The organism is Desulfosporosinus acidiphilus SJ4 (assembly GCF_000255115.2).
Lineage (GTDB): Bacteria > Bacillota > Desulfitobacteriia > Desulfitobacteriales > Desulfitobacteriaceae > Desulfosporosinus > Desulfosporosinus acidiphilus.
In genome coordinates this window covers 4,090,108-4,147,778 of the sequence record NC_018068.1, presented here as the reverse complement: position 1 = coordinate 4,147,778, position 57,671 = coordinate 4,090,108, and the positions used below count along the sequence as shown (strand labels likewise).

The window sequence follows — 57,671 nt, the reverse complement described above, 5'->3', positions numbered from 1 at the left end:
TAAAAATTGACTATACACAAAAGCTCGTTGCTATCGAGGGTGTTGAATATCCGGAAGGATCTCTTTTCTCAATTGATGGTGCAACGGGTCGGGTTATAAAAGGCGAGGTTAAGATGGTTGATCCTGAGTTAAGCGAAGGGTTCAAAGAGTTCTTAGGCTGGGCTGATGAAATTTCCCGCTTAAAAGTTATGGCTAATGCTGATACTCCAGCCGAAGCAACTAATGCCCGTAATTTTGGTGCGGTAGGAATCGGCCTTACTCGTACTGAGCATATGTTTATGGATCCCGAGCGGATTCCCATAGTGCAGGAAATGATTCTAGCTCAAACATTGCAAGAGCGTGAAGTCGCTTTGGAAAAATTGCTGCCTATGCAGGAAGAAGATTTTTACGGTATTTTAAAAGCAATGGAGGGTTTCCCGGTAACGATTCGCCTCTTGGACCCGCCTTTGCATGAGTTTTTGCCGCACTCTGAAGAGCTGATTGTAGAGATTACGAAGCTTCGTATGTCTAAAAGCGATCCGAAAGCCTTAAGTGAAAAAGAGAGTTTACTGCGCAAAGTTCGCGCTCTTTCCGAACTTAATCCGATGTTAGGGCATCGCGGCTGTCGTCTGGGAGTTTCTTTCCCTGAAATTACAGTGATGCAGGCAAGAGCTATTTTCCAAGCCAGTGCCCGGTTAGTGAAGGAAGGCCGTGATATTCATCCGGAGGTTATGATTCCGCTTACTATGGGCAAGGAAGAGTTTGTGATGATGCGCAAACTCGTTGATGAGACAGCCCAGGCAGTGATGAGTGAACAAAATGTCAAGATCCCGTACCACGTGGGGACTATGATTGAGGTACCCAGGGCTGCCCTCCTGGCTGATGAGATCGGCAAAGTGGCTGACTTCTTCTCCTTTGGAACCAATGATTTGACCCAGATGACCATGGGCTTATCCCGTGATGATGCTCAGGGTAAATTCTTGCCGATTTATCTGGAAAAGAATCTTCTCAAAACAGATCCTTTCGTGGTACTGGACCGCGACGGAGTCGGCAAGTTAATTGATATGGCAGTGAAACTCGGCCGCAGCTCGAATTCAGGACTGAGCTTGGGCATTTGTGGAGAGCACGGCGGGGAACCGAACTCCGTGGAGTTCTGTCATATTGTTGGATTGAATTATGTTTCCTGTTCGCCGTTCAGAGTTCCGATTGCCCGCTTGGCGGCTGCTCAGGCGGCTGTAAACCAAGGGTAATTAGGTATAGACATAGCTTTCTAAGCCCTATACATCTGGGATTAGAAAGTATACGTGCAAAATAAAGTATGGGTATTGTCTTTTAGTGATTTTAAAAGACAGTACCCTATTTTTAAGCTGTTCCATTTTGAAGTAAAAAGAATATAATCAAAGCCTATAATCTCACAAGATATTACAACGAGATTATGGCAGGGGACGATCATGGGGCGTAGCTTGGCCAGCAATCTTTCTTTACTTTATATAGTTTAGTCGGGTAGCCCATTTAACAAAGGGGTTGGGCCACCGCGAACGGTGGCCCTTCTACTCGGAGCTGGCAGTGAAATTCCTCCGGCCTACCCGACGAAAGGTGAAGATTGTATCAGAGCCTTACCTTTTGCTATCGCGGGGATATGGGGAGGAGGCGAATGGATCTGGGATTATAGTTTCTCATAAACCTGTTCCATAATGAATTAAACTACTGGGGCAGTTTCAAGCTTTGTTAGATTTTCGTTAGCTTTAAGTTTTTTATCTAAATAACCAACAAGCAGAGGGCATAAAATTGCTGTGACGATGACTGCAGTCGCAATTTGTGCTGTAGCACTTGCCAGGAAAGGCTTTAGTGTAGCATCTGCTGCAACGATTGCTAGAGGAGTTGCTAATTGATTTCCAGCTGTATTGCCGATAGCAGCTGAAACGCCGGCTTTGTATCCCAATAAACTGTGTATGAAATATCCTGCCAAACCTGTTATTACTACAACGGATATGCCTAATATAATTCCTGGTATTCCAGCTTTAATAATATTTTGAAAGTTCATGCCAGCACCTAAGGCAAAGGCAAAGAAAGGAATTAAAGCATGTTGTCCTTGGCCTAAGAACTTTTTCAGGTCAGCATCTAAGTTTCCAAGAATAAAACCAACAATAACGGGTACAATTACGGCTACCATTGAGAGAATTGGGATGCTAGCTAGTCCACTGGCACCGAGGGCTATCATTGTAAAGAAAGCACCACCCGTTAAAGCGATCATAGCTCCAGCTCCAACATCATCACTAGTTCCAAATTGATCGGCCAGTGCTACATAAAGTCCCGTGTTAACACTGGAAAAGGCAGACATCCAAACCATGGGAGTGATTCCAAATAAACCTTGGGCACCAAATAGTTTGCCCACTGTGATAGCTATAGCTGCCCCAATGACAAATTTTATGATTACTGAAATAGTACCTCTTTTGATGGGAGTACCTGCTTGTTTAATAGAAATTTGAGAACCCATACAAAACAAGAACATACCGATTAAGGCCGAAGCTCCATCTTTGAATAACGCTTGAGTAAACCCACCAATAGTTAAAGCATGGGGGAAGAAGGTGTTGATAAGTGCACCTATGATTAGAGGCAGAACCATAAGACCGCCAGGAACTTTTTTCATTGTTTTTAAGATGGGAACTTGCATTGTTAAAACCCCCCAATTAATTTTATTGTCTTGCTACGCCGGATTGCCTCGCCGCTTTAGCAATTGCTGCCGCTACTTTTACTGCTATACCTTTGTCTAGGACACTTGGAATCACATTAGTTTCGTTTAAATCTTCTTCCTTTATATAACTGGCTATAGCATAAGCTGCGGCAAGCTTCATCTCCTCATTAATTTCGGTTGCTCTTACATCTAAGGCGCCTCGAAAGATACCTGGAAAGGCAAGGACATTATTGACTTGGTTAGGGTAATCAGAACGACCAGTACCAATCACTCTTGCGCCAGCAGCTTTAGCTTCCTCCGGCATTATTTCGGGAGTTGGGTTTGCCAAAGCGAAGAGAATTGAATCTTTATTCATGGAGGCAACCATCTCAGGGGTTACTATTCCTGGAGCGGAAACTCCTATAAAGACATCTGCACCTCGGAAGGCATCACTCAAGCTTCCTTTTAGGTTTTCTGGATTGGATATTTCGGCAAGGGCTGTTTTGGCATCATCGATTTTTTCCATTCCCCTGTAAAGAATTCCTACCCGGTCACAGGCAATTAGATTTTTTACTCCGGAAGAGAGCAACAGCTTGGAGATTGCTGTTCCTGCTGCACCGGCACCGTTTAGAACAACCTTCAAATCTTCAAGTTTCTTGCCAACGACTTTCGCAGCATTGATGAGTCCTGCAAGAACCACAATAGCTGTTCCATGTTGGTCATCGTGGAAAACAGGGATGTCTAATATTTTTTTGAGCTTTTCTTCCACCTCAAAGCATCTGGGAGCTCCAATATCCTCTAAGTTGATTCCCCCGAACCCTGGAGAAATTAATCTCACAACGTTAACGATTTCATCCACATTCGTAGTGTCTAAGCAAATTGGGAAGGCGTCTACATTGGCAAACTCTTTAAACAAGATTGCTTTTCCTTCCATAACTGGAAGACTAGCCTTAGGTCCGATATCTCCTAGGCCCAAGACAGCAGTTCCGTCGGTAACTACGGCTACTAAATTCCCTTTTGCTGTATACTTAAATACGTTTTCAGCATTTTCATAAATTTTTCTGCAAGGTTCCGCTACGCCGGGTGTATAGGCAAGACTTAGATCCTCTTTTGTTTTAATGTTTACTTTTGAGATAACTTCAATTTTGCCTGAATGTTTTTCATGAAGTTTTAAGCTTTTCTCGAAATAATTCGTGTTATTGCACTCCTTTTTTATAAATTTGTATCTAAAGGTATTTTGCTTCTTCATAATAAGTTTTTTCAGATAATTTGAACAGTTTAATTAACTATGTTAAGCGTTTTGTAACTAAACTAAATAAAGTAACTAAAAAAAACGAAAACCGGCCTGCCAGCCGGTTAAAAATACCTCTTTATTAAATTGTTTTCAGGCTTGATGCAGCGATGTTGATAGACCGGTCGACCGACCGAACCATATATAACTTCCATCTCGATAACTCCGATCTCCGTAAGGAAACCTAGGTATTTGCGCATCGATACCCGCGAAACCCCAACCCGGTTGGCCATTTCTTCGGTCGAAAACGAGCGTTCCTTCATTTCTTGGATGTTTTCCCAGACAGTCTTCAGAGTGTTACGGGTAAGTCCTTTGGGTAGTTCATTGAGTACAGGAAGCGGGTTCGGGTGAAGAAGTCGTTTATCCAATTCTGCTTGACTGAGCTTTTCTTGCCCCTTTGTCATCGTTACCCAGTCTCGGTAAGCGGCTAAAGCCGTATTGAAACGTTCGAATTCAAAGGGTTTGATTAAATAATCGACTGCTCCATAGCGCAAGGACTTCTTGATACTTTGACTATCACAAGCAGCGGATACGACAATAACATCAACCCCTTGACCCAGCTTTCGAATTTGAGCCAATAAATCGAATCCGTTCATACTTGGCATGAAGATATCAAGTAAGATCAAGTTGATCTCTTGACGATCTAAAATTTGTAAGGCGTCAGCAACCGAAGGGGCGACTGCGATTAACTCAAAGCCCCCGACTTGCTCAAGATAACGCCGATTAAATTCAGCGACCATAGGATCATCTTCTACGATTAAGACCTTAATCATACCATCTCATCCTTGCTCTTATAAGGTAAAGACACCTTGAACTGAGTTCCTTGACCTTCTTCTGAATCGATCTCGATACTCCCATTAAGCTTCTCCAGACTACGTTTCACTAAGTACAGTCCTAAGCCCCTGTTAGGTCCCTTGGTAGAATAGCCTTTGCTAAAGATTTGACGTTTAAGCTCATGGTTAATACCGGGCCCAGTATCGCTTACTTCAAGGATTATAACACCGTCTTCATAAGAAAAGTTAACGTCAATCCGTTTAAGTGGGGAATCAACGACCGCTTCTAGAGCATTATCGACCAAATTCCCAAACACGGTAACTAATTCGTGAATCATTTCTGGGTCTGCAGGTTCTGGTAAAAAGCTTTCTTCAAAGAGTACTAATTTTGCCCCAACCTCTCGAGCATAACTCATTTTCCCCAAAATAAAGCCAGCCAATACCGGATCTTTAATATGTCTTGCGATAAAACCAACGTCACTTTGATGCTGGTGAGCGATCCGACTGATGTACATGGAAAGCTGGTCATAATACTCCATATGGACCATACCGAGAATAACATGCAATTTATTCATAAATTCATGGGCCTGGGCGCGCAAGGCCTCTGCATAGAGGCGCACACCGGTTAATTCTTCGGCCATTTGCTTTAGTTCGGTTTTATCTCGGAACGTAGAAATGGCCCCGACATTTTTGCCGTTGACACAGAGCGGAATAACGTTGGTTACAAGCGTTATGCCAAACAGATTGAGTTCCTGATCGAATTCCGCACAACCTGTGTTCAATACGATTTCCATACGTGTGTAGGGTATACAGTCCGTTACCTTTTTTCCAACCGGATCCCCCGAAATGCCCGCCTGATTAAATAAGCGTAAGGCCTCAGCATTCACGAGTGTAATGCAGGAATCTTTGTCGATCGCCAAAATACCCTCCCTCACAGATTGCAGCATAGTACTGCGTTCCTCAAGCATTTTGGCTATTTCCTTCGGCTCTAAACCAAACATAATTTTTTTAATTTTGCGGGCTAGCAATAAGGCGCCGATAATTCCGACCAGTAATCCGAAGCCAACCCCAACATAAATAATCACACGACTCTGAGCTACAGCTTGGTTCACATTCCTGAGCGAGATTCCAACGGCCACTGCTCCTACTTGTTTACCGGAGGGAGTCACTATAGGGGCAAACGCCCGCAAGGACATGCCCAGAGTTCCTTTAGCATTAGAAATATACTCGTGACCCTGTAAAGCAGCCCCTTCGTCTCCCCCCACAAAGGGTTGACCGATTTTGGTGACGTCAGGATGAGATTTTCTGATCCCCTTCATATCCATGACAACAACAAACTCGACAGCAGTGATCTTTTGTATGTCATTAGCAAAGGGCTGAATTTCCGTTTCAGCTCTTTGTCCATTGAGAGCTTCATTTACAAGAGAAGAGTGGGCAACAATGCGTGCAATAGTCATCGCTTTATCGGCGAGATTTTGTTGGGTATTATCAGCAACCTTTTGACTAATGAGGCTGTCGGTTACTACTAAAGATAGAGCCACTACACCGCAAACAAGCAAAGTCATGATGGTCTGTAAACCAAAGAAAGGTTTACTCGTCCGCACGTTCTTCCCTCCAATATTTTTATTTGAAGTACCTGCCAAGAATAAATAAAGCGGAGCAGATTGTCAAGGTCCCCGTGTTATTAGAAGATACGCATCCTTAAAGGTTGCCGGGTATTCAATGTAGATTTATTGTTACCTCACGGTTTTACCTAGGAATCTTAACATAACAGGTACGCTAAAGTCGAGGTTTCCCACCAAGAGGAGTTCTTTTTGCCTTTAAAAGGGATAAAAAGAGATTAAATCGTACATTGGATTAAATGTCTTTCCTTCTTTATATTTTCTTTAAAATTCGATGTTATAGTTATTAAGAAGAATAATGAGGATAAGTCTAGGGGGAATAGAAGCTCATGACCAGGGAGGGTAAAAGATGCAAGAGGTTCTTCAAGTGGGTCCTATTTTGCTCAGAATTCAGTGGCTCATCATAGTTCTTTCAGCATTTGTGGGCTATTTTGTTATAAAGCACCGTTTGCAAAGAGCAGGATATGCAGATCAACGAATGATTGAAACGATCGAAAACAGTTTATATATTGCAGTTGCGGTATGGAAATTTAGCTTGATTCTTTTCGACCCGTTGACTGTTATTACTAATCCCTTAGCTTTACTCTATTTTTCAGGTGGGGAGCATGGGATCTGGTTAGCTGCGGCCGTTGTATGCAGCATTATTTATTTTCGGGCGCAGAAGGAAAATGTTTCAATTTGGGCTTACGGGGATTTGCTGGCCACCGGTTTTTTGGCTGCCATAGTGGTTTATGATTGGATGGATTGGGTTTTAAATAAACAATGGGTATGGGTTGATGGGAGTGAAATGATCATCTCCTTGCTCATTCTTCTGGTATTTTTCCGGAAGAGCAAAAAGATTGGCGAGCCTTATCAACTCACTCAGGCTCTTTTATGGTTTAGCCTGGGGCAAGTGTTTGTTCAGTTTTTAAACCCGCTCAAACGGAATGATTGGCTAGGATTTTCTCAGGAACAAATACTCTATTTAATCTTGGCTGTTCTTTGTCTTTGCCTTGATTGGTTTGCCGAGAAGAAAAGGCTTCATTTAAGTAAGCTAACTAATAAAAATTAGTAAGCTAACTAATAAAAACATGGGGGAGAGGTTTTGTGGAGAATGTTTCTGTGCTATTTGCTTTTACGGCAGGGATGTTATCGTTTTTATCACCGTGTGTATTTCCGCTTATCCCGGCTTATGTTGCGAATCTTACCGGTACAACGCTGGGGAACGACAAAATAGAGGTATCCAAGCGATTGTTGCTGGTCCGTTCTCTTAGTTTTATTATGGGATTTAGTTTAATTTTCGTGATGATGGGGACATCGGCCAGTGCCTTGGGGCAGATTTTTACTCATAACCGGGAGATCATTCAAAAAGTAAGTGGACTTTTGATCATTATCTTTGGGTTACAAATGGCGGGAATCCTAAAATTGCGTTTTCTGATGCTGGAAAAACGTTGGGAAGCGAAACAAACAGAGGATAAAAGTGTTTGGCGTTCTTTTATTTTGGGTATGTCTTTTGGAGCTGGTTGGACACCTTGTGTTGGTTTAGCGTTGTCTTCGATTCTCCTGTTGGCCGGAGCGGCCAATACTGTTTATAGTGGGATGACGATGCTTTTTGTTTATTCGTTGGGTCTGGGTATTCCCTTTCTGGCAATTTCAGTAATCATTACTTACTCTTTACGCTTTGTGAAAAAAATTAATCGGAGTTTGGGCCTGCTCTCTATTATTAACGGCTGGATTCTAATAGGCATGGGTCTATTGTTATTTACGGGTCAGTTGCAAAAGATCAGCGCTTGGCTGGCTAGTTTTAGCTTTTTTGCATAGTAGAAAGGAAGATTAAGCTGTGAAGAAATATTTAGCGGTTGCCGTTTTGATTGGACTGGTAATTTGGGGAGTTTATGACGTGCAAGGTAATAAGAGTAAGAGTCCGGATGCAAGATCTAATTCAGCGAGTGTGCAGAACACAAATGAAAAATCCGATTCAACCGGTGTGACAACAAAAATAGATCAAGGGCAGCCGTTAAAAGTCGGACTAGAAAAGGGAAATCTGGCGCCGGACTTTGAACTGGAGAATGCAGACGGAAAGGCCATAAAGCTCTCTAGTTTCAGAGGAAAAAAGGTCGTAGTTAACTTCTGGGCAAGTTGGTGCCCGCCCTGCCGCTTAGAGATACCGGAAATAGAGAAATATTATACACAAAATAAAAACACAGGGATTGAGATTTTGGGTGTCAATTTGACCACGGCAGAAAAAAGTCAGGCAACGGTGACATCCTTTATCAAGGCGAATAGTATTACATTTCCGGTACTTCTGGATAAAGATGGAGATGCAGCCCATTTATACGATATATCATCCATTCCTGCCAGTTTCATCCTGGATTCACGGGGGGTCATTCAGGAGAAAGTTGTCGGACCTATGACCTATGATTCAATGCAAGAAATGTTGGGTAGGATAAAATAAGGCAGTCGTTTTTTATGAGATAACGGAGCAAGATATCATGGCGCAAGATATTGCTGAATGGGTGGAGGCGTATACATGGAGTCCAAGGGGAAATCAGTTCTCATTGTCGAAGACGATGCTAAAATCCGCCAATTGGTCAAATTGTACTTGGAAAAAGAAGGTTATGAAGCCTTGGAAGCAGAAGACGGAGAAGATGCTTTGGACAAGTTTAAACAATTTGACCCCTGTTTGGTGATTCTCGATCTTATGTTACCCAAGTTAAGCGGAGAAGAAGTATGTACAATGATCCGATCAGACTTGAAAAGCACAGTACCCATTATCATGTTGACAGCCAAAGTCGAAGAGGCTGAACGTATCCAGGGGTTGAAAATGGGTGCGGATGATTATGTTACTAAGCCTTTCAGCCCACAGGAATTGGTGACAAGAGTTGAGGTCGTCTTGCGGCGCACCGCTCAGCGCTGCAGGAAAATAACCTACAGGGGTCTTACTCTGAAACCGTTAAAGGGAGAAATCCATTACAAAGGAGAGTCCATTATTTTGACTCACCATGAATTTCGCTTGCTCTACTTTCTCATGAGTCATGCCAACCAGATTTTGACTAGGGAACAAATTATGGAAGAACTTTATCCTCATCAGGAAAAAATAGTTACAGAAAGAACCGTCGACGTTCATATAGGTAAACTACGGGAAAAACTCAGATATGACGGTAACAGTGAAATCATTGAAACAGTTAGGGGAATGGGGTATCGCTTTGTTGCCTTCTAAGAAATGGTTCTTTTGGCAGAGAAGTCTTCTGGTTAAGTTAATGCTAATTAACCTACTCGTGATTGCTATTGTCATTTGGCTGGCAGGCGTGTCGGTAAAGGATTTTGCTTGTTTGCTTAATAAACAATATCAAGTGATTGGCGGAGTACCGAGCAATTTGTTTGACCGACCTCTGCAATTTTATCTCATACGGGCTAGTGTTCTGGCGGTCATCGTGGCCGGTATCCTCTACTATTTCTTAGTTAGGAAGTTAACCTTGCCGTTGCAGTACTTAGGAACTTCTGCTCAAAAGATGGCCAGAGGGGAGTTTTTGCCTTGCCGACCAATTTCATCTAAAGATGAAGTTGGTCGTCTTATTTCGGATTTTAATTATTTATCCACTAAACTACAGCAGACGGAAAAACTCCGAAAAAAAGTGGTGAGCGATATAGCTCATGAACTAAGGACTCCTCTTACGAATCTTACAGGATATCTGGAGGCTTTAAACACCGGCGTGATTCAGGGAAACCCGGAACTTTACCGTTCCTTGCATGAGGAAGCGCTGCATTTAACCGGTTTGGTGGAGGAACTTCATCAATTAAATATTTGGGAATCGAAAAGACTGGGGTGGAACGAGCTGCAGACTATCCCAGTAGAGAATATTCTGGTATCGACGTTAAAAATTTTTGAACTTGAGTTCCATCAAAGGCACTTAAACGTAGAATCCAATATCCAAGCTGCTAATATTTTAGGAAATAAAGAGGGCCTCAAACAGGTGATCACTAATTTACTAAAAAATGTTCTGAAATATGATCGGGGCGGCTGGGTAAAGATCGAGGGGGAAATTGAGAATTCTTTTTATAAAGTCGTGGTGACTAATTGGGGGCAACCCATTCCTGAAGATAAAGCGGATCAAGTGTTTGAGCGTTTTTACCGGTTGGATTCCTCTCGTAATCGAAAGACTGGAGGAGTGGGCCTGGGGTTAGCTATTGTTAAGGAAATTATTGATCAGCACCGAGGAGCGGTGGGTTTAATTTCTAGGGAAGACGAACATTCTTTTTGGTTTACAGTACCCTTAGCAAATGGTCAAGAGGAGAATTGATCGATAGAAGCCGGCAAATTCAGGCGGGCTGAAAATCAGGAGATCACAAGGTTTTTGGCTCTTTATAGCGAATCTTAGTTTAAGGAGATAATAAAACGGAACCTAACCTAACCAAAATCTCTCCATTCGTTCGTGCTAAAATCATAATTATCAATCTTATAGTTAATTGGGGGAGGTTGGCTATTACATGTATAGGGAGTTACTCCGATATGAAAGCTGATATGAAAACTCAAGAATCTGTTGTAGAAATTAACTTTGAGGATCGTCCTGGTTTAGGTTTTGAAATATTCAAACGGTTTGAAGACCATCACATTGACAAAATAGGTATGGAGGTTGTCCCCCAACAAGGGATGGTGATTAAGTTCTGCTTTACCAGTGAGCAGGATACTCAATCCTTAATTTGTGATTTGGAAACTGTCCCAGGGGTTAAATCAGTTAAACTCAGGGATTATATGCCGTATGAACATCGGGAACATGAGCTAAGAACAATCCTTAACTCAGTCAATGAAGGTATTATTGCTGTCAATAAGGAGGGAATAATTACCCATATCAATCAAGTAGCAAGTGAGATCTTTCATCAACGAATTGAGGATACTGTCGGGATGAAAGCTGAAGTTCTTTTTGAGGCGGATCCCTCAATTTTTGAAACTCTCAAAACGGGTAAACCCTATAGTCTAAAGGAACGGAAAATTCAGAAGGGAAAAAGGGTCATTCATTTTCTAACCAGTGGAGTGCCGGTGATTAACGATAAGGGCCATATTATCGGAGAAGTTATTACCATTAAGGATTTTCGACAAGTTGAGGAGATCATATCGAAGATCGATCGCCAAACGAAAGTCACCACGTTTGAGCAGATTATCTGCCAAAGCCCATTGATGCAGCAGCTTATCGATACATCCAAAATGGTTGCTAAAGGGAATTCAACCATTCTATTACGCGGAGAAAGTGGGACAGGTAAGGAGATGTTTGCCAAAGCAATTCATTTTGAGAGTCCCCGCTCAAAGGCTCCTTTCATCCCGATTAACTGTGCTGCCCTTCCCGATACGCTGCTGGAAAGTGAACTCTTTGGCTATGAAGAAGGGGCATTTACCGGAGCAGTCAAAGGCGGGAAAAAGGGTCTTTTCGAGCAGGCAAATGGCGGAACATTATTTCTTGATGAGATCGGAGAAGTTTCCTTACCGGTTCAGGTTCGCTTGCTGCGGGTTCTGCAAGAGGGGACGATACGACGGGTCGGTGGGAGCAAAGAAATTTCTGTTGATGTTCGAATCATAGCGGCCACCCATCGCAATTTAGAAGTCATGATTCAAGATTCCCTGTTCAGGGAGGATTTGTATTACCGGTTAAATGTCATTCCTCTGAGAATTCCGCCGCTTCGAGACCGTTCAGAGGATATCCCTCTTATTGCCCAGTCCTTAATCCGGAAGATTTCTGGCAAGCTAGGCAAGAGCCAGGTTTATTTGACGAGAGAAAGCATGGATTTACTCGTTGAGCAAGCCTGGCCGGGAAATGTTCGGCAGCTTGAAAATATGCTTGAACGAATTATTAACATCACGGACACAACTGAAATAAAACCAGAGTCTTTCTACCAATGGACGGATCTCACGCCACCACCCTCAACTCTTACGACAGAACAGGAACAGTTCATAATCAAAATTCCTCTGCCGAAGCAATGGCCGCCCCTCAAAGAAATTGTTAATGAGGTTGAAAAGCAAGTCCTGGAAAAGGTTCTCGAAAGTCATCAGTCCTCGCGTAAGGCGGGGCAGGTTCTGGGGGTTTCGAATACAACTATCCTTAATAAGGTCAAGGAATATGGGCTTAAAATAAAACAAGAGTGATAAGGTTATTTATCAGTGATAAGAAAACTTGTCACTTTTTTTTATCATTATTTTAGCCCGGCAGTATAATTCGACATCAAAGGCGTAATTTTCTTATTTTTTGGACTTGGCATATGAATTGCACTATTTAGACCTAGGTATTCTAAATACGTGAAAGGAGCAACTGTATGAGCACAAATCAAGACCATGATATGCAGCGGGGACTTAAGAACCGGCATATCCAAATGATTGCTCTTGGGGGAGCAATTGGCACCGGGTTATTTTATGGTTCGGCAGAAACTATTAAATTGGCCGGTCCTGCGATTACCCTGTCTTACATGATTGGAGGTTTCGTTATTTTCTTAATCATGAGGATGTTAGGGGAAATGTCCGTAGACGAACCGGTGTCTGGTTCATTTAGTCATTTTGCTTACAAATATTGGGGGGAATTTCCTGGATTTCTTTCCGGATGGAATTATTGGTTTAATTATGTGATCGTAAGTATGGCTGAATTGACTGCCGTAGGAATTTATATTAATTATTGGTTTCCGAGCATCCCGCATTGGGCTTCGGCGCTATTCTTTTTAATTATTATCACAGCAGCTAATCTTGTAAACGTAAAAATGTACGGCGAGTTCGAATTTTGGTTTGCCATCATTAAAGTTGTTGCCATTCTTGGGATGATTATTTTTGGACTCTTGCTTATTTTTACGAAGATCAATGGACAAGCTACAGGGTTCAGTAACCTTTGGATACATGGAGGGTATATTGCCACAGGCTGGTGGGGGGTAATTCTCTCTCTGGTGCCGGTTATGTTTAGTTTTGGAGGTATCGAGCTTATCGGAATTACGGCCGGTGAGGCAGATAATCCTAAGAAGACGATTCCTAAGGCGATTAACCAGGTTATGTGGCGGATTCTAATTTTCTATGTTGGGGCTTTAACGGTTATGATGATTCTGTATCCCTGGAATCAAGTAGGTATGGACGGAAGTCCCTTCGTGCAAATATTTTCTAAGATGGGTATCCCTGCAGCCGCCTCGATTCTTAATGTCGTAGTTTTAACAGCGGCTCTCTCAGTGTACAACAGTGGTATCTACAGCAATGGCCGTATGCTGTACAGCCTAGCCCAGCAAGGAAACGCTCCCAAGTCCTTTGCTAAACTAAACAGTAATGGCATACCTGTAAGGGGAGTCTTGATCTCGTCTGCGTTAACCTTAGTTGCAGTTATTTTGAACTATTTGATTCCCGGCAAGATTTTCATGTATTTGATGTCGATAGCCATCATTGCAGGGATTATTAACTGGACTATGATCATCTTTACAAACTTAAAATTCCGTAAAGCAAAGGGACAAGCCGCAGACAATCTGGAATTTAAAACACCTCTGCATCCCATTTCCAACTACGCAGCGTTCATCTTTCTAGCTATTGTGGTAGCTCTTATGAGTACGATTAACGACATGAAAATGGCTGTTTATATTCTTCCGGTCTGGATTTTGGTTTTATGGATAGGATTTAAATTTAAGAAGTCATCGGAGTCAAAAATATCCCCTGCTCAAAAGGCAAAATAACTGGGCAGCTTGCTTGACCTAAAATTGGCACGTATTTTGCAATATTGATTTACCGATTATCGAAAATTAGCAATTTAAAGGAGGATTTATGATTATGAGAAAGGCTGAACCTTTTCGCATTAAAATGGTCGAACCTATTCGGATGATTTCCCGTGAAGAGCGTATTCAAAAATTGAAGGAAGCGGGTTACAACCCATTTCTGCTCAAATCTGAAGACGTTTATATTGATCTTCTTACAGACTCCGGTACAGGTGCGATGAGTGACAAACAGTGGTCGGCGCTTATGCTTGGAGATGAAGCCTATGCTGGAAGCAAGTCATTCTATAAAGTTAAGGAAGCAGTAAAAGATATCTTTGACTACGATTTTGTAATTCCGACCCATCAAGGCCGCGGTGCGGAGCAAGTTCTCTTTCCTCATCTTATGGGTCATAAAGGTCAATATGTTCTAGGGAATATGCATTTCGACACGACGATGGCTCATATCGAATTAAACGGTATGATTCCAGTTAACTTAGTTATTGAGGACGCTTTTGATACGCAGAAAGAGCATCCCTTTAAAGGTAATTTCGATCTTGAAAAGCTGGAACATTTTATTAGCGAAAAAGGACCTGAAAATATTGCCTTTATTATTATAACGGTCACGTGTAACTCTGCCGGCGGTCAGCCGGTGTCCATGGAGAACGTAAAGGGCGTCAAAAAAATCGCCGACAAATATGGACTGAAACTTAACTTTGACTCTGCCCGTTTTGCTGAAAACGCTTACTTTATCAAAAAGCGTGAAAAAGGCTATGCCGATAAGAGCATTAAGGAAATCGTTCGGGAAATGTATGCCATGGGCGACTACTTTACAATGAGTGCCAAAAAGGATGCCATTGTCAATATGGGTGGTATGATTGGTATCAAAAATGACGAAGAAATGTATAAAGCTGCTTCTGCCACCTGCGTACCTATGGAAGGTTTCGTAACTTATGGAGGACTCTCCGGACGCGATATGGAGGCTCTCGCAGTCGGCCTGCAGGAAGGTCTGGATGTTGAATATCTGGAAAGCCGTATCGGACAAGTTGAGTACTTGGGAGAAGAACTTCGTAAACGTGGTATTCCGATTCAATGGCCTGTTGGCGGACATGCTGTATTTGTAGATGCCGGTAAATTTCTTCCCCATATTCCGGCGGAACAGTTCCCGGCCCAAGCTCTCTGTAATGAACTTTACATTGAAGCAGGTGTTCGGCCCGTTGAAGTCGGTTCACTGCTGCTCGGCCGTGATCCCCTGACAGGAGAACAGAAAAAGGCTGACGTTGATTTCATGCGCTTAACCATTCCTCGTCGAGTTTACACCGATCGTCATATGGATGTTGTTGTTGATGCTTTGACAGCAATTTGGGAACGGCGTGATCAAATCAAAGGTTTAGAATTCACTTATGAACCTAAGGTTCTTCGCCACTTCCTTTGCAATTTAAAACCTATTGAAGGATAAATAGTCTATACGTTTCTAATATAGTTTTCGGGCGCGGTGAACGGTCATTGCGCCCATTTTTTCAGCCTTAACCAGTGAACACAAAACCTTAATTGGGGAGGAAGAGAAATGACGGAAAGAGGCACATGGGATCTTAAAAAGGGTTTGGCAGAGATGCTTAAGGGTGGAGTCATTATGGATGTTACGACTCCCGAACAAGCAAAAATCGCCGAAGAGGCCGGAGCGTGTGCAGTGATGGCTCTTGAACGGGTTCCGGCAGATATTCGTGCTGCCGGCGGGGTGGCCAGAATGGCTGATCCAACGGTGATCCAACGCATCATGGAGGTTGTAACTATCCCTGTCATGGCTAAAGCGCGGATTGGTCATTTTGTGGAGGCTCAGATCTTAGAGTCTTTAGGGGCTGACTACATCGACGAAAGTGAAGTGTTGACACCGGCTGATGAAGAGTTCCATATCAATAAACATAATTTTACTGTACCCTTTGTTTGTGGGGCGCGGAATTTAGGCGAAGCTCTGCGGCGTATAGGGGAAGGAGCTGCTATGATCCGAACCAAAGGAGAACCTGGGACGGGGAATGTGGTTGAAGCAGTACGGCATATGCGAATGGTGATGGGAGAGATTCGGCGTCTCCAAAATTTGCCTAAAGAAGAACTTATGACTGCAGCTAAAAATTTTGGGGCCCCTTATGAGTTAGTAGTTAAAGTAGCCGAATTAGGAAAGCTTCCGGTTGTAAACTTCGCAGCGGGGGGGATCGCTACTCCAGCTGATGCAGCGCTTATGATGCAATTGGGATGTGACGGGGTGTTTGTTGGTTCAGGGATATTCAAGTCTGACAACCCCGGGGCACGTGCTAGAGCAATCGTTGCCGCGACCACTCATTTCCGAGACAAAGATGTATTGGCCGCAGTTTCGAAAGACCTTGGAGAAGCCATGCCGGGGCTTGAAATTTCTGCTCTTGCTCAAAACGAACGTATGGCAGAGAGAGGTTGGTAAGTGCGGGTATAGTGACAGCTCTCAAAGTTTCTGCGTTCAATACATTGAGCGTTTCTTTACGAATAAAGTAAGAGTACTGCCTTTTAATGATTTTGTAGACAGTACTCTTTTTTTTATTACAAATGAAAAATATTAATTGGCGAAGTAAATGTAAAATAAATGTAACCTATTGACCTTTTAAACACTCTATAATATGCAGGAAGGTCAAATCAATATAATGGTCTACATGGGAGAGGAACGCTATGTCGATTTCTGAAAGGTAGTTAAAAAAAATTGTTTTCACGAGTTGACTCCCTCAGATACAAAAGGAATGGATGCATACTGGAGGCAGCGAGCTTTTGTCGATCATATAGAAATCCTAAAAGTTTTATATATCAAGGTCTCGAAGATTTATAATAAAATGAAATCAGGTTGGATCGTCCTTAAGTAAATTCTGAGGAAAATACACTTTTTAATTAATTATTAACAAAAAGTTGATAGAAATTTTATGGATTAAACCTCTTGTTTAAAGCTTAATATTTAGTAAAATATTAAGTTTTTATTAAGGACAAAATGTTACATATTGTGACAAAGATATACAAAGCAAAATGATATAATTCATTTAATAAATACGAAAGAAGTGATAATCTCGTTATGTCTCTAAGAAAAAGAAATCCAAGGTTAAGTTTAACTTTAACCCTACTCCTAATTAGTCTTATGAGTTTAGTTTTTCCAGCAGCTACCTTAGCAAATTCAGCGCCTACAGTTGCTCGATTGGCAGGTTTTGATCGTTACGAAACGGCATCTCAAATTGCTGAGGCAGGTTGGTCACAATCTGATTATGCTGTTTTGGCTTTTGGCGGAGACTATCCTGATGCCCTGTCAGCTGCCCCTTTAGCTGAAAAATATAATGCCCCGATCTTGTTAACAACTGCTGGCAGTTTGCCGGCTTCGACAAAACAAACGTTAGTGGATTTACAAGTGAAAAATGTATTAATTGTTGGTGGAACTGCAGTCGTATCTCAAGCGGTTGAGTCTGAACTTAAGACGATGGGACTTGAGACCACGCGAATTTACGGGAATGACCGCTACGGTACCGCAATTCAAGTTGCCCAAGAAGTCACTACAACTCCTTCAAGCTTGTTTGTTGTAACTGGAGAGGACTATCCCGATGCCTTATCCGTTGCATCCGTTGCTGCTATGAAGCAAATACCCATTATTCTTGTACCTCATGATTCTGTACCTGACGTTGTTAAAAGTTATCTTTCAACTCTCGATGTGAGTAAATCCTATGTTGTCGGGGATTCGGATATTATTAGTGATCAAGTATTCCAACAGTTACCGAATGCAGAACGGATCTCAGGGGCTGATAAATATGCAAGAAATATTGCTGTAAATCAACTATTTAATAATGATTTTAATTCAAACAGTATCTGTTTAGCCACGGGTGAAGGCTTTGCTGATGCCTTGACAGGCGCTGCCTACAGCGCCAAATTGTCAGAACCTATAATCCTTATTAATAATGATTCCCCGGCAAAAACGAGAAGTTATTATCAGCAAAGATTTTCCGCTGCAAGTCATATCTATGTGTTTGGCGGAACGGGGATTATTCCTGATTCGGTAATTGACAATCTGAAACCGTCTGATGCCGCCACTGGTGATATTTCAATCGGAAATAATAGGACTCTTAAATTGAGCAATCTCACAAAAGTTGGGACAACTACAGCAACCTTTAAGTACCAAGTGCTTGATGAAAATGGGAAGGACATTACGTCAACTGTTCCGGCTACACAGTTATCAGCAGTTGTCTCTGTAAGTTCTTCAGTTACCTTAGATCCGAGCAAAGGTTTAGGTACGATAACTTACAACTCTTCTGCAGATATAGATAAATCGGTAATTATTACACTTGTAGACTTAACCACGGGCAGACTTGTGAGTCTTAATTTTTCACCGTCTAATACCTCCGATACTGAAAATGGAGATACCATGATAGGCAATAATAGGACTCTTAAAATTAGCAATTTCACAAAAGTTGGAACAACTACAGCAACCTTTAAGTACCAAGTACTCGATGAAACAGGGAAAGATATTACATCAGCCGTTCCGGCAACACAGTTATCAGCAGTCACCTCCATCAGTTCATCAATTACTTTAGATCCGAGCAAAGGTTTAGGTACGATAACTTACAACTCTTCTGCAGATATAGATAAACCTGTAATTATTACACTCGTAGACTTAATCACCGGCAGAGTCGTAAGTCTTGACGCTAATTCCGGTACAGGGTCTTCAAGTTATACATCCCCCACTAATAATCCAACAACCCAAATTCCAAGCTCTAGTCAATACTCAGATCAAAAGGTCACTAAAATCACGATAATTTCAACTAAGCTTGCTTTGAATCCAACGGATGGAAAGACGGGTTATGGAACTTATAGTGTGTATGATCAATACGGCAATGAAATCACAAATTATCCATCTCTTACGAGTGGCCTAAAATTCACGACTGATGTGGGTACAATTACTGCACAAAACGGTTTGCTAATAGTGACATTTCTCCCGAATATTAATTCTTCGTCGCTTACTGAAATTACGATAACCGGTGTAGACTCAAATAGTGGAACTAAAACAACCGCAACTTTAACGATTGTACCAATGTTTGGTGAGATTCAAGATAATTAATAATGATAGGTTCGTCTCAAAGCTTGTGTTATAAGGCTTTAAGTGTTCATTACGGATAAAAACAGGGTACAGTCTAATTAATTTTAAACTGTACCCTGTTTTTATAAAGGTAGATTAAATGCTGCCTTTAAGCAGTTTTTATACTATCAAACCTCCATGCCCCTGAGCAGCCATTGATCAATGGAAAATCTGTTTTCCAGGGCTGAAATTTAAAATGTATTAACGTTTTATCTATTATTCTCAGGATTGTATTCTATTATAGGGGACTAATATAATAATGAAAAGTTATTGAATCAGAAGATCCCATAAACAATGATGGCTTATTTACATTTGGAAAAGGCTTAATTTGTGGGGTACAGACGAAGCCGCGGTTCGGGGAAAGTGTCATCAGCCAAAAAAGGTCTTAAGAGTATGTTAAAATAACGATATAATAAGCGTTGCAAAGCCCTGGAGTTTGTTCGGTCCCATGATGAGTGGAAATAAGCATGAGGGAGAGTAAGAGTATGGCTAACTATGAAGGAAAAATAGAGCCTTCGACTAAGAGTCCGGCTGGTATTCAAACTGGCTTAAATATTCGTGAACGATCAGAAACCGAGGAAGAGCGGCTTTCTATTTATGCTGCTAAGAGCAAAGGGGCTGTCCGCGAACGTCAGGAGGAAGAGTGCCCTATCCGAACAAAATTTCAGCGGGATAGGGATCGGATTTTGCACAGCAAACCATTTCGGCGTCTTAAGCATAAGACTCAGGTATATATCGCTCCCACAGGGGATCATTATCGTACTCGAATGACCCATAGCCTTGAGGTTTCACAAATCTGTCGTACCATTGCACGGGGCTTACAATTAAATGAGGATCTCATTGAAGCCATTGCTTTAGGACACGACGTTGGACATACCCCTTTTGGTCATGTTGGGGAAGAGGCCTTACGGAAGATTATCGGGCACTTTGAACACAATGAACAATCCATTCGAATCATGAAGGTTCTAGCACGCGACGGGCAAGGATTAAATTTAACGAAACCGGTGCTTGATGGAATCTTACATCATACTGGGGTAGGCATTCCTTTTACCCTGGAAGGCCAGGTTGTTAAAACAGGGGATCGCATTGCCTATCTTTGTCACGATTACGATGATGCTGTGCGGGCAGGATTGTTAGTTCCTGGAGAATTGCCGGAACTCGTAAAGCGAAAATTAGGTCAAAAACCCAGTGAGATGATCACGACAATGGTGGTTGATATGATTACAGCTTCACAAGGGAAAAAGCAAATTCAGCAGTCCCTGGAAGTTGGGGAAGCGATGAATGAATTCAGGCAATTTATGTTTACGAGTGTGTATAATAGTGCCGCCTTGCGTGAGGAACGTCGAAAAGGACAATACATTGTCCAGGCTTTGTACAATTATTACAGCAACAATATTGAAAAGCTTCCCCGCAGTTTTTTGGACTGGGCAAAGGGAGATCAAACTCAGGCTGTAGTCGACTATATTTCCGGGCTAACAGACAACTATGCTATTGACCTTTTTACGAGCTTATTTATTCCGCGCTAGCACGTTGAAATTAGAAGATATGGGAGAGCCCAGCTCAGTCATGAGGGAGAAATATAGAACAAAAGAATTAAATCAAAAAACAAAAACGAAAGGTTAGAGTAACACAAGTCGGGTTACTCTAACCTTTTAAGTTCAGGGGAAGATAAATGATTCAGATGCAGTTTATATTAAATAAACAAATCGATATATTTGATGCGCGAAAGTTAGAATTATTTCGTTGGAAAAGTATAAGATTTAGGAAAGAGAAGTAAACTAAGGTTTGGGCAAAAGTCTAAACCTTAGTTCAACCATCATAATTACGTCGCGTTTTCTTATTTTATTTTTTAATTAAACTATTGTTTCTCGTCAATGGACCGCTGGTATCCAAGCCTCCGAGAATAACATCTTGTTTCTGCCCTTCTAATAGGAATTGTACACTTTGGACGTTCGACAAGCTCGTTAAGGTATCTACAATGCCGTATATTGTCATCATTTCAGCATCAGACCCGCCGCTGAAGTTTTGCTTAAACTCCTTGGAAAAGTTTAGAGTAGCAATACCGTTTTTGACATCAGCACTTCTTAAGATCGTCCCTTTGGGTAGAGGGCTCTCTAAACCGGAAGGCGGAGATGATAATTCTTTCAACATCGTGTTAATAACTTCTTGATTTGAAATTTGGACTGTTCGCTCAACGGGAACAAGAGCACTTCCGTCGTTATTAGGGAAATAGAGGGTTAGTTTTACGCTTTGCGATGGTTGAGTGGAAGTTCCTGTATCATTATTGGAAGGAGTCGAAGATACTGATGAAGTATTATTTCCGGAAGTATTCGAAGGCTGGGTTTGTTGAGTTTTAACTGAGTTACATCCCGCCAACAAGGTCACGCTGAGCAACAGAGAAATCAATGCGAAGATATGTAGTTTATGAAAACCTCTCGTCATAATTTCACCTTCCTTACATAATCAAACGTTTACTTTAAACTGAGATAGCGTATAAGAGACTCAGTGAAAGGTTCAAACTTTATAAAATATTAATTTAAAATAAGACTTTATTATTTATTCTAACATGCTTTTTGATTATGTAAAAGAGTATGATTTATTCTTCCATTGAGAAGCAGCAATAGATAAGGGTTATTGTAAAGCAAAAAGTACAAAAACGCGGTAAATATTTGTCGAAGAAAAGAGGGATTATCGCTTGAAAAGGAGAATTATATAGTTCTGGAATTGATAATTGTATCCATTCTAAAACTAATTCATGATAAGTGGTTTAAAAAAGAGGATTCCGTGAATTTTCGGCGAAGAATTGTATAGAGATAGGGTTGACAAACCCTATGAATTGTGAGAGCAAATCGAAGGGCGAAGAACGTGGAAAATAGAATTCGCGAGGAATTGATTCCAGAAGAAATTATCGAGGAAGTACGTTTGCGTACTGAAATCGTTGAGGTTATATCTGAATATGTCAGTCTGCAGCGTAAGGGTAAGAATTATTTAGGCCTTTGCCCTTTTCATCCTGAGAAAACACCAAGTTTTACAGTTACCCCAGAAAAACAAATGTTTTATTGTTTTGGCTGCCATACCGGGGGTAATGTTTTCTCCTTTGTTATGAAGAAGGAGAATTGGACGTTTCTAGAGAGTGTTCAAAAATTGGCGCAAAGGTGCGGAGTTGTGCTCCCGGAAAAAGAAATGTCGACTCAAGAGCGAGAAAAAACTCGGCTCCGGCGACGCTTTGAAGAAATCAATGAATGGGCTGCCAACTACTACAATAATCTTCTTCTTAAATCACCGGAAGGGGAGCCTGGGCGACACTATTTTAAACAACGTGGCATAGATTTCGAGACCATGAATAAGTTCCGTTTAGGATATGCTCCTAATCGCTGGGATGGGTTACTCGAATATATGAAAACGCGTGGAGTACAACCCCATGAAGTTGCTGAAGCTGGCTTAGCCTTGGAAAGGGGAAAGCCCGAGAAGGAAGGACGGCAATTTTACGATCGCTTTCGTAATCGAGTTCTGTTTAGTATTCTAGATCGCCGCAATCAACCCATCGCCTTTGGTGGAAGGGTTTTGGATGATTCTGCTCCAAAGTATTTAAACTCTCCGGAGACAACCTTTTTTAATAAGGGGCACCATCTATATGGAATGCATCGTGCTCATCAAGGAATTCGCGAAGAAGGTTATGCTCTTCTGGTGGAGGGTTATATGGATGTTATTGCACTTCAGAATGCCGGGTATCCAAATGCCGTGGCTTCTTTAGGGACTGCTTTAACACGGGAGCAGGCTAACCTTCTGAAAAAGTATACCAGGCGTGTTGTTCTTTTGTATGACTCGGATGATGCTGGAATTAATGCTGCGTTACGGGGAGGGGAAATCCTACGTGATGCAGGAATCCAGGCCGAAATTATAACCTTAAAAGGAGCCAAAGATCCCGATGAATTTTTAAAGAAGCATCGCCGAGAAGAATTGGATGAATTCCTTAAGCAAGCGGCAACGTTTATCGAATTTAAATATCGAATATTGACACACAACCAACCTCCTCGGAACATTTTAGAGAAGGTAGAACTAGTGCATAAACTCGCTCCTGATGTCATTAAGGTAGTCAGTCCAGTTGAAAGAGAAGGATATGAAAGGTTCTTGAGTTTAGAACTAGGACTTACCTTAGAAGCTATACAACGCGAGATTAAAAGCCTGGGACAGAAAAATCACCAAAAAGAACGATCTGGGGAATATTCTCCGCAAAATCCGATTAGTTCTGTGAAAAATAGGGATACTATTACTAATGCCATTATATGTAAGGAGGAAGCGGAGGGCCCTCAACCTACCGTTGAATTGGGAATTTACAGAGCAGAACGAACACTTTTGCGTTTGCTCTTAGAAGACATCTCCTTTGTAAAACGAATCAAAGGAAAATTGGGTTCATCCTTTTGGAGAGTTTCTCCACACCAACAAATTTTTGATTATCTCGATCAGGAAGGTAGTTTACCTGCCCATGGCAACGAAACGATACAAAGTCGTTTGGCAAGCTTACTCCTGGAAGAGTTAGATACCTCCCAAACCGAGCGCCTCTTTGAAGATTGTATTAAGGGTATTCTCTCAGCACAAGCAGAAGAAACTGTAGAAGATCTTCAGGAACGCATGGTAACCTTAGAAAAATCCGGTGACATGGCTGGGGCCATGGCTCTGTTGAAAGAGATAGGAGAGCGGTTGAAACGTGGCAAATAGTAAGGTTAAAGGCACTCAAATAATAGATCCAAGGGAAGGTGGGGGACAGGTGAAAGAAGAGCAGCAAATGGACAACGTTCAGGCTCTTATACAAAATGGCAAAAAGAAAGGTTCCCTTACCTATGTTGAGATCATGGATGCTCTTCAGGGGATTGAGCTTTCTGCGGATCAAATTGATGATATTTACCAACAACTTGCTCAAATGGGAATAGACGTTGTGCCTGGGCCTGAGGATGTCGAACAGGAAGTCTTGAAAAAGGGCAAAGTTGATGATGACGAGGATCTGGTGGATGATCCAGATGAGATTGAAGAGGAGACTGAAGTAGATCTTACCGTACCGGAAGGGGTAGGCATTGACGATCCTGTCCGAATGTATTTGAAAGAGATAGGGCGGGTTCCGTTGCTATCGGCTGAGGATGAAATCCTTTTAGCCAAAGGTATGGAGGCAGGAGATGAAGAGTCAAAACGCCGTTTGGCTGAAGCTAACCTACGGCTCGTGGTTAGTATTGCTAAACGTTATGTCGGCAGAGGCATGCTTTTCTTAGATTTAATTCAAGAAGGCAATTTAGGATTAATTAAAGCTGTGGAAAAATTCGACTACACAAAAGGCTACAAGTTCAGTACCTATGCAACATGGTGGATTCGTCAAGCCATTACTCGTGCAATAGCCGATCAAGCTCGGACGATTCGAATTCCTGTGCACATGGTGGAAACGATTAATAAACTGATTCGAGTTTCAAGGCAGCTCTTACAAGAACTAGGACGGGAACCCGCTCCTGAGGAAATTGCCAAAGTAATGGACATTCCTGTTGAACGTGTGCGGGAAATCATGAAAATTGCCCAAGAACCGGTTTCATTGGAGACTCCAATTGGAGAAGAGGAAGACTCTCACCTGGGAGATTTTATCCCTGATGATGATGCTCCTGCTCCAGCAGAGGCAGCATCGTTTATTCTTTTAAAAGAACAACTGGAGGAAGTTCTGGAAACATTGACACCAAGAGAAGAAAAAGTGCTGAGGCTTCGCTTTGGTCTTGATGATGGCAGAACTCGAACCTTAGAGGAAGTTGGACAGGAATTTGGCGTAACAAGAGAACGCATTCGGCAAATTGAGGCCAAAGCTTTAAGGAAATTGCGTCATCCAAGCAGAAGCAAGAAATTAAAAGATTACTTGGAGTAATGTCAAAATAATTTTAATTGTATAATCATTTGGTATTGAGCAAGATTTATTGAGATAAAGGCTTGACTATTAAGGTCAAATTAACTATAATAATTCGTGCAAAGGGCATTCCTCGATAGCTCAATGGTGGAGCAACCGGCTGTTAACCGGTAGGTTGTAGGTTCGAGTCCTACTCGGGGAGCCAATTTATTTTCCCTTTTTAGGGCCTATAGCTCAGCGGTAGAGCCCCCCGCTCATAACGGGTTGGTCCTAGGTTCGAATCCTAGTGGGCCCACCAACCTACCGTACTAAAGTGTAATTAAATGTTCAAGATGTTCAATTACATGGAAAAATAAGGAAAAATCCTTCCGAGTTCTATTCGGAAGGATTTTTCCTTATTAGGTTTATGAGAATTAATTCTAGGGGGCATACAAGAGTTCTCATTCGCCACTTAAAAAACATTAAGGTTCATGTGAAATAAAGAGCGTGTCAAGCGTATAGATAATCTTCGATAGTCGGTTCGACTATGTAATTTGAAGATTCATGATAAACATGGTACATGTGGAACTCTTGGCGATTTTCTGGGATTGTAGTTGGGGACATTGCAAACTATTTTTGATTCAAAGGGGTAGACTAAAGATGCCTATTCTATTCAATTTTTTATGTCGTGAGCCGAATTGAACTAAACTAAACTGTCAATTTAATATAACAATCTGGTATGCCCTAATTAACGAAACATTTCGATTGTATATAAGAGAAATGCAGGTAGGCGCCTAGAGGCCTTGTGAAGGCTATTATAAGGTGCCTGGCTCTTTTTTGTATGACTAGTCAGTATAGTAACGGCAATCGCTTTTGTAGAGCTTTCTGTAGCAATGATCACTATCAATTAGCATAATTGAAGGCAGGGCATTGCACCTTGAACAAACTTGCAATATGTGAACTTAACGTTAAATATCAAAACAGGAAGTATTTATTCGTTCAAGAACTTCTCAGCCAATTTTTCAATCTTTTTTGGAGGGTAATAACTCCTGTTTAAGAAATCTTTTATATTCTTACCAAATAGCATATATTTTCCTCTTGGCACACTCTGAAATGCGTCTAGTGTACCTTGCCTACATAACCTAGTCACATGCTGAGGGGAGATTTTGAGAAATTCCGCTAAATCCTTTGTAGAATAAATATCATCGTCATTTATATTGCTAATTATTGATGGTAGTAGAGGAATTAACCCCAACTTTGTTAGTAGTATCTTCTTTTTTTCTGCAGATAATGATTTAAGAATACGGGCATCGATTTCTTCATTTGACATACGCTACACTCTCCTAATATTAATAAGCTCTTTTGTCATTTCGCGAAGTTTTGATTGCAACATTATCTTATTTTTTGTAGAGTCACGTTTAAGAAGCCTTTCTATTTCTTCAATTCCTATTTCTAGATCTCTCGACCTCTTTTCCCGAGGGGAAATTATTGTTTGAGGTATGAATTCAGGGATTGATTCAAATATGGTCTCTTCCGTTTCCAGGGGTATGGAGGGATACAGATTTTCGCTTTCATAGGGGCTGATTGGTTCTGTTATCATTCGTTTTGCTTCCCAGATTTGTAGGCTGTTGAGATCCCAAGGAAAGTTTAGGGCGTTATTAATACATTCAATATACTGAATCAGCGTAGGTTTACTTGTATAGTGTATTTGGTTAACGCTACCTCTCGATTTGTGTCTTAAGTGAATTTCTGCAATACGGTTCACTATATCTGCAGGTAAATTTATTGGCGTTTTCTTAATCCAATCATTGATAGAGCGTCTCAAATCGTGACTACTTAAGTTTCCAATAATTTTTGTTTCCATCTGATTCTTTGTTCTTCGGAACATATCAAGTGCAATAGCCTCCCCACAATCCCTTGCTTTGTCGAGCCATAAAGCATATTCTAGTGCATTTTTAATGTGGTTTGGAACTTTGTCGAAAAGCGGATCATATTCACGAACAGCATTAGGTCGCAAAAGATAGGTCTCAGGCGTGTGGAATTTCATGAAATCCGTTTCGAGATACATATTAATTATATCTCTTAGCTTCGGGACGACTGCAATATTGTATGGCTTAAATGAGGGAGAGTAGCCTCCTTTGGATTTGAAGGCTGGAAGCACTAGCGTTCCGAACCCATTTCCAACGTCTCTTAGAAGACCTCTTTCGTCTAATTCGAAGTCACCAATTTGTATTTGAACTGCTTCACTTAACCTTAATGCCAGAAAACCAACGAGGCATAAGTAAATGACAAACTTTAGCTTGGTTTTTTTTTGGCAAGTTCGGAAAGCAGTAGTAATTATTACAATAAAGTCTCTTCTAGAAATAAAATTCCCATCACCCGCAATGAATGTCGAAGTTGCAGCTTTAGGCATCCTCTTATATAAGTGCATTAATTGAGCTCTATCACACTCTTCTATAGTGTGATTTTCCAACAACCATGGTATGAATTGCCTCAAGGTGTGTGATTCGTTTCTACTTACCTTAACCCCAAGGTAATCAGTTAGAGTTAACGAAAAGACTGAAAACTCACTTATGCCGATTTCGGTGCAACCCCTAGATTTAATGACTTTTGTTATAAAGGTTTTAAGAATCTTTTGTCCATGTATCGAGTTAGTTGGCTTCCATTTTGAATCACTTATTTTTTGCGATTCGAAGAAAATCGGAATACCTGCGGTTTTATAGTTGGCGAATTTAGTGATTATAACCTGGGTATCATTGTTTAACAATTCAACCTTCTCCTTTACTCCTTGCAAAAACGTAACTAAATACACAATGTAAATTCTCATTTTTTTGTATTTACTATGAGTGTAGTTTGCTTTAAGAAACTTCAGATAATCGTTGAGAACATCTACTAAATTTTTTTGGTTATTAAAGTTAATTGTGAGCCCTTGTTCAACTATCCAAATGTATAGATCGATAATGGAACTTATTCGAAAACTGCGGTTAGTTATTGTTAAGAACCACCCTTTAAATTTATCCCTGTCTTCGGGTATTTCATCTGGCAATTCGTTAAGAATCTCCCTGCTCTTTGGGTCCGTAGCATATTGTTTACTGGCTTTTAAGAAGATTTCAAATAAGTAACTAAATACCTTTGTATCTACAACTTTGCATCTATCTAGTAGAATTCTTATATGTAAAAGTTTCAGAAATAAAGCCATCGGATACTTACTCTCTTTAATCAAAAAATAATATGTGGCTTTAAAATGACAAGATTCATATAGTGAACTGTCTTCGTTTTTAACCACTTCTGCAACCCACTCAAGCACATGCATTGGGTCAATCTCTCGTGAATCTGTAGAATATTTATTTGAGAGGGCAAATTCAATATATTGTGAAATCCTGTCTTTTGAAATATGCCTTGTATGATGCTTATCAGAAATCAACATTTTGATCTTCCTTTATAAAAGTGAATTTCCCCCCGATGAATAAGCACTGATAATAGGATTTTGTATCTGACACATGAATTATAGACAAAATAGTAAAGTTTTATACATAAATAGATGTTTTTATTGTATAAAAGGTATAAAAATGGGTATACTGTTAATTTGTTGTATACATTGTGACATATAAACGATAATGTATACAACAAATAATTAAATAAACGTCTTTGTATTTTTTTATCGATGAAATGAAAGAATAACTTTTTGTTATTCACACTTAACTTTCGCAGAACCAAATTTGTTTTAGAACTTTGGCGTCAGATGAATTAGTATTTTCAATAATACGCTCATAGACATAGAAAACACCCATTTAATGAGATAGAGAATACGTCCAGAAACCACTGCAGGATAAATAAATGAGGTATCTTTTACTTGATAATGATAGCAACTAAGAGATTCTACTGGCATTTAAGTCTAATAAAATATTAACAGCAAGAAAATTGAAAAGATGGGAGTGTAGTTGAACTGCACTCCCATCTTTTCTGAGTTACCTACAACGCCGGACCTCACCATACCTTACAACACCCTATCCTGCAGAGCCAATCCTACGCCGAACCATAGACCACCATACTGTTATCGATCCTCCCATTATAGCTCACGCCAATTGGGCGGAATGACACCATCTCTAAGTGCACCCGCAATCATCCCTCAGTGTCTGAAATCCATTCGAGTAACGTGACACCTCCGACATAGAGTTCGAGGTTCGCATAGCCTGTTGCAGACGACTTTCCAGATCGGATATGATCAATGTGACACGTATATAAATCCACATTCCGGCCACAGTGGACGCATCTCTTACTGTCTCGAAGCCATACTTTCTACCGGATATCCTTTTTAGTTTTTTAGAATCACATAGACCATATCCACCTATATTTTAGAAGTAATGCGATTCAGGAAAGTAGATTGTAAGTCACGTGTGCATTGACATTTATAACCATAATTTTAGTTTGCCTAAACATAGAGAATAAAATGATTGCGCAATTTTATACAAATGCTGGAGCTAAGAGGATATGAGTGAATCCATGGGATTATCAATATGAGTTTGGGGAAGTTGAAGAAGACGAAAATTTATTTGAAAATCTTCGTACACATATAAAAGAACGGTATAGACGCAATCTCTGCTACAATAAAATTGAATAAAATGGAAGTAAAAACCTATTGTACCAAGGTTTTTGCTTCCATTTTATTCCTTCAAAGGTGACAGAATATGCAGTGAAGGAAAATTGGATGTTGTTGTTTAGTTAGGAAAGAGTTAGTGCTAAAAAGATAGTGGCTGATCTTTGAAGCGGTCGGTTTAAACTTATTCGAATGTCTAGCCCTGAGAGAAACATTGATGGTTCTCTCAGGGCTTATGTAGGTGTGTCAGCTATATACTATCCCATATTTTCATCTTCATTAGGGTAAGTTGGATGAGTGAGGAATTCAAAAAATAATCGAACTTGGGTCGTCTTTCGACGAGGGCAGAGGTATTAGTGAAGGTTGGGGACTAAAATTTTGAGATAACCTGAAAGAAATAAATAATAACTAATTTAGTAAATTATAAAAAAACATTTGAATGTTTAAAAAGAAAATATTATAATTAGTTTAACAAGAAAACTCTGGTCAGGGAAAATAAACCAGCCAGTAACACTCCTTAATTTTATGTTTAAGGTGGTTACTGGCTTTTGGTTTTCTAGAAATTAAATTCAAAAAATAAATTTCAGGAGGATTAAATAACATGCAAGTTAGTAAACTGCGCATCATGCTCGATATGTATTCCGAAGTTGAATTAAGACTGATTATATATAGATGTTTATCACATAAGCCCAGACCACCCTTGGTTACACCACGATTTAAATCAATAAACGACGCTGAGCAGTGGCTGGTAGAAAATGGATATAATTCACAATATTATACAGTTTTCGGTAAAAATCGTTTTGATTATCTAGCTGGTTGCAGGATTTATTATTCGTATGACGAAAAAAAATATTTTGAAAAGTACCTTAATTTAATGTCTAATTTAAAGGATATGTCACAGGAAGAGGAAAGCCAACTCCGTGAATGTATCGAGCATATTTGGATAATAGCAATAACGGAAAAACTCAAAATAATTTTAATCTGACAAACTAGAGTTTTTATAGAAAATAATTTTATCAATCGGAATTGGTCGGCCTATGGAAAATTCAACTGTTTTGTATATTTAAACAATTTGGCTTGCAAGCCTTTCTATTAGGTTATCAAGGGTAGGCTTCGTATAGTCAAAAGAAGGCCACTAAAACTGATACCGTTGCAGCACTTTAGCCTCTACCACAGTTAAACTATTGATTACCCTAGTATTATTGCCGATTTCAAAAGTGTATCAAATTCGGAGCTTTTCCAACTTTAACCGGCCCTCACCTTCTGCTAAAATCAGAGGGAAAGAGAGGGTGGAATGAGAAAAAACTACTTTGAAAAATTGGTGAAATATATGAAGGATGTTTACCACCTCGAACGAGGTTTGAATAAACTGTCTGACGGAAGAGTTAACCCAACTTATAGCACTGGTCAAGTTATTCTACCGGTACTTGTTGGTTTTCTGCTGAGGATAAAAAGCTTTAACGAACTAAATTTAATGATAAAGAATCATGAGTTTCGGCAGCTATTTCCCCGAGGGACAAAGCTGCCGCAGGTGGATGGATCAGAGATACGCTTAAAGTCATGAATATTGACGGTCTAAAACAAATCAATCAGGACATTGTAAAAAGAGCAGTCGAAAATAAGGTTTTTGAAAATGGTACTATTGATGGATATGGTGGCCGCGATCGATGGACCAAAATTCTTCGGGAGCAATAAGAAAAGCTGTTCATCTTCAGGTCATTTCAACTGCTATTTTGGTTTGATTAAACCTAGATAATAGTTTTTGGATACAGACTTATTTCCTTTTGAAATTGGCTCTGTCACAACTATTGGTTGAAATTCGCAGACTTCTGGCTAAACCTCAATGAGTGCTTTAGCCTCATCCAATTGATTAACTGCAAAAAATTGATTCATAATTCGGCTGAGCGCATCTGAGTTGTTTATTGTGCGAACAGTATTCTGAAGGGGTTGAGATTCTACACCAAAACGAGCATCAAGAAATTTACAAATAGCATCTTGAGTTGCCTCAGCTTTAGCTCCTTCGACATTTGATATTTCATCTAGAAACGCTTTTTCTCTCATCTCATAAAGCCTTCGCTCCTGAGCGTCGGCCCTAAAGATTTCTTCAATTGTCAGTGCTTTGCGAATGACTGGGTTGCTCATTGCAATCCGTACTTGTTTATCCCTTTTGGGAATTCCGTTCGAGCGCCTCGCTAGGATATTATTTGCGGTTTCTTCAGTGCATTCACTATTTAATACCATCTGCAATTCATCGAGAAGATTCATAAAAAATGAATAATCAGATTCCAATTCAAACAATTCCCTGTACGCTTCTTCAATTTTTTGTTTTGTTTCTGAAATATATTTGACGCGATTAATGATTTTGTTATTTATTGCATCCATCTGATTTCTTAGAAACAGTTCATCTTTCATACCAGGCACTCTCCCAAAATATATTCTTATATTGCGAATCAAAAAGAAATCAACTTAGCAGGGCATTTTATATGGTCTGCTAAAAAATCAAGATTTTCAACCACCCATTGTGACCGAGCCTTGAAATTATTGGGGCCCAGATACTAGAAAGAGGGGAGTGTAGAACTACACTCCCCTCTTTTCACCTTACCTTACTGTACCACACCTCACCATACCATACCTACCCTGTCTTACCTCACCAACCTTTGCCCAACCATACTCCATATTTATCAACCCTCCCACAAAAGCTCACGCCAATGGGGTGGTATGATACCATCTCTAAGTGCATTTGCGATCATTCCTCGGTGCCTGGAGTCCATTCTAGTAACGTGACACCTCCGGCATAGAGTTCTTAGTTCGCATAGTCGGTTGCCAGCCAACTTACCGGATCGAATATGATCTATATGACAATCATATAACTTTACTTTCTTGCCACAATGAATGCATTTTTCATTGTCGCGTAGCCAGACTTTTTGGCGGATATCCTTCCAAACTTCCCTACATGGTCGATGATGTGGCATCACTAACTTCCTCCTTACCTAGGAAATCAAATACTTCTACAGAATACCGACCAAAGCCAATGTTTCTGCCATCCCCTAAACCAACGAATTGCCCTGAATGAATTACTATTGAGTGCATTTCGTCTCGACTTATTAGAGTTTTATCCCATATTATTGTAAATGTCGACTGCCATCCCGCAGATAATGCTACGCGATAACGGATATTTCGTGCCTTAGTGATTGGTTGTTTAACTCCTCGTACATCAAGATAAACGTCGTCATCTATACGATTAATAAGCTCATTTATATTTTCGGGAACAAAGCGGTTAAATAAAATGTGTTCATCGTAAACCAGTAGACACGCAGCCAGCCTTGTAGCATGACCACCGCGTGAACCGAAAGCGATTTTAGCACCGCCACGGAAATTAGCCAAAATATATTCAGAAGGAACGTACACTTGGCGATCAGCTGTCATTAGTACTGTACGTTTCCATTCCTCAGGGTCATGTCCAGCTACACCCGTTCTCTCCCTACGTTCCAGTGGAATCGCATCGGGACCAAAATGATGAATTAGCATGGGGCGCGTTCCTCGGATAGTCACTGTAGCACGGATGATATTTGACATAGTTTTCCCTCCATAAGATATTAGATTCACCCAAAGTTTTGAAAGATGGGCTTGGTTAAATGTTGACTATAAGTCACATTAAAACAAGTATAACCATATATTATTTTACTAAACATGATCTGTATAGAATCTAGGTTATTGTGATTGATGGATAATTAGGGATTATTCAGTCTTTCGATTATAGAGAGTAGTTACAATAAGGACACACGAAATAAATGCACGATTTTATTAGTGAATCGTCGTAGTTTTTTTATCTACAAACTTTGGATTAAGAACAAGGATAAATATCTCATCGAGGGTATATTAAGCAAAAACAAGATTGAATGGTACAAACATATCCGACAATCCACGAACGCAAACGGTCTTGATATGCCACGAAGGGAATGATGGGATTTTATTGCGAAATGCCTATTGAGAAAAGCTTATAAACGACGGGCTATTCTATTGGTACGTGGGTTATGGGCGCAAGCGATTAAGCATTCGATAACGTGGTAATCCTATAAGCATTGGGAGCTACTAATTTTGAATGATCGCCTGTGCTTATAGAACTAAAAACAATTCGGTTATTCTCAGTCGCGACTTTGTATCTAATAGAGAATTAGCGTCCTTAGACATATTGAATAACTGGTTAAGATCAAATCCAGAGTTGATGACCAGGCCTTTTTGTGTGCTGCTGGCATAGTATCGACGATGTATTGTGGACACTATTGTAATCTTTTGTACTGTAAATGTAGCCCATTTTTAATAATCAAAAAGTATTTGATTTGCGATCAGACGCCACGTTATAATACAAATGAGTGAAATAAGTAGGGCAAAGGGAAACAACCCAAGCCAGTGACGCTCCCTTACACAAATGAAGGGAGGTTACTGGCTTTTGTTTTTCCTAATAAATTAGAAAGAGGAAGATATAAATGAATTCAAATATATTACGGAGTAAAATTGAATCAAGAGTTTTCACGCATAAAACATTTTCTAACAGAGTAACATTAACATTAGAGACACCTAAAAATATAAATACTTGTATAGCTGCAGAACAATGGTTAATCAAAGAAGGTTTTCATTTGGTACCGGATTCTTCATATTGTTATGGCGATGAGAAAGATATGGAACCTCTTTATCTATATTATTCTTACAGTAGAAATATCGAGGAAACTTTCCAGAAGTATAAGATCCTTTTAAATATCAATCCTGAAAACATGTCTCAAGAACAACAGAACGAGTTTGGCCGTTATATTCAGTCTATCTATATTTTTGCAATCTCTGAAACGGGAACGATATTCATGATGTAGATCACAGTAAAAGGCTTATTTGCCACATCCGCCATAAATTCTTGTCCAAGGTTTATTACAATGTCCCCTTTGGTATGCTACCCCCAACGCATTTTGTCTTTGAGTTAAGAGCGGGTTGAGGGTGAAAGAAGGAGGGGTGTAAACAATCCTATGCGAAGAATGTTTGCGGGCAGTTATTTCCAAGACTAATCAGCCAACTCGTATTGTAGGCGTAACTATTATTACCGTAGTAAACGTAGACCACTGATGATGACAAGGATAGTACTCCCTTCGTGTCCGATGACTCCTACAGGTAGAATAATATTCCCGAAAAAATTAGACAGGACCAGCACGAGAATGACGGCAATGGCAAAAGCCACATTTTGTTTAACCACCCTAGTCGTGCGACGTCCTAAGGTAATGGCGTAAGCAACCTTAGAAATATCATCAGCCATCAAAACAACATTAGCAGTTTCCAACGCGACATCGGTTCCGGCAGCACCCATAGCGATACCCACAGCAGAAACCGCCAAGGCCGGTGCATCGTTAACACCATCGCCGACCATGGCTACTTTTCCATATTCCCCTAATTTTCTAATAATGTCTACTTTATCTTCCGGCAGCAGTTCTGAATATACTTGATCGACGCCTACCTGCTCACCTATGATTTGCGCGGTTGAAGCACTGTCGCCGGTCAGCATCACAACCTTAATACCCATTTTCTTTAGTCTTTTGATCGATTCTTTTGCTTGTGGTCGTAGGGTATCTTGTACCGCTAAAACACCGATTCGTTCTTTTTCCACCTGAACAAAGATCACTGTATTCCCTTGCTTCTCCAGTTTCTGGACAGCCTTCATTTCCTCTTTCGACAATTTTTGTCCTTCGGTCAAATCTAGTTTTCCAATTCTATGTTCCTGACCGTCCACTATGCCACGAACCCCAAGCCCTGGCACAGCTTCTAGTTTTGAAGTCGAGCAAAGTTGGATATTTTCCTCCTTTGCCTTACGGATTATTGCCTTAGCAATGGGGTGTTCTGACCAAGTTTCCAGGGAGGCCGCGATGCATAATACCTCATTTTCAGTATAGCTTCCATAAGGTACCACTTGAGTGATTCTCGGTATTCCCTCCGTGAGAGTTCCGGTTTTGTCAAAAGCTACTACGCTTACGTCACCGATAGCTTCTAGATAGGCGCCTCCTTTAAATAATATGCCATTTCGTGCTCCATTGGATATCCCAGATAAAATAGCAGGCATGATGGAGGAAACCAAAGCACAAGGAGAGGCTACGACGAGAAAGATCATCGCTTTGTAAATTGTCTCACTCCATGACCACCCTAAGACAAAGGGTGGCACGATTGAAATCAAAACTGCACCAGTGACCACAATTTTTGCATAAATACGTTCAAAACGCTCCATGTATAATTGACTGGGGGGTCTTTCACTTTGAGCCTCCTGAACAAGATGAATTATTTTAGCAAGCAACGTTGCCTCTGCGGGTTTGGTCATTTCGATGACTAAAGCTCCCTGTCCGTTCATGGTTCCGGCAAAAACCTCATCACCTGGAATTTTGTCCATGGGCATCGATTCTCCAGTAATAGATGCCTGATTCACAGAAGAATATCCCTCATGCACAAGCCCATCCGCCGCAATCCTTTCTCCCGGTCTCACCAGCAAACGGTCGCCTTGCTGCAATTCCTCGACTCGAACTCGCTTTTCCACGTTTCCTTGTAACACAATCGCCTCTTCCGGGCGTAGTTTCATTATGGCCTTAATTTCATCATTCGTTCGCTCCAAAGTATATCCTTCTAAAGCACCACTCAGTGAAAAGATTAGAATTAAAATAGCCCCGTCTCTCCAAAATCCGATACTGGCTGCACCAATAGCCGCTACGACCATGAGCAAATCGACATCGAAATCATTTTCTTTAATCAGGGTTTGCAGACCTTCCCAGGCTTTTTGATATCCACCTATTGCATAGGTCAATACGTAGAATGGAATTTCTAGCTGAGTATGACCATATCTGCCAGAATACCAAGCCAGGATAATTAATCCAAAGCTGAGGGCTGTAACAATCAACCCTTTATGTCGCGACCAAAGGATATCCCAAGATGTTCTCATGTCAGTTGCTCCTCTAATTTCTTCTTTTCACATAACCACCTAGTAACGCTGTATGTAACCTCTAGCCCTCTTATTGTAAATCCTTTCAAATTGATGGATCGTTAATACGAAATTTCCTGCGTTCTAAAAAGTTTCAACATTAATCTTTTTCAAGATGTGCAAAAATTGCTTGATTTCATCGTCACTCAAAGTAGAGGTCATTTGCTCTGTCAGGCGTAAATGGTAGTCATGATGTTCCTCAAAGGCCTGCTTTCCTATATCTGTTAAACTGATGAGATTAACGCGCCTATCTTCTTTTGTCAATTCACGCCGTGCAAAATTCTTCTTTTCTAAACGATCCACTGTTACTGTAGTAGTTCCTGTCGTTACTCCCAGTTTCTGAGCCAAACCTTTCATATTCATTTTTTCATTTTCACCAAGGACTTCTAAGGCATGTGCTTCAGAAACCGTTACCTCACTGGATCGCACGATTGAATTTTCCCAAGAAGAAAATCCATTGTAAAACGCTAAGAGTTCATGGGTTAACTCCTCATTGATAGACACTGATACTCCTCCTCTAAATATTGTAAGAAACTAATAAAGTTCTATATTAATAATGTTTGATACTCAAGATATATAGTAACAAAAATGCGCTACGGTTACAAGAGGGTTAGCGAAGACATTGGTACTCTAAAAACTTTTCTTCTCAAAATACCCCACCCTAGTTAGATTCAATAATAACACTCACGTCGATTTACTATACTGTTTGCCTCAGGTTTTTCCTATTCGGCTCAGGCTAATCCTTGGGCATGGACCTGGGCAATAGAGATTCACTGCTTGAAGAATTTGATAATGAATATTCAATGAGTTGGTGAGAAGATAGAAATTCTCACACCAACTCATTTTATTACTGAGTGAAGGGTGGATTGAGAGTGGAGGAAATAGTTAACTGTGAGTCAGAATGGGAAATCAGTATAAGCGGTGTCTAAGGAAAGGGTACTGAAGCACAAGTCCGTTTAAGCCAGTGTTACAGTATGAAAGCCACCCAGAAACCAGCAACTTTTATAACCTAATCGAAGGATTCATCACTGGGATATAAATTATTTTGTGCAAATGGAAATTCCGCATGAAAAAATCGGTTAAACGGACAGTCTGGAAAAATACCAAAAATTAGTTTATTGACAAACGGAACTAGTCAAGGTAGGATATTGGTAATGATAATCGTTATCATTACCAATACATAGAGAATGGAGCGAAAATATGTTTAATGTGTTCATTATTTGCTTACGCGAGGGAGCCGAAATCGCAATTGTCCTCGCAATTATCCTTGCATATCTCAAACAATTAGGACAAATGAAGGAAACAGGAAAGGTGTGGCTTGGGGCAGGAACGGCAGTATTGATCAGTATAATTGTAGCGGTAGGGATTTTTTTTGTACTGGGAACGACGGAAGTCGAAGGGTTTCAAGCTGTCTTGGAAGGAACACTTAAAATCGTTGCCGTCATTATGCTCACTTGGATGACAATTTGGATGAAACGACAGGGTGGAGATATCGGCGGAGAGTTAAAACGGCAAATACAAGCGGCGTTAAGTCATGGCTCAGTCTGGACATTAGCTTCATTAGCCTTTGTCTCTGTAATTAGAGAAGGCATCGAGACTGTGTTATTTGTAGTAGGTTCAGCACAAGAAACATCAGCATTTGCCACTGTAAGTGGTAGCGTATTAGGATTTGGTGTAGCAGCTATCCTAGGATATATCCTATATCGAGGAACACATCGTCTTCCGCTAAAATCATTCTTTACGGCAATGAGTGTACTTCTTATTGTCATGGCAGCAGGGCTTTTATCCGGGGGAATTCATGAATTTCAAGAACTGCATATGATTCCGCTAGGGATTGAACAAGTTTGGAGTTCCAAGGGACTTTTGGATCAAGAATCGACGATAGGAAGCCTACTAAAAGCGATTTTTGGATACTCGGACAGCCCCAATTTGATCCAAGTGCTTGCATATATAACGTATTTGACGGGTGCTCTCTATGCTTATTTTAAGCCTGAGAAACTCCATAATAATTAAGAATACAATAACAATTAGATAAAAAGGCCTAGGAATAATACAAATACCTAATGGGTAGACAATTTCAATAAGTCTATTCTATAGGGTATTTTTTTTCTCATTTCATATAATAATATTCTCATTTGCTAGATCGGATAATATCTCAATACGAGATTAAGTTTGATAAGTGAATGAAAATGGGTTTTGTATAAGTATAGAAAGGGGAAAGCCGTCCTATAATGGTATGCTCGGCTTTTCTGATTTTTTGCCTGGAAACAGAGTGGCACATGCCCTCTAGGACTTTTTCCTTCCTAATAACTGGATTAATAAGACGGATAATTAGTACCACTATAATAGTGACTATGGTGATGCACCATCGCTGTTGTGCCTCTGTGATAATGCACATGGGAACCATTAGCCAGATAAAGTGTAGAGGAGAGGGGGGAGTAAAACCTTCTGAGGCACTACATACACAGATATGCCGATAGCAAACCTAAATTAGAAAGACTATTTCACAGTATGATATTCAGACATACAATATAATAATAATCGTTAAAATCTAAAGCTAGGGAGGATTATCATGTCGAGAGATGAATTGGTTTATATAAAAACGGGAGAGACTGGTAGCATAATAGCTACAGTAGGGTATATTCTTCTGGTGATCTCTTGTTTACTATCAGAGAGAATCGAAATCCTTAAAAGATTCGGTATTAAAGATAATAGAATAGACCCAGCCAAAATAACTGCGGTTTCAGCGTGATCAGGGTAGTTGGCATAGGAATCTTAGCCTTTAATAACGCTGGTCGTCTTAGGGACATGTCCAGCGAAGAAGAAATCGGGCCACAATTACTTGTTACTGTTGGAAACTGGGTATTGTTAATAGGGATTATCTTAGTAGCTATTGGCTCTCAAAAGAAGGCTCAGCAGCCAGGTCAAAAATATATACTTGGATAGCCTATAGATTTATCGTTTATTCAAATAAATCTAGGTATAGAAGTAAGTATCTTATTTCTATGAAGAGTTCGATGAAGAAATATTTAATGCGTTGTTTGAGAAGATAGAAATCCTCACACCAGCGGGATGAAGGTGGTGGCTTTTATCGGGCTTTTTGTTGTTTTTGAAGGTTATTGTAACTAAGGCAGGAAAGCCGATCTCCATCTTCCGGCCCTATGAAAATTGGTTCATAAAAAGTTAATTTACAGAATTCACATAACATAGCAAAAGGCAATATGTTTTGATTCCCTTACCATAAAAGTATAAAAATGAAGGTTGCCTGACGGCAACCCTTAACCAAACTCTTTTATTTCCATCAATGTAAGATCAAGCAAATAACCAGGCGGAATGCCGGGCTTTTACAATAGAGCCTTTTTGTTACTGCATGCAGGAAGGCATACCTCCAGTGCACATTCTTTGCACACATTTAAGGCTTCCATGCCTTTCTCAATACTGGCTTTAGAGACTTTAAGCTCGGAAATCTTATCTTCAATTTTCTTTAATTGTTTTTCCAACAAAGAATAACTTGCCCTTATTCTTTGTATCTTGCTTTCCCCGGGTTCAGAATTGTCAATTAATACTTGTATTTCTTCCAAAGGTAAGCCAAGTTCTTTAAAACGTTGAATGAACTGGAATCGATTCAGATCTTGTTCCGTATATAACCTAAACCCTCCGGGGCTGACTTCTGTCGGGGATAGTAGCCCTAATTCTTCATAATAGCGAATTGTACGCACTGTTACCCCGGCTCTTTTTGCCAATTCCCCAATTTTTAATAAATGCTTCTTTTCCTGGTTCATGTTAATCATTCCATTCATACTGCTCTTCGAGATCATATTGTAACCAAGAGGTATATGTAGTATAGCATATGGAACTAATGGTTTCCAAGAACGGTAATTGACTTGGTATAAGTACCTTTTTCTCGGCTCGAACCAATCATTTCCATTCGTATTAGCCGTGAATTTGTTTTAAAATATAGCTTAGTATAGCACACCCTTCTCGAATTGATTAGAGTAACGAGTGAATGGGAAATATTAAAGGCTTTGTACATATTGACGTTAACGTAAGGATAAAGATATAATGAATTTAACGTGCAATCAGAACGTTTGTACATGTGAGTGTAAATGTTATTTACAGTTCTTTTGCCTTAAGGTTGAATTTGTGCTTTCATTACAAATGAAAGGAAGGATTGCTTTTGATTCTCGGGATTAGTGCCAGTGCAAGAAAAGATGGAATTACCAGTGCAGCAGTTAAAGCAGTTCTTCTGGCGAGTGAGATGGAATACGACTATGTTTCATTAACTGGTAAAAGAATCAACGGATGTATTGGATGTACAAGGTGTGCAACTGATAATTTTTGCAAAGTTAAGGATGACTGGAACGAAATCGGAGAAAAGATGCTCAAAGCTGAGGCAATAGTATTTGGAGCACCTAACTATTATGGGACGATTAATGCCCTTGGCCACGCCTGTCTGGAAAGGACATTTTGTTTCCGGCACAGAGATGTATTTAGTTTGAAGGATAAGTTAGGCCTAGTTGTGAGCGCGGAATATAGCAGAGAGACTGGAAATTCCGTTCAGACATTTATTGCTAAGATGATGCAATCAAATAAGCTGGAGATAGTTGGTTCAGTTGTGGCTCATGGCTATTCCCAGTGTTACACTTGTGGGTATGGGGAAAACTGTAGTGTTGGTAATGTTGTTAAGGACCACGGATTTCTCGACGAGATTAAGAGTGAACATTGTCCTCCCCGTTTTGATGAACAAAAGGACGCAATCGATCAAGCTTATAGGGCAGGCAAACTATTAGGCTTCACACTTAGGAATAGAGTAGTGGGTTGATGTTTATACCCTATTAATTCTTGTTTAAGGAGAGAAAAAATGGCCAATTGGAAAGAAAAATTTCTTCAGATTTTCACAATGATTTCCGCCGCTTTTGGATGTCTTGCCTGAACGCTTCCGGCGTTAGTAATACCGCTCGGTCTGGGCGGTTCAATGTTTTCAACCTTATCATTCTTTGCCAGATATCAGTGGACGTTTATCAGCATAAGTTTTATATTTTTAGGAATAGCCCATTGGGTTACCTGGAAAAGGCGATCCTTAGTCCATGGTAAACAAAGAATTATATTGTGGATAGCAACAGGATTAACTTTAGCGAGTTTCACGTATTCCCTCTTTTCTCTTGGCTTGTTATAAATGGCACTAACATCACTAAATAGCCAAAGACAACAATACTTTTAGGGAGCTGCAGATATGAAGAAAGTATTTTTTTCGGTCATATTGATTAGCCTATTATCACTGATAATAGCAGGGTGTGCCAACCAAAATACCAGTAATAATAGTAGTAATCAAGTAAAGTCCATCTCGGTTGCGGAATTAAAAAAACAATTAAATGATGGAATCGCTAATAATACGTTAATTGTTGATTTAAGAGAGCCTGTTTTATATAACAATGAACACATACCCGGTGCCATTCTGATACCATTTGCTGATTTTGAGAAGCAATATACTCAACTTGATAAAAATAAAAGGATCATCTTAGTCTGTCATACAGGGCCAATGGGGGACGCCTCTGGTCAGTTCCTCAAATCGAAGGGGTATGAACAAGTTCTAAATTTAGATGGCGGGATGCAAGCTTGGGATAAAAAATCGTGAGTTACAAAAAAATGGCAGCGTACAACGAGTTGATTTGTATGGCTGATAACGAGAAGTATATTTGAATAATTGTTGTTGAAAAAGAGTAGGCTTGAGCCTACTCTTTCCATGTAAAAGGCAGTTTCCTAATTTCGCCGGGGTTTTGGATATCAACTAAAGGATTCAGGGTAGCTTTAAATACTTGGTTCTGGGTCTCGGCATCGGACGCCTTACCAGTAACACGACCTAGTGGGAAATGAACATAAACAGTACGAGGAGGGGATACTTTTGCCGTAATCCCTTGCATCAGGGAAATACTAATCGTACTTAAGCCAATCTCTTCAAATTCACGCTGGATCAATCCCACGGATTGATGACATAGGGGTCAGCCAGGAGTTAGAACGACGGCATCCATTTTATGTAATATCTGGATAAAATAGTTCCAAATAGTTATAAATACAAGGAAACAAATCGTTTAGAGTCGATCCGTTTCCTTGTATTTATAAAGTAAAGCTTGCACAAGTTTATATTGGGTTACGTACCGTATATTGGTATCTATCTAAACTGGTGGTGATAAACAGAAAATGCCAAACTATTATCTTGCGTTAGGAGATTCTATTACAGCCGGGTACGGTGTCGGTAACCGGAATTTTGCCTACCAACTCCCATGGGGTCTTGGTTATGTTGAATCATTTTGCGAACTGTGTTATCAATAGCTGCAATGTGATCTGCATCAAAAGCTGACGTAAGCCCAGTGTGTACGATAAAAATCCAAATCCCAGTAATTGCGGATATTGTTATATATTTAGCAACATCATTGTTAGGCCTAAAAGATGTAGCCCAGTTACTGCCATACCATAACGCAGCCACTGAGGGCTACTTTTCTCTGCCTGAGTGATATCTTTCAACTTTTTCTTCCTCCTGATCCACTGTTTATGAAAAGAACGTTAACCAGATTCGGTTTAGGAATACAAAAATAAAAACCCTTCATCATAGAAGGGAAAAAGTTTAACATGTATCACACAACAAGAGTTGACCTATCGACACAAGTATACACCCCCTAACATTCCCGTAGGTAGCTTTCACCTTAGAATAAGCAGGTCTCCTGGCTTAAGATCATCATCAACTCACGTCTTCCCAGATGAATTCCAGTGACATGGTGTGAGTTGATTCCCTTTTACAGTGGCGGGTACCGTGTCAGCTTTCAACTGACTTTCCTTTTCAATTCCTTCCCTCAAGAAGGAATCACTTATTCTAAACTATTTAGTTTTTTCAATAATACCATGAGGTAAGTAAGTTGTATAGTGACCAATACGAGGATACATTAAAAATTGTAAACAAAGTTTGGCTAAGATGAGTGATACACCTCTAAATTCATGAGAAATTCACAACTTTTTCATGAGAAGATCGTATCCCTGAGTTACACTAAGGACATAGAAGATCAGTAAATTGAATGAAGCAAAGCTACAAAACTTCAAAATGAAGATTAAATTAGGGGGAATATATAATGAAAAAATTTGGTAAAAGGATCACTGCCATCTTAGGAACCGCAACGTTAGCAGTAGGGGTTATGGCTTTACCAGCTCTAGCAGGAACGACTTCTCAACAAGGCAGCGGATGGGTGGGTCAAATGCAAGGATTTATGCAGCAAACCTTTTCACAAGGTCAACATCAATCATTAATGAATTCGACGGCCATGCAAGATCTCTATAATTCAGCGGGGATGCAGAACGCCATGCAAACAGGAGATGTTAAGGCGATGCAAGGTCTTATGAATTCTGACCCTAATGTTAAGGCCCAAATTGGACAAGACAATCTTAATAAGATGAACCAATTTATGAGTCAATCAGAAGGAAACATGATGACCAATGGAAGTAGTGCTACCAGTTCTGGAATTACGATGATGAACGGAAATAGGAGTCTGAACAAGAGTGGCAATATGATGTAATTACCTAATTTAGCTTAATAACTAATGAGAGGGGGAATCACAAATGATGTTTGGTTTAATTATTCTAGTCTTTGTAGCGTATTATTTCTTTAACTCATCCAATGCCGGAGGGGCGTGTCGCACGAACCATGAATCTCAGTTGCATACTCCAATGGATATCTTAAATGATCGATATGCCCGGGGCGAGATTAATAGTGAGGACTATCATGAGAGAAAACAAGAATTGTCGGGACAAAAGCAGACTATATCTATTAAAAAGCTATAATTTAGTTCTTGGATTGATTTGAATAGAAATTAACTTTTGGTAAAGATTATTTTCTAGCTGTAATTTGTTAAAAATAATTTGAAGGAGGAATTTACATGATGGGTGGATGGGGAAATATGATGGGTGGTTGGGGAAACGGTGGATACGGATATGGCGGCTATGGAGGCGGCGGATATGGATGGATGGGAATGATCATGCCGCTTATCTTCGGAATAGGGATCATTCTATTGGGCATCTATTTGTTTCGTCGTAACACATCTCAAGTTCATACAGGTGGATTGGGTAGGCATAATAGTGGCTTAGACATCCTGCGTGAACGCTATGCACGTGGAGAGATCGATTCAGCGGAATATCAAATTCGCAAACAAGATTTAGAAGGGAAATAAGTATAAATTATATTTCAAAAGGGCAGTAGCTCAATAAAGGGTGAACTGCCCTTTAACATTTTTCTTAGGAGGGAAGGATAAAGTTGCGGCAAGTTTTATTCAGCATCGGTGGATTCCCTTTAAGATCCTATGGCGTAGTGGTTGTTTTGGCAATCATTATCGGTTTTGGGGTTGCTTATCATCTTGCTTCTTCGGAAAAAGAATATCGCCAACATCTCTTGGATTTGGTGGTCTACGCGGTGATTGGGTCAATTATCGGAGCACGCCTTTGGCAAGTCTTTTTCTACGAATGGGGTTATTATTCCCTCCATCTTGCCGAAATCTTTATGATATGGCTTGGAGGCATGGCAATTCAGGGAGCTTTGGTGGGGGCTTTTATTGTAGGATGGATTTACACTCGTAAGTATCAATTCGATTTTTGGAAAATGGCGGATATTGCTGCTCCTGGGATTATCTTGGGTCAGGCAATTGGAAGAATTGCTTGTTTTCTTAATGGAGATGCTTTCGGTCGCCCAACCAACCTAGGTTTTGGCTTGGTTTATCCTCAAGGTACTCCGGCTTATGCAGCCTATGGCAGTCAACCCCTATGGCCTGCAGAGGTGTGGGAAGGGCAATGGGACATGATCGTTTTTGCTCTGATCATCATCCTTTCACGTTGGCGCAAATGGCCAAAGGGCATCCTCTTTCTAACCTATATCGTTCTATATTCATTGGGACGGTTTGGCTTAGAATTTATGCGAGGGGATGGCGCACGTTATCTATTCAATTGGACATCAGCACAATGGAGTAGTATAGGTATGATAGTTATTGCTCTTGTTTCTGCCGCTGTTTTGACGTCAAGGAGTATCATGGAAAAATAAATCCGAGATTAAAGGAGGTCGCTGTTTATGTGGCAGTTCTTAAGTCAATATGGATGGTATTTGTTTATATTTGGGATGATGATCTTGATGCATCGTCGGGGTATGGGAGGGTGCTGTGGAGGGCATCAGCAGGATCAAAATGGGCAACACCATCAACATGATATTAAACAACCAATACCCTTTGAACAAAAGAAGTGATTCAAAAGATAGCTTACGAAAGGACGAATATTTATGCTTGTTTTGAAGGGAATAGAATCAAACGGCATTGTTTTGGTTTGGCTTTAAAGGTCATCTTTTTGGCGGAATTGCCTTAATGGTTCTTTTAGCTCTTAGCCCAATTTACCTCCGCATCCATACGCCTAGTGCAATGGTCACTAGTTTGACCGTAGGCGGGCTATGGGCTTTAGTATGCGTTTTTGGTATACGGCAACGATTCGTGTAAAATGGCGCAACAACCATAAATACCACTTTCGGAATCCTGCCAACATTTTGAAATAGTATATACTATGATATATTCTGGATGCAGCAAGCCAATTTCCTTGAAGTATTTATAATGCGACGTTGAAATATTATGTTATGAAAATTTGATTTTGAACTAGTACTTTTAAGTTAAATGATAACCCCTATCTTGAATCGTTGAATCAGCTTTTCATGGTTTCTTTTGCCCAGTTACATTGGAAGGAATATCCGTTGCTAATATATTAGAAATATGCTACCATTGTAACTGATAATGAATATCAATTACAATGGAGGGGCAAGATGTTACAAGATGAATCAATAGCTTATGAATGTGTACCGCAAAAGTCATTTACAAAGAACAGATGGTTATTTTTACTTGCAACAATTGGACCAGGTCTAACAGTTATGTTGGCGGATACAGACGCGGGTTCCATAATAACTGCCGCACAATCAGGAGCTCAGTGGGGATACAGATTACTGGTTTTACAATTGATACTTATTCCAGTTTTGTACTTTGTTCAAGAATTAACAACTCGTCTAGGGATAACTACTGGCAAAGGTCATGGACAACTAATACGAGAGGAGTTTGGAACAAAGTGGGCGTGGGTTTCAGTGGCAACACTTTTAATAGCCGCTATAGGAGCTCTCGTAACTGAGTTTTCTGGAATTATTGGGGTAGGTATGGTTTTTGGAGTCTCTAAGTGGGTAACAGTTCCACTAGTTGCCACAATATTGATATTAATATCCTGCACAGGTAAATATAAACGCGTAGAGTTTATTGCAATTCTGGTTGGTCTTTTTGAAATAGTATTTATTCCAGCAGCTTTATATGCAAAACCTGATTTTGGAGCAATTGCGACTGCCTTTATAGGGAAGCAACCTTTCAATAATAGTTCTTATTTGCTACTTGTTGCTGCTAATGTTGGCGCTGTCATCATGCCTTGGATGATTTTTTATCAACAAGGAGCCGTAATAGATAAAGGATTGAGCCATGAATCTATAAAGTATAGTAGAATTGATACATTCTTTGGTTCAATAATTACTCAAATTATTATGGCGGCAGTTTTAATATTAACTGCTGCTACTATCGGTAAAGTTAACCCGGATACGGCTCTTGATAGTATTCAACAGATAGCAAACGCACTTACTCCCTTTCTTGGCAATTTTATTGGAAAAGTATTATTCGCGGTTGGGTTAACAGGTGCTGCGTTAATTGCTTCAATTGTTATTTCCTTGTCAATGTCTTGGGCGTTAAGCGAAGTCTTAAGTGTACCATGTAGCCTTAATAATACATGGAAACAAGCACCAGTGTTTTATGGTGTCTATATTGGTGGGATTATTATCGCTGCAATATTAGTGCTGATAGGAATTCCGTTGATACCTCTAACTGTAGCGGTTGAAGTTATGAATTCTTTACTTTTGCCCATAGTTCTTGGATTTTTGTTGGCACTCGGATGGAGAGCTCTTTCAGAGCGTTATAAATTAAGAAAATGGGAAAAAATCGTTCTTGTTTTTATCTATATCCTTGTATGTTCTCTTGGATTATTAACTATATTTGAATTATTCAAGTAACAGTTACCAGTATGATCCGATAAGTTTGTCTATTAGTAAATCGGATTGATTAGGGGTCCCGCCAACATTCGAAAATATACGCCAAAACATGTTTGAGAAGCAGAAAGGTAATTTCCTTACGCTAAGGAAATTACCTTTCAATTATTTAATAATGGCCTATGAATTCTATTTTTCCTCCGGTTTACTTGAATTACTTAAATCGGAAACCACAAACATTACAAACGTAAGAAATTTAACTTTCTCATAAACATATAGTATAATAATCAAGTGACTATTTGACTATATAAGGAGATGTATAGAGTGGTTGAGTCACGGGATACGCTAATGACGGATGTTCCAGTTTGTCAAATCAATTGTATCCATGAAGAAGTGGTTAATAGCCTCAGGTCCGACGTAAATCGTATCGAAGGAATTGCGGTTATTTTTAAGGCTCTTGCAGATGATACCCGTTTAAAGATTGTCTATGCACTTAGCCAGGCTGAGCTCTGTGTATGCGATGTTGCCGCCTTGATTAACAGTACAAAGTCGACTGCATCATATCATCTTCGGTTGCTCAACCACATGGGCTTAGCCAAATTCAGAAAGGATGGCAAACTCGTTTACTATAGACTTGCGGATCAACATATTGGGAACCTAGTAAGTGAGATGATAAAGGCAAGGAGTGTAAAAGAAAATGACTGACACTTTCGTTTTTCGCGTCGAAGGAATTACCTGAATGGACTGTGCCGCTAAATTTGAAAAAAATGTGGCGGCTCTCCCTGGCGTGTCCGGGGCTCAGTTGAATATTGCTACCCGTAAATTAACCGTGGATGGCGCGGCAAACTTAGAGTTAATCCGACTGGAAGGAAAAAAGGAAAATTACTCTATTTACTCAGAGACTGAACAGCAAGAGCAAAAGAAATCTAAGGTCAATTGGGAGTTTATACGTGCAATCGTAGCGGCGGCCTTCTTAGCAATTGGGTTTATTATGGATAAAAGTGGAGCCGCTTTTGCTATAGTCATCCCACTTTACCTGATCGCGATGCTTTTTGGCGGTTGGGGTAATTTCAAAAAAGCATTCTATTCACTTCAACAGTTTGATTTTAATATGAGCGTTCTCATGAGTGCGGCCATTATTGGAGCTATTGCCATTTCTCAATGGGAGGAAGGTGCAGTTGTCGCTTTACTCTATGCGGTTTCGGAGTTATTAGAATCATGGACGATGGATCGTGCTCGTAGGTCGATTCGCGAGTTAATGGACATCGCACCCAAAGAAGCGAGAGTCATCCGTGCCACTGGTGAAGTCAAAATTCCGGTTGAGGACATTCAAGTCGATGATGTGGTTGTGGTGTTGCCCGGAGAAAAAATCCCTATGGATGGGACTATCGCCAAAGGTGAAACTGCAATCAATCAGTCAGCGATTACAGGCGAATCTGTTTCGGTGGAAAAGTGGCCTGGAGATGAAGTATTTGCCGGAACTCTAAATACACATGGTGCGTTAGAGATAAGAGTTACCAAACTCGTCAAAGATACGACAATTGCTAAGATTATTCATCTCGTAGAAGAAGCACAAACGAAGCGAGCACCGGCTCAAGCCTTTGTTGAGCGCTTTGCTACCATATATACACCGGATAGTATTAGCTTTAGCGGTAGCTATAGTCCTTTTCCCTCCTTTACTAATGGGCTATGCTTGGCAGCCATGGATTTATCGTGGCCTTGCCTTGCTCGTGGTTTCCTGTCCTTGTGCGCTTGTCGTATCGACACCCGTTGCAATTGTTAGTGCGATTAGCAACGCTGCACGCAACGGTGTTCTAATCAAGGGCGGTACCTACCTTGAACAAGCTGGATCACTTAAGGCTATTGCCTTTGATAAGACTGGAACTCTCACTATGGGCGAACCTACTGTAACAGACGTAATTACTATAAATGAACATACTAATGATGAAGTCCTTCAAATGGCCGCGAATTTGGAAATTCGTTCAGAACATCCATTAGCTGTAGCCATTGTGAACAAGGCAAAATCAGAGGGGATTGTACCCGAACCCATTGAAGGCTTTAGTACGATAACTGGCCGTGGTGCCCAAGGAATCTGTCAAGGTAAAACTGTTTATATTGGTAATGTTCGGCTTTTCACGGAAAAAGGAATTAAGATAGACTCCATTTTAGCCATCGTTGAACGACTACAAAGCGAAGGCAAGACAGCCATGATTATGGGTACCCCAGAGAGTTTCATTGGGATTATTGCAGTGGCAGACACGGTTCGTGACATTAGTAAAGCAGCAATAGTCTCTCTCAAGCGGATGGGAATACATCCGGTAATGTTGACGGGAGATAACAACGCTACAGCTCAGGCTATTGCAAAAGAAGTGGGTGTGGAGGAATTTGAGGCAGACTTGTTACCCCAGGAAAAAGTCAGTGCCATCCAAAATCTATTAGATAAATACGGAACTGTTGCAATGGTCGGCGATGGTATTAACGATGCCCCGGCATTAGCTACCGCCACTGTTGGAGTAGCGATGGGAGGAGCAGGCACGGATACTGCATTGGAGACTGCAGACATCGCTTTAATGGCAGATGATCTTTCCAAATTGCCTTTTACCATTAGTTTAAGTCAAGCTGCTCTAAAAATAATTAAACAGAATATTGGATTTGCTCTATTCATAAAAGTAGTGGCTATCATTGCTGTTTTCCCCGGTTGGTTAACTCTATGGCTTGCAATTTTGGCAGACATGGGAGCGTCCATCCTGGTGACCTTAAATGGCATTCGATTAATAAGGATTAAACCAGACAGAAAATAACTTGCGTAAATCTAGAATATAACATAAGCCCAGTCGGCTTATGTTATATTTTCTTATGTTACAAAAATGTTAGAATCTCAATGCTGTCACAACTATGGTATTAGGGTACAATTGATATAAATAGCTTTTAGTTAAAGGAGTTGTAGATTAATGAGAAGTCTTAAAAATCTGCTCGTAATCGGCGGCCTTATCGTATTTGCCGTTATTGGAATAACTACGGTTCGAAGTATTGCTGCTCCAGCTCCGTGGGAACAGTCTTGGCCATCCAATACTGCTCAAAATCAGGCTCAGACTACGCAAAAAACCTTAGTTAAACATCCACCACAAGTCCAAGCGAATGCTCCACTGTCAGAACCAGATTCTACTTCATCGGTTGCATCTAACTCTTCCCCATCTAATTCACAACAGACATTCGCTTTAGTTAAGCCGGGTAATTCTTCAACCCCTTCGTCTGCTCCGCCGACAGTAACAAATAAAACCTCCTCAATACAGCCCGTTTCTTCCCAAACAGTGGCACCAACCCCTGGTACAACCACACCAGGTAACCAAAAGGGTGGTTATTGGTGCAGACCAATGGGGTCAGACTTTCGCCCGTCTTATAGTTGGTATTCTAGCAATTGGAACAACGGGTCCGAGTCGGGAACTTACGGGCATCGTTAATAAGCTCAGGAGAATGTTATAAATCCGACCGAGCAAGTGGAGGAACTCTGATGAGAAATAACGTCTTGATTGCGGACGATGATGAACGGATTCGAGAAATCGTGAAGCTCTATCTGGAAGCAGACGGTTTGGTGATATTCGAAGCTTCTAACGGAAAACAGGTGCTTGATCTGGTGCGCAATCATTCCATTGATTTGATTCTTTTAGACTTGATGATGCCAGAACTGGACGGATGGACCGTGTGTAAGATTCTCAGGAAGGAAACCCAGATTCCAATTATTATGTTAACTGCTAAAGGTGAAGAAAATGATCGTGTATTAGGTTTTGATTTAGGGGCGGATGATTACGTTGTCAAACCGTTTAGTGCCCGTGAATTGGCAGCACGGGTCAAAGCCGTTCTTCGGCGGCTTGATGTTGAACAAATCAACGAACATATGATTGTTTATCCGGGTCTTAAAATTAACCGAATCAGAAGAGAAGTAGAAGTAAACGGTACACTTGTTAAACTTACCACTAAGGAATTTGATCTGTTGCTCTGCCTAGTGCAAGACCCTGGTCACATTTATAGCCGTGATCAATTGCTAAATCTTGTATGGGATTACGATTACTGTGGTGACTCCCGTACAGTGGATACACACGTTAACCGACTGAGATCGAAACTGGACGAACAAGCAGGGTACAGCGATTTTATTCAAACGGTTAGAGGGGTGGGTTACAAATTCGAATTAAATGGTCACTCCGCAAAAGTCTAATCACAAAGTTATGGTTAGCGATGGTTTTCTTAGTGTTAGGGGTTTTTTTAGTTTCTGTAGTTATTCAGGCTCGGGAGATTCGCACGGTTAGCTACGATCAACAAGCCCGTTTTTTTATCTACGAGGCTGAAGAAGTTGTAACTATTTATAACGATCGTCAATCAACCAATGACTCATCTTTAAAGGAACGGTTGGGCATTCTCAGTAATTTTCTTAATGCTGATATATTGATTATTGATGCAGGCGGCAACAAAGTGTATGAGGGAAATTCCTGTGAAATTCAATCCTCATTATTTGGACAATCTGCTTTTAAAAATAAGGTATTGAGTGGCAATAACGTCGTCTTTGCAGGCCGCGTCAACGGTTATAACCAAGACGTTTTTCTGGCTGCCGTTCCTATGATCAAGGATGGAAAGGTTGCAGGGGCGGTGGCGATCTGCAGTCCGCTGACAGCGATTAGTCAGCATATCAACAGCATGTTGTTAATCACTCTCAGTGGTGCATTGCTCGGAATTGCCCTAGCTACGATAATCAGTGTGTTTATATCGAGGAAATTAGTGCGGCCTCTGGTCAAGATGGAGGAAAACGCGAAGCTCATCGCTTCCGGTGAATTCAGACGGGAAATTCCTGTTGAATCAGAGGATGAAGTTGGACGATTAGCTAGCAGTTTTAACAGTATGTCCAAACAATTGGACCAGAAAATCCAAGCAATTGAGCAATTAAGTAAACAAAGGCAGGCGTTGCTGTCTGACGTTTCTCACGAACTCCGCACCCCTTTGACAGTCATCAAGGGATATTCTGAAGCTGTTCTTGATGGATTAGTCCGTTCTAAGGAGCAACAAGAATTATACTTACAAAATATTTCCGATGAATCTGCTCGCCTGAAACGTTTGGTAGATGATTGGCTTGACCTGCAAACCATGGACACGGACAAAGCCTTTGACAACATGGAATACGTTGTATTGAACAAATTAGTTCTCGTCTCAGTCGAACGTTTTAAACATTTAGCAGAGAACAAAGGAGTAAGAATCGATACTTGTGTACCTGAAGATACAATCACAATTTCAGGAAATATTGACCGGTTGAAACAAGTCCTAACGAACTTGCTTGATAATGCAGTAAATCACTCAAATGGTAAAGTTATTGTTGAACTAGGACTTGAATCTGCACAAGCCTATATAACCATTAAAGATGACGGCCCTGGAATTCCCCCATCAGAGTTAGATAACATTTGGGATCGTTTTTATAAAGTTGACAAGTCAAGGTCCAGACGCGGTACGGGCACGGGATTGGGATTATCAATTGTTAAACAGATTGTGGAGAAGCATGGTGGGAAGGTTACAGCTGATAGCCGATTAGGATTGGGGTCAATTTTTACCGTTTATTTACCCTCTGGAGAATTGGCAGGATTCTGATGAAACAAGGTTTGTAGCATTAGGATGTTACAACGAGTGCTGTTAAGAAAAATACTAATCAGTATTAAGCAAGTTAAACGGTCGGTACAAATCGACCGCTTTTATCAACATGGCCTGACTTCTTTAACATAAATGTTAAAAATCTGTGACGTGGGCGTAAAATTACAGCTCTATACTATTAATAACATTGTTGAAAGGAGAGAACAGAATGAATCTAAATTTATCTAAAATAGCCCTTGTACTTTTCGGAAGTGTTACCCTACTTACAGTAGGGGCACCTATTGCCTCAGCATCTCCAGCCTATCCGAAAATATATCGGACGACTCAGCCTGCAGGCCAAAATCAACCTGTGTCAGACACACAACAATTTGGGTTGCGAGGTACTTATTATGCTCCGAGTTATGGAAACTGGTCTGGCCCAATGAACTCAAATTACTGGCAAGATTACAATTGGGACTATTATCCAGGAAATAACGGTGGGAACATGTGGCAGTCCGGCGATTGGAGTCGGGGATGTTGGTAAACTTCGCATTGTTTAGCAACTTCTAAAATTGGAGCCATATTTTTAAAGTTATCCCTTTTTACCACTTATCTAGACCTTGATAAAAATGTCAATATCTCGCGTATGCTTGATTAAATCGAGAGTTCACGAAAAGGAGGAGAAAATTGTGTTTAGCGGTTGGGGCTGTGGCTCATATTATGGCAGCGGATTTTGGGGAATGGGGATACTTGGGATGGGAATCCAGTTGCTTTTTTGGCTAGTATTGATTGCATTATGTGTTTGTTTATTTCGGCGGAAAGGTTCTGGGGTTCTTATACGTGGGTTTATTGGGCAAGATCAGGCCTTGGATGTTTTGAATGAACGTTATGCCCGTAGTGAGATTGATTCGGAAGAATATCAAAAGAAGAAAAAAGAATTGCTGCGGTAACTTTTTACCTTCCCCTCAAAAATAAATACTTTTGCGATTCAAACAAGATACGAATTAAACATCTATTTCCAAGTATAACAAGAAAGGATGATTCTTTATGAAAAACATTAAAAATACATTCTTGGTAAGTGCCTTATCACTTGGTTTAGTGGTTGGTGCAGTCGGGTTGGTCAGTGCTCACACTTCCTCTAATACTAACGCTACTGCAACTTCTGCAACGACATTTAGTACACCGGTTGAAACTACTGTCAGTGCACCTGTTCTAACGACTGTCAGCACATCAGTTGCACCTAAAATCGGTACACTAGTTGCAACGTCATCTGTCCCGGACGTGGCCCAAAATAGTGGTAACCAAATCCAAACACCGCAAAAAAGTATACAACAAACTGTCCCTCAACAGTCGGTACCAACTCAACCAACTCCTCAACCGCCAGTACCAAATCAATCAACTCCAAAGAGTTATGGAAATGGATACGGATATGGCTATGGTTGCGGTTATTACGGTAACGGCTACGGTTGTGGATATTACGGCAACAGGAGTTGGTAAAAAATGAAATTTGAGTTAGGATAGGTGCTTACAATAAGCGCCTATCCTATTTTTTATCGTATAGGAAAGTATATATTTAGGGCCTGTGGATAAGTATGAGTGTGCATCAGCACACTTTTTTTTCGTAATTTCTAGTCGATGGGCAGTTGCCTTCTTATTCATTGATTAATGCCAAATCATATATAATGCTTGGTGGTCTACGGTTTAAATCCAGGCTGTACAGTCCAAAACGGTTAACATGCTGAGTGATATAGGGGCTTAAAGAAGCCACTGCATCTTCATCAATTTTGTGCCCTTGCACACTAAGCTCCTGAAGAATTTGAGTAATGTAAAAAACATTGTAGAAAATTAAGCAGTTGGCAACCAAATGATTATACTTTATACTTTTGTAACACATAAAGGACTCTCACAAAAGGTAGGAGATTTGTGAGAGTCCTTTGATACAAAAATGGTATATTATGGTCGTTGCACTATACCTTTTTGTTTATGAATTTGGTGTTTATAGGGCCGAATAATTGATAAAAGGCCGACTTTTCCTAAAACTTTGGAAAAGACGGCCCCAATCCTTCAAGGAGATCTCTGTATTCTTATACTCCGATGAGTAAGTGTTATTCTCCAGTATAACCAGCTTCTAAAATCGCGTTAATCAGTTCTGCACGATCTGCGGTTCCTGATACTGTAGCTGATTTAGCAGCGAGATCCACTTGAACGCTTTCGACACCGCTAACCCCTTGGAGTGCTTTTTCAACTCTCATTTTACAGTGGTTGCAGGTCATACCTTCAACTTTAAGTGTAGTTTGGCTCATCTTTTTCACCTCCTTAATCAAATCTAATTCACCAGTTTTCTATCATAGCTTCTTAATAAGAGGGAACTCGTGACAACTGATACTGATGAGAAAGCCATGGCCAAGCCAGCCCACTCGGGTGGTAAAAGTTTACCGGTTAATGGGTAGAGCGCACCGGCCGCTATTGGAATCCCAATGGCATTGTAAATTAACGCCCAGAAAAGATTTTGTTTGATTTTCCTTAGTGTTTTACGCCCTAAGCGTATTGCACGTTCTACATCTAGGAGATCATTGCGGACGAGGACGATGTCTCCTGTCTCTTTGGCAACATCCGTTCCTGAACCTATTGCAATCCCAATATCAGCTTGGGCCAAAGCTGGGGCGTCATTAATCCCATCGCCCACCATAGCGACCTTAAGCCCTTGAGCTTGATACTTTTTAATGATATTGATCTTATCCTGCGGTAAGATTTCAGCAATTATTTCGTCAATACCGACTTCTTGGCCAACAACGTTGGCAACTTTTTTATTATCCCCAGTGATCATGAAAGTTTTGAGACCGAGTTTTTGAAGGCGCGCAATCGCTTCTTTTGTGCTTTCTTTAAGTACATCAGCCAGTGCAAGCAGGCCAATAACTCGGCCATCTAAAGCAATAAAGCTCGTTGTTTTACCAGCTTCGGCCAGGCTCTGGAAGTCTTGTTCCGTTTCCTGAACGTCCACGTCATACTTTTGCATCAGTTTAATATTTCCGATCAGTAACGATTTCCCTTCATAGGTACAAACAACACCATAGCCACTTTCTTCTCGATAATTTGAGACCCCTTGAATTTGAAGATTTTCTTTCTTCGCTTGGGAAACGACAGCCTGCGCTAAGGGATGAATCGATGGATTTTCTCCGGCAGCGGTAATAGTTAAGACCTCTTTTCGATTTAGTGAGGCATATGGAATAATATCTGTCACTTCCGGTGCGCCTTTGGTAAGCGTCCCTGTTTTATCAAAGCCAATGGCTTGAAGATGCGCAATGCTCTCAAGTACCGCTGCAGATTTAAACAAGATCCCGCGATTTAATCCCACGCCACTGCCCACCATAATGGCGGTCGGGGTTGCGAGTCCTAAGGCACAAGGACAAGCAATGACTAAAACCGCAATCGCCGCGGTAAAGGCGAAGACAAATGTACTATGCAAAGCAAAATACCAAATTAAGAAGGTAATTACGGATATCGCAACGACCGTAGGCACAAAATAGTTGGAAATCGTATCTGCAAGTCGTTGAATAGGCGGTTTAACTCCTTGAGCGTCTTCGACCATTTTAATGATCCCAGATAACATTGTATCCTTGCCGGTTTTCGACGTTTTCACTTTGATACTACCTGAACGGTTAATGGTTGCTCCAATGACCGGGTCGCCCACGCCTTTATCAATCGGAATGGATTCTCCTGTCACCATCGCCTCATCAATACTGGCTTGTCCTTCTATTATATCCCCATCGACAGGGATCTTTTCACCGGGCTTTACGATCACAATATCGCCGATTTTAACATCCGAGGCAGCAACTTCCTTTTCTTCGCCATTAATAAGTAGACGCGCCTTATCCGCCTGAAGTTCGAGTAAGCGTTTTAAAACTTGGCCTGCTCGACCTTTCGCCTTCGCTTCAAGATATTTTCCAAATCGTACAAACACAATTAGCAAAGCGGATGTATCAAAAAAGGTAGGTCCAGTGAAGAAAATGTTAGGAAAGGTTGTCATGAGGCTATAACCATACGAGGCGGTGATCCCCAATGCGACCAAAACATCCATGTTCGACGAGTGATTTTTCAAGGAGTGGTAAGCCCCACGATAAAAGGTCCAACCTGCAGTGAACTGTACAATTGTGGCTAAAATGAGCATGGAATATATTTGCGTTTTGGACATCGGAAGATACATCAGCGGTATGATGGGTAAAGCAAGCGCCGCACTAAAAATCAGCCAATTTCGTTGTTTGATGGCGGTCTGATCCTCCTGATTGTCTGCCTTATTATCTAAAGGAATATACCCCGCATCGCGGACTTGATCGTAAATTTCGCCCATATTTGTTGCTGCAGGGTCAAATTCTACAGTGACCGTTTCGG

The 57,671-nt window shown here is 40.6% G+C and carries 56 protein-coding genes, 2 tRNA genes, 1 pseudogene and 1 riboswitch (2 of these 60 only partly in view); of the genes and pseudogenes, 41 read left to right on the top strand and 18 right to left on the bottom strand.

Features of this window, described 5'->3' with window-relative positions:
• Positions 1–1,229: the final stretch of a pyruvate, phosphate dikinase gene (gene ppdK, locus DESACI_RS19025; RefSeq protein ID WP_014828841.1), read on the top strand. 1,414 nt of this gene lie to the left of the window's left edge; 1,229 of the gene's 2,643 nt are visible here — the last part of the coding sequence; its start codon lies beyond the left edge, outside the window; its stop codon occupies positions 1,227–1,229.
• 449 nt (positions 1,230–1,678) lie between these two features.
• Here ppdK and DESACI_RS19020 read toward each other — a convergent pair whose 3' ends face one another.
• The 4 genes from DESACI_RS19020 to dcuS all read right to left on the bottom strand — a co-directional run bounded on the left by DESACI_RS19020 (position 1,679) and on the right by dcuS (position 6,321).
• The gene (locus tag DESACI_RS19020; protein ID WP_014828840.1) at positions 1,679–2,653 is read right to left on the bottom strand and encodes a 2-keto-3-deoxygluconate permease; all 975 of its coding nucleotides are present in this window, start codon (positions 2,651–2,653) and stop codon (positions 1,679–1,681) included.
• A 22-nt stretch (positions 2,654–2,675) separates the two neighbouring features.
• Positions 2,676–3,902: an NAD(P)-dependent malic enzyme gene (locus DESACI_RS19015; RefSeq protein ID WP_014828839.1), complete on the bottom strand. Its 1,227-nt coding sequence runs from the start codon at positions 3,900–3,902 to the stop codon at positions 2,676–2,678.
• A gap of 107 nt (positions 3,903–4,009) precedes the next feature.
• The gene (locus DESACI_RS19010; protein WP_014828838.1) at positions 4,010–4,717 is read right to left on the bottom strand and encodes a response regulator; all 708 of its coding nucleotides are present in this window, start codon (positions 4,715–4,717) and stop codon (positions 4,010–4,012) included.
• Positions 4,714–6,321: a DcuS/MalK family sensor histidine kinase gene (gene dcuS / locus DESACI_RS19005; RefSeq protein ID WP_014828837.1), complete on the bottom strand. Its 1,608-nt coding sequence runs from the start codon at positions 6,319–6,321 to the stop codon at positions 4,714–4,716. The genes DESACI_RS19010 and dcuS overlap by 4 nt, the downstream gene beginning before the upstream one ends.
• Before the next feature lie 367 nt (positions 6,322–6,688).
• Between dcuS and DESACI_RS19000 the strand changes: the two genes are divergently transcribed.
• From DESACI_RS19000 to DESACI_RS18950, 11 genes are all read left to right on the top strand, one after another.
• On the top strand, positions 6,689–7,390 hold the full coding sequence (locus DESACI_RS19000; RefSeq protein WP_014828836.1) for a chlorophyll a-b binding domain-containing protein: 702 nt from the start codon (positions 6,689–6,691) through the stop codon (positions 7,388–7,390).
• Between the two features lie 35 nt (positions 7,391–7,425).
• A complete protein-coding gene (locus DESACI_RS18995) occupies positions 7,426–8,139 on the top strand; it encodes a cytochrome c biogenesis CcdA family protein (RefSeq protein ID WP_014828835.1) in 714 nt (237 codons plus the stop codon).
• Between the two features lie 19 nt (positions 8,140–8,158).
• On the top strand, positions 8,159–8,773 hold the full coding sequence (locus DESACI_RS18990) for a peroxiredoxin family protein (RefSeq protein ID WP_014828834.1): 615 nt from the start codon (positions 8,159–8,161) through the stop codon (positions 8,771–8,773).
• Between the two features lie 75 nt (positions 8,774–8,848).
• Positions 8,849–9,538 (top strand): response regulator, encoded by a 690-nt coding sequence (locus tag DESACI_RS18985; protein WP_014828833.1) that lies wholly within the window; start codon positions 8,849–8,851, stop codon positions 9,536–9,538.
• Entirely contained in the window at positions 9,474–10,619 is a 1,146-nt protein-coding gene (locus tag DESACI_RS18980; protein ID WP_202947860.1) for a sensor histidine kinase, read from the top strand. The genes DESACI_RS18985 and DESACI_RS18980 overlap by 65 nt, the downstream gene beginning before the upstream one ends.
• Before the next feature lie 221 nt (positions 10,620–10,840).
• Positions 10,841–12,454 carry a sigma 54-interacting transcriptional regulator gene (locus tag DESACI_RS18975; RefSeq protein WP_041276635.1) on the top strand — a complete coding sequence of 538 codons (1,614 nt, stop codon included), beginning with the start codon at positions 10,841–10,843 and terminating at the stop codon, positions 12,452–12,454.
• Between the two features lie 167 nt (positions 12,455–12,621).
• Complete coding sequence (locus DESACI_RS18970; RefSeq protein WP_014828830.1) at positions 12,622–14,001, top strand: amino acid permease; 1,380 nt, start codon at positions 12,622–12,624, stop codon at positions 13,999–14,001.
• 91 nt (positions 14,002–14,092) lie between these two features.
• Positions 14,093–15,475, top strand: a complete 1,383-nt coding sequence (locus DESACI_RS18965) for a tryptophanase (RefSeq protein WP_041276634.1) — start codon at positions 14,093–14,095, stop codon at positions 15,473–15,475.
• A 108-nt stretch (positions 15,476–15,583) separates the two neighbouring features.
• Positions 15,584–16,468, top strand: coding sequence for a pyridoxal 5'-phosphate synthase lyase subunit PdxS (gene pdxS / locus DESACI_RS18960; RefSeq protein WP_014828828.1), 885 nt, complete (start codon positions 15,584–15,586; stop codon positions 16,466–16,468).
• A gap of 696 nt (positions 16,469–17,164) precedes the next feature.
• Complete coding sequence (locus DESACI_RS18955; RefSeq protein ID WP_242833092.1) at positions 17,165–19,126, top strand: cell wall-binding repeat-containing protein; 1,962 nt, start codon at positions 17,165–17,167, stop codon at positions 19,124–19,126.
• 503 nt (positions 19,127–19,629) lie between these two features.
• On the top strand, positions 19,630–20,670 hold the full coding sequence (locus tag DESACI_RS18950; RefSeq protein WP_014828826.1) for a deoxyguanosinetriphosphate triphosphohydrolase: 1,041 nt from the start codon (positions 19,630–19,632) through the stop codon (positions 20,668–20,670).
• A gap of 316 nt (positions 20,671–20,986) precedes the next feature.
• Here DESACI_RS18950 and DESACI_RS18945 read toward each other — a convergent pair whose 3' ends face one another.
• Entirely contained in the window at positions 20,987–21,586 is a 600-nt protein-coding gene (locus DESACI_RS18945; RefSeq protein ID WP_014828825.1) for a GerMN domain-containing protein, read from the bottom strand.
• A 423-nt stretch (positions 21,587–22,009) separates the two neighbouring features.
• Between DESACI_RS18945 and dnaG the strand changes: the two genes are divergently transcribed.
• The 4 genes from dnaG (at position 22,010) to DESACI_RS18925 (ending at position 25,317) form a co-directional block, all read left to right on the top strand.
• Complete coding sequence (dnaG, locus tag DESACI_RS18940) at positions 22,010–23,863, top strand: DNA primase (RefSeq protein WP_014828824.1); 1,854 nt, start codon at positions 22,010–22,012, stop codon at positions 23,861–23,863.
• Positions 23,853–25,040: an RNA polymerase sigma factor RpoD gene (rpoD, locus tag DESACI_RS18935; RefSeq protein WP_014828823.1), complete on the top strand. Its 1,188-nt coding sequence runs from the start codon at positions 23,853–23,855 to the stop codon at positions 25,038–25,040. The genes dnaG and rpoD overlap by 11 nt, the downstream gene beginning before the upstream one ends.
• 109 nt (positions 25,041–25,149) lie before the next feature.
• Positions 25,150–25,224, top strand: a tRNA-Asn gene (locus DESACI_RS18930).
• Positions 25,225–25,242: 18 nt separating this feature from the next.
• A tRNA-Ile gene (locus DESACI_RS18925) sits at positions 25,243–25,317 on the top strand.
• 672 nt (positions 25,318–25,989) lie between these two features.
• Here the strand turns inward: DESACI_RS18925 and DESACI_RS18920 are convergent.
• Together DESACI_RS18920 and DESACI_RS18915 are read right to left on the bottom strand one after the other, a co-directional pair.
• Positions 25,990–26,328, bottom strand: a complete 339-nt coding sequence (locus DESACI_RS18920; protein WP_014828822.1) for a helix-turn-helix domain-containing protein — start codon at positions 26,326–26,328, stop codon at positions 25,990–25,992.
• Positions 26,329–26,331: 3 nt separating this feature from the next.
• Positions 26,332–28,425 (bottom strand): site-specific integrase, encoded by a 2,094-nt coding sequence (locus DESACI_RS18915; protein ID WP_014828821.1) that lies wholly within the window; start codon positions 28,423–28,425, stop codon positions 26,332–26,334.
• A gap of 1,771 nt (positions 28,426–30,196) precedes the next feature.
• Here DESACI_RS18915 and DESACI_RS18910 point away from each other — a divergent pair.
• The 3 genes from DESACI_RS18910 to DESACI_RS25585 all read left to right on the top strand — a co-directional run bounded on the left by DESACI_RS18910 (position 30,197) and on the right by DESACI_RS25585 (position 31,290).
• On the top strand, positions 30,197–30,580 hold the full coding sequence (locus DESACI_RS18910; RefSeq protein WP_014828819.1) for a hypothetical protein: 384 nt from the start codon (positions 30,197–30,199) through the stop codon (positions 30,578–30,580).
• A gap of 309 nt (positions 30,581–30,889) precedes the next feature.
• Entirely contained in the window at positions 30,890–31,159 is a 270-nt protein-coding gene (locus DESACI_RS23190) for a hypothetical protein (protein WP_242833091.1), read from the top strand.
• Complete coding sequence (locus tag DESACI_RS25585; RefSeq protein WP_282434141.1) at positions 31,156–31,290, top strand: hypothetical protein; 135 nt, start codon at positions 31,156–31,158, stop codon at positions 31,288–31,290. The genes DESACI_RS23190 and DESACI_RS25585 overlap by 4 nt, the downstream gene beginning before the upstream one ends.
• Before the next feature lie 138 nt (positions 31,291–31,428).
• On the opposite strand, the gene DESACI_RS25295 is transcribed toward DESACI_RS25585, so the two are convergent.
• The 3 genes from DESACI_RS25295 to DESACI_RS18890 all read right to left on the bottom strand — a co-directional run bounded on the left by DESACI_RS25295 (position 31,429) and on the right by DESACI_RS18890 (position 33,201).
• Positions 31,429–32,007: a hypothetical protein gene (locus DESACI_RS25295; protein ID WP_014828818.1), complete on the bottom strand. Its 579-nt coding sequence runs from the start codon at positions 32,005–32,007 to the stop codon at positions 31,429–31,431.
• A gap of 269 nt (positions 32,008–32,276) precedes the next feature.
• Positions 32,277–32,567, bottom strand: a complete 291-nt coding sequence (locus DESACI_RS25835) for an HNH endonuclease (RefSeq protein ID WP_014828817.1) — start codon at positions 32,565–32,567, stop codon at positions 32,277–32,279.
• Positions 32,545–33,201: a hypothetical protein gene (locus tag DESACI_RS18890; protein ID WP_242833090.1), complete on the bottom strand. Its 657-nt coding sequence runs from the start codon at positions 33,199–33,201 to the stop codon at positions 32,545–32,547. The genes DESACI_RS25835 and DESACI_RS18890 overlap by 23 nt, the downstream gene beginning before the upstream one ends.
• 881 nt (positions 33,202–34,082) lie before the next feature.
• On the opposite strand from DESACI_RS18890, the gene DESACI_RS18885 reads away from it, so the two are divergent.
• Positions 34,083–34,460, top strand: a complete 378-nt coding sequence (locus DESACI_RS18885) for a hypothetical protein (protein WP_014828815.1) — start codon at positions 34,083–34,085, stop codon at positions 34,458–34,460.
• Positions 34,461–34,681: 221 nt separating this feature from the next.
• Here the strand turns inward: DESACI_RS18885 and DESACI_RS18880 are convergent, their stop codons facing one another.
• Together DESACI_RS18880 and DESACI_RS18875 are read right to left on the bottom strand one after the other, a co-directional pair.
• Complete coding sequence (locus DESACI_RS18880; RefSeq protein WP_014828814.1) at positions 34,682–36,556, bottom strand: heavy metal translocating P-type ATPase; 1,875 nt, start codon at positions 36,554–36,556, stop codon at positions 34,682–34,684.
• Positions 36,557–36,679: 123 nt separating this feature from the next.
• Positions 36,680–37,099 (bottom strand): MarR family winged helix-turn-helix transcriptional regulator, encoded by a 420-nt coding sequence (locus tag DESACI_RS18875; RefSeq protein ID WP_014828813.1) that lies wholly within the window; start codon positions 37,097–37,099, stop codon positions 36,680–36,682.
• A 696-nt stretch (positions 37,100–37,795) separates the two neighbouring features.
• Here DESACI_RS18875 and DESACI_RS18870 point away from each other — a divergent pair.
• The 3 genes from DESACI_RS18870 (at position 37,796) to DESACI_RS18860 (ending at position 39,541) form a co-directional block, all read left to right on the top strand.
• Positions 37,796–38,608, top strand: coding sequence for an FTR1 family iron permease (locus DESACI_RS18870; protein WP_014828812.1), 813 nt, complete (start codon positions 37,796–37,798; stop codon positions 38,606–38,608).
• Positions 38,609–39,167: 559 nt separating this feature from the next.
• Positions 39,168–39,347, top strand: coding sequence for a hypothetical protein (locus DESACI_RS18865; protein WP_014828811.1), 180 nt, complete (start codon positions 39,168–39,170; stop codon positions 39,345–39,347).
• Positions 39,344–39,541, top strand: a complete 198-nt coding sequence (locus DESACI_RS18860; protein ID WP_014828810.1) for a hypothetical protein — start codon at positions 39,344–39,346, stop codon at positions 39,539–39,541. The genes DESACI_RS18865 and DESACI_RS18860 overlap by 4 nt, the downstream gene beginning before the upstream one ends.
• A gap of 398 nt (positions 39,542–39,939) precedes the next feature.
• On the opposite strand, the gene DESACI_RS18855 is transcribed toward DESACI_RS18860, so the two are convergent.
• Positions 39,940–40,377 carry a helix-turn-helix domain-containing protein gene (locus DESACI_RS18855; RefSeq protein WP_014828809.1) on the bottom strand — a complete coding sequence of 146 codons (438 nt, stop codon included), beginning with the start codon at positions 40,375–40,377 and terminating at the stop codon, positions 39,940–39,942.
• Positions 40,378–40,772: 395 nt separating this feature from the next.
• Between DESACI_RS18855 and DESACI_RS18850 the strand changes: the two genes are divergently transcribed.
• The 3 genes from DESACI_RS18850 to DESACI_RS23180 are packed head-to-tail and all read left to right on the top strand — an operon-like array spanning position 40,773 to position 42,230.
• Positions 40,773–41,417: a flavodoxin family protein gene (locus tag DESACI_RS18850; RefSeq protein ID WP_014828808.1), complete on the top strand. Its 645-nt coding sequence runs from the start codon at positions 40,773–40,775 to the stop codon at positions 41,415–41,417.
• 39 nt (positions 41,418–41,456) lie between these two features.
• Positions 41,457–41,771, top strand: coding sequence for a putative mercuric transport protein (locus DESACI_RS25000; protein ID WP_250634607.1), 315 nt, complete (start codon positions 41,457–41,459; stop codon positions 41,769–41,771).
• A gap of 57 nt (positions 41,772–41,828) precedes the next feature.
• A complete protein-coding gene (locus DESACI_RS23180) occupies positions 41,829–42,230 on the top strand; it encodes a rhodanese-like domain-containing protein (RefSeq protein WP_014828807.1) in 402 nt (133 codons plus the stop codon).
• A 97-nt stretch (positions 42,231–42,327) separates the two neighbouring features.
• Here DESACI_RS23180 and DESACI_RS18840 read toward each other — a convergent pair whose 3' ends face one another.
• Both DESACI_RS18840 and DESACI_RS24940 read right to left on the bottom strand, forming a co-directional pair.
• Positions 42,328–42,576, bottom strand: coding sequence for a hypothetical protein (locus tag DESACI_RS18840; protein WP_148271335.1), 249 nt, complete (start codon positions 42,574–42,576; stop codon positions 42,328–42,330).
• A gap of 251 nt (positions 42,577–42,827) precedes the next feature.
• Positions 42,828–43,079: a HoxN/HupN/NixA family nickel/cobalt transporter gene (locus tag DESACI_RS24940; RefSeq protein ID WP_202947859.1), complete on the bottom strand. Its 252-nt coding sequence runs from the start codon at positions 43,077–43,079 to the stop codon at positions 42,828–42,830.
• A gap of 208 nt (positions 43,080–43,287) precedes the next feature.
• A riboswitch (cobalamin riboswitch) is annotated at positions 43,288–43,477 on the bottom strand.
• Positions 43,478–43,716: 239 nt separating this feature from the next.
• On the opposite strand from DESACI_RS24940, the gene DESACI_RS18835 reads away from it, so the two are divergent.
• The 15 genes and pseudogenes from DESACI_RS18835 (at position 43,717) to DESACI_RS24935 (ending at position 54,779) form a co-directional block, all read left to right on the top strand.
• Positions 43,717–44,157, top strand: coding sequence for a hypothetical protein (locus DESACI_RS18835; RefSeq protein ID WP_014828806.1), 441 nt, complete (start codon positions 43,717–43,719; stop codon positions 44,155–44,157).
• A 43-nt stretch (positions 44,158–44,200) separates the two neighbouring features.
• Entirely contained in the window at positions 44,201–44,422 is a 222-nt protein-coding gene (locus tag DESACI_RS18830) for an SHOCT domain-containing protein (protein ID WP_014828805.1), read from the top strand.
• 95 nt (positions 44,423–44,517) lie between these two features.
• On the top strand, positions 44,518–44,808 hold the full coding sequence (locus DESACI_RS18825; protein ID WP_041276140.1) for an SHOCT domain-containing protein: 291 nt from the start codon (positions 44,518–44,520) through the stop codon (positions 44,806–44,808).
• A gap of 83 nt (positions 44,809–44,891) precedes the next feature.
• Entirely contained in the window at positions 44,892–45,668 is a 777-nt protein-coding gene (lgt, locus tag DESACI_RS18820; RefSeq protein ID WP_014828803.1) for a prolipoprotein diacylglyceryl transferase, read from the top strand.
• 27 nt (positions 45,669–45,695) lie between these two features.
• Positions 45,696–45,866 carry a hypothetical protein gene (locus DESACI_RS24845; RefSeq protein WP_014828802.1) on the top strand — a complete coding sequence of 57 codons (171 nt, stop codon included), beginning with the start codon at positions 45,696–45,698 and terminating at the stop codon, positions 45,864–45,866.
• A gap of 561 nt (positions 45,867–46,427) precedes the next feature.
• Positions 46,428–47,699, top strand: a complete 1,272-nt coding sequence (locus DESACI_RS18815; protein WP_014828801.1) for an NRAMP family divalent metal transporter — start codon at positions 46,428–46,430, stop codon at positions 47,697–47,699.
• A gap of 300 nt (positions 47,700–47,999) precedes the next feature.
• The gene (locus DESACI_RS18810) at positions 48,000–48,380 is read left to right on the top strand and encodes an ArsR/SmtB family transcription factor (RefSeq protein ID WP_014828800.1); all 381 of its coding nucleotides are present in this window, start codon (positions 48,000–48,002) and stop codon (positions 48,378–48,380) included.
• Between the two features lie 34 nt (positions 48,381–48,414).
• Positions 48,415–49,182: pseudogene (locus tag DESACI_RS25890) on the top strand (heavy-metal-associated domain-containing protein); the annotation flags it as partial.
• A gap of 94 nt (positions 49,183–49,276) precedes the next feature.
• A complete protein-coding gene (locus tag DESACI_RS25885) occupies positions 49,277–50,476 on the top strand; it encodes a heavy metal translocating P-type ATPase (protein WP_345788479.1) in 1,200 nt (399 codons plus the stop codon).
• Between the two features lie 150 nt (positions 50,477–50,626).
• The gene (locus DESACI_RS24320; RefSeq protein ID WP_014828799.1) at positions 50,627–51,136 is read left to right on the top strand and encodes a RodZ family helix-turn-helix domain-containing protein; all 510 of its coding nucleotides are present in this window, start codon (positions 50,627–50,629) and stop codon (positions 51,134–51,136) included.
• A gap of 50 nt (positions 51,137–51,186) precedes the next feature.
• Positions 51,187–51,888 carry a response regulator transcription factor gene (locus tag DESACI_RS18795; protein ID WP_014828798.1) on the top strand — a complete coding sequence of 234 codons (702 nt, stop codon included), beginning with the start codon at positions 51,187–51,189 and terminating at the stop codon, positions 51,886–51,888.
• A 32-nt stretch (positions 51,889–51,920) separates the two neighbouring features.
• Positions 51,921–53,303: a sensor histidine kinase gene (locus DESACI_RS18790; protein WP_242833089.1), complete on the top strand. Its 1,383-nt coding sequence runs from the start codon at positions 51,921–51,923 to the stop codon at positions 53,301–53,303.
• A 208-nt stretch (positions 53,304–53,511) separates the two neighbouring features.
• Complete coding sequence (locus tag DESACI_RS18785) at positions 53,512–53,826, top strand: hypothetical protein (protein ID WP_014828796.1); 315 nt, start codon at positions 53,512–53,514, stop codon at positions 53,824–53,826.
• Between the two features lie 145 nt (positions 53,827–53,971).
• Positions 53,972–54,232: an SHOCT domain-containing protein gene (locus DESACI_RS18780; protein WP_014828795.1), complete on the top strand. Its 261-nt coding sequence runs from the start codon at positions 53,972–53,974 to the stop codon at positions 54,230–54,232.
• A gap of 121 nt (positions 54,233–54,353) precedes the next feature.
• Positions 54,354–54,779, top strand: coding sequence for a hypothetical protein (locus DESACI_RS24935; RefSeq protein ID WP_202947858.1), 426 nt, complete (start codon positions 54,354–54,356; stop codon positions 54,777–54,779).
• A 154-nt stretch (positions 54,780–54,933) separates the two neighbouring features.
• Here DESACI_RS24935 and DESACI_RS18775 read toward each other — a convergent pair whose 3' ends face one another.
• The 3 genes from DESACI_RS18775 to DESACI_RS18765 form a co-directional block, all read right to left on the bottom strand.
• Entirely contained in the window at positions 54,934–55,176 is a 243-nt protein-coding gene (locus DESACI_RS18775; RefSeq protein ID WP_049804081.1) for a Tn3 family transposase, read from the bottom strand.
• 211 nt (positions 55,177–55,387) lie between these two features.
• Positions 55,388–55,585 (bottom strand): CopZ family metallochaperone, encoded by a 198-nt coding sequence (locus tag DESACI_RS18770; protein WP_014828793.1) that lies wholly within the window; start codon positions 55,583–55,585, stop codon positions 55,388–55,390.
• Positions 55,586–55,608: 23 nt separating this feature from the next.
• Positions 55,609–57,671, bottom strand: partial view of a heavy metal translocating P-type ATPase gene (locus tag DESACI_RS18765; RefSeq protein ID WP_014828792.1) — the 3' portion only. Its footprint extends 646 nt past the window's final position; the window shows 2,063 of its 2,709 coding nt (coding positions 647–2,709); its start codon lies off the right edge, out of view; its stop codon occupies positions 55,609–55,611.

Coding starts and splice junctions, on each gene's coding strand:
- DESACI_RS19020 (WP_014828840.1), bottom strand. CDS start 2,653: ATGCAAGTTCCCATCTTAAAAACAATGAAAAAAGTTCCTGGCGGTCTT.
- DESACI_RS19015 (WP_014828839.1), bottom strand. CDS start 3,902: ATGAAGAAGCAAAATACCTTTAGATACAAATTTATAAAAAAGGAGTGC.
- DESACI_RS19010 (WP_014828838.1), bottom strand. CDS start 4,717: ATGATTAAGGTCTTAATCGTAGAAGATGATCCTATGGTCGCTGAATTT.
- DESACI_RS19000 (WP_014828836.1), top strand. CDS start 6,689: ATGCAAGAGGTTCTTCAAGTGGGTCCTATTTTGCTCAGAATTCAGTGG.
- DESACI_RS18985 (WP_014828833.1), top strand. CDS start 8,849: ATGGAGTCCAAGGGGAAATCAGTTCTCATTGTCGAAGACGATGCTAAA.
- DESACI_RS18980 (WP_202947860.1), top strand. CDS start 9,474: ATGACGGTAACAGTGAAATCATTGAAACAGTTAGGGGAATGGGGTATC.
- DESACI_RS18975 (WP_041276635.1), top strand. CDS start 10,841: ATGAAAACTCAAGAATCTGTTGTAGAAATTAACTTTGAGGATCGTCCT.
- DESACI_RS18970 (WP_014828830.1), top strand. CDS start 12,622: ATGAGCACAAATCAAGACCATGATATGCAGCGGGGACTTAAGAACCGG.
- pdxS (WP_014828828.1), top strand. CDS start 15,584: ATGACGGAAAGAGGCACATGGGATCTTAAAAAGGGTTTGGCAGAGATG.
- DESACI_RS18955 (WP_242833092.1), top strand. CDS start 17,165: ATGAGTTTAGTTTTTCCAGCAGCTACCTTAGCAAATTCAGCGCCTACA.
- DESACI_RS18950 (WP_014828826.1), top strand. CDS start 19,630: ATGGCTAACTATGAAGGAAAAATAGAGCCTTCGACTAAGAGTCCGGCT.
- DESACI_RS18945 (WP_014828825.1), bottom strand. CDS start 21,586: ATGACGAGAGGTTTTCATAAACTACATATCTTCGCATTGATTTCTCTG.
- DESACI_RS18920 (WP_014828822.1), bottom strand. CDS start 26,328: ATGTCAAATGAAGAAATCGATGCCCGTATTCTTAAATCATTATCTGCA.
- DESACI_RS18915 (WP_014828821.1), bottom strand. CDS start 28,425: ATGTTGATTTCTGATAAGCATCATACAAGGCATATTTCAAAAGACAGG.
- DESACI_RS18910 (WP_014828819.1), top strand. CDS start 30,197: ATGCAAGTTAGTAAACTGCGCATCATGCTCGATATGTATTCCGAAGTT.
- DESACI_RS23190 (WP_242833091.1), top strand. CDS start 30,890: ATGAGAAAAAACTACTTTGAAAAATTGGTGAAATATATGAAGGATGTT.
- DESACI_RS25585 (WP_282434141.1), top strand. CDS start 31,156: ATGAATATTGACGGTCTAAAACAAATCAATCAGGACATTGTAAAAAGA.
- DESACI_RS25295 (WP_014828818.1), bottom strand. CDS start 32,007: ATGAAAGATGAACTGTTTCTAAGAAATCAGATGGATGCAATAAATAAC.
- DESACI_RS25835 (WP_014828817.1), bottom strand. CDS start 32,567: ATGCCACATCATCGACCATGTAGGGAAGTTTGGAAGGATATCCGCCAA.
- DESACI_RS18885 (WP_014828815.1), top strand. CDS start 34,083: ATGAATTCAAATATATTACGGAGTAAAATTGAATCAAGAGTTTTCACG.
- DESACI_RS18880 (WP_014828814.1), bottom strand. CDS start 36,556: ATGAGAACATCTTGGGATATCCTTTGGTCGCGACATAAAGGGTTGATT.
- DESACI_RS18870 (WP_014828812.1), top strand. CDS start 37,796: ATGTTTAATGTGTTCATTATTTGCTTACGCGAGGGAGCCGAAATCGCA.
- DESACI_RS18865 (WP_014828811.1), top strand. CDS start 39,168: ATGTCGAGAGATGAATTGGTTTATATAAAAACGGGAGAGACTGGTAGC.
- DESACI_RS18855 (WP_014828809.1), bottom strand. CDS start 40,377: ATGAACCAGGAAAAGAAGCATTTATTAAAAATTGGGGAATTGGCAAAA.
- DESACI_RS23180 (WP_014828807.1), top strand. CDS start 41,829: ATGAAGAAAGTATTTTTTTCGGTCATATTGATTAGCCTATTATCACTG.
- DESACI_RS18835 (WP_014828806.1), top strand. CDS start 43,717: ATGAAAAAATTTGGTAAAAGGATCACTGCCATCTTAGGAACCGCAACG.
- DESACI_RS18830 (WP_014828805.1), top strand. CDS start 44,201: ATGATGTTTGGTTTAATTATTCTAGTCTTTGTAGCGTATTATTTCTTT.
- DESACI_RS18825 (WP_041276140.1), top strand. CDS start 44,518: ATGATGGGTGGATGGGGAAATATGATGGGTGGTTGGGGAAACGGTGGA.
- DESACI_RS24845 (WP_014828802.1), top strand. CDS start 45,696: ATGTGGCAGTTCTTAAGTCAATATGGATGGTATTTGTTTATATTTGGG.
- DESACI_RS18815 (WP_014828801.1), top strand. CDS start 46,428: ATGTTACAAGATGAATCAATAGCTTATGAATGTGTACCGCAAAAGTCA.
- DESACI_RS24320 (WP_014828799.1), top strand. CDS start 50,627: ATGAGAAGTCTTAAAAATCTGCTCGTAATCGGCGGCCTTATCGTATTT.
- DESACI_RS18795 (WP_014828798.1), top strand. CDS start 51,187: ATGAGAAATAACGTCTTGATTGCGGACGATGATGAACGGATTCGAGAA.
- DESACI_RS18785 (WP_014828796.1), top strand. CDS start 53,512: ATGAATCTAAATTTATCTAAAATAGCCCTTGTACTTTTCGGAAGTGTT.
- DESACI_RS18775 (WP_049804081.1), bottom strand. CDS start 55,176: ATGTGTTACAAAAGTATAAAGTATAATCATTTGGTTGCCAACTGCTTA.
- DESACI_RS18770 (WP_014828793.1), bottom strand. CDS start 55,585: ATGAGCCAAACTACACTTAAAGTTGAAGGTATGACCTGCAACCACTGT.